We start from the raw sequence: 57,671 nt of genomic DNA on the forward strand, positions 1-57,671 counted from the left end.
CCTCGCTTTATTACTTATCGCCTTTACTAATTATATATCCATAATGAAAAAATAACCTTTTGGTTTAATTCCTTCTAACCCTTCATATATATACTTATAATATTTAATAAATTTTCTTTTGTTCCTTAAATGAAAGATTATAATTATATAGTTCTATATTAAATGTATTTTTTGGGAGGTTATTATGAAAAAAAAAGTATGTATCGTGACTAGTACCCGTGCCGATTATAGTTTACTTAAGCCATTAATAAGTAAATTTGATATAGCTTTAGACTTTGATTTAAATCTAGTTGTTACTGGAATGCATTTATCTTATGAATTTGGAGCAACCTATAATATTATTGAATCTGATGGCTTTAAAATAGATAAAAAAATAGAAATTCTATTAAGTTCTGATACTAAAGTTGGAATATCAAAATCAATGGGATTAGCTATTATTAGTTTTTCAGAATATTTTAATGAAACATGTCCTGATATTTTAATAGTTTTAGGTGATAGATTTGAAATTTTTGCTATAGTATCCGCAGCTAATATTGCTAATATTCCGGTTGCACATTTACATGGTGGTGAAACAACTGAAGGTGCTTATGATGAAGCATTTAGACATTGTATAACTAAAATGAGTTATCTTCATTTTACCTCTACTAAAGAGTATTCAAAAAGAGTTATTCAATTAGGAGAAAATCCTATAAGAGTATTTAATGTAGGTTCTATTGGTGTTGAAAACATTAAAACTTTACCTTTATTAAGCTTACAAGAATTAGAAAGTTGTATAGATTTTAAATTGGATTTACCTTATGGACTTATAACATATCATCCTGTAACACTTGAAAAATCAAGTCCTAAAAAGCAAGTATATGAACTACTAGATGCTTTAGCTAACTTCTCTAATATGAAATTTTTAATTACTAAAGGAAATTGTGATACAAATGGTAGAGAAATAAACAATATCCTTGAAAAGTATTCTAAAATAAACAATGAAAATTTTAAGTTCTTTACTTCATTAGGTGAAATACCTTATTTAAGTTCTATGAAATACTCTAGCCTTGTAATAGGTAATTCATCTAGTGGAATTCTTGAAGCTCCTTCTTTTAAAATACCAACTGTTAATATAGGCGATAGGCAAAAAGGACGTATTCAGGCAGAATCTATAATAAATTCTGAACCTAATTCTAGTAGTATAACTTTAGCAATAAAAAAATCATTATCACCTGAATTTAAAAATACTTTACAATCTATTGTTAACCCCTACGGTGGTGAAGATACTTGTAATAAAATAATTAATATAATTACTAAGTTCTTAAATTCAACTATTGATTTAAAAAAGACATTTTATAATATTAATTTCTAAAAACACACTATTAGGTTTAAGTGATTATATTGACATTAAATACTTTTCTTGATAAAATAACTCTTATTGTTAGTTAGTATAAGTTAACCCAAAGTTTATTTATACTAAACTTTCTTTTTAAAAAGCAATTATTTTATAGGAGGTTACATGGGAAACTCATTTTTATTAATAAAATACTTATCTATTGGTTAGAATTAAAAATTTAATTTACGGAGGACTATATTATGAAAATTGAACAATTAGGTAGACATATTTTAGTTGAGTATTACAACTGTGACAAGGATATGCTAAAAGATCATGCAATTATTGAGGAACATATGAAGCAAGCCGCTATTAAAGCAAATGCAACAATAGTTACAAGTTGCTTCCATAAATTTAATCCATGGGGAGTAAGTGGTGCTGTAATAATCCAAGAATCTCATCTTACTATCCACACTTGGCCTGAATATGGATATGCCTCAGTTGATTTATTCACTTGTGGAGACACTGTTAACCCATGGGTTGGCTTTAAATATCTTGAAGATGCTTTAAAATCTGAAAGAAGCGAATCCACAGAAATTGCTAGAGGATTAGTTGATAAAATTAAAAACTTTGGTCATGGTGCTTATGATAATATGGATATAAAATTTAAGATGGAGGAATAGATAATATGGCTAATATGGAATTATGGTACACTGAAAACCAAACTGATAACGTAAATTTTTCAATGAAGGTTAAAGAACACCTTTACTCTGCTCAAAGTGATTTTCAAAAAATAGATATTTTAAACACTTATGAATTTGGTAGAGTTCTTGTTATTGATAATTGGACAATGGTAACCGAGAAGGATGAATTTATTTATCATGAAATGATAACTCATGTAGCAATGTCTACAAATCCTGATATAAAAAATATTCTTGTAATAGGTGCTGGAGATGGTGGTACTGTAAGAGAATTAACTAGATACAATACTATAACTAACATAGATATGGTTGAAATAGATGAATTAGTTGTTAGAGCTTCACAGGAATTTTTACCATTTACAGCTAATAAACTAGAAGATCCTCGTGTTAATTTATATTTTGAGGATGGAATTAAGTTTATTTCTGGCAAAGAAAATTTATACGACTTAATTATTGTAGATTCAACTGATCCAATAGGTCCTGGAGAAGGTTTATTTACAAAAGAATTTTACACTGATTGTTTTAATGCCTTAACTGATAAAGGTATACTTATAAATCAATGTGAGAGTCCTTACTATCCAAATAATGCAACAGAAATGAGAAGATCATTTTCTAAATTAGAGGAACTATTTGATGTATGTGAGGCTTACCAATACCATATGCCAACTTATCCATCTGGTCATTGGATGTTCTGTTTTGCATCAAAAAATCTTCATCCACTAAAAGACTTTGATGCCACTAGATGGAATGCTTTAAATTTAACTACTAAATATTATAATACAGATTTACATATAGGTTGTTTTTCATTACCTACTTATGTAAAACAACTACTTAGAGATTAAAACAAATATATATACCTATATTTGCACCAGGGAATAATCACATATCCCGGTGCTTTTTTTATTAATTACCCTGAAGTTAGGTAATCCCTCTAAAACTGATTTAGGTTATTACCAATAAATATATCTTTAATTTGTAATTGAATTCCAATTGACTTATTTAATAACATAAAGTAAACTATTTTTACAAAAAGAATATTGAAGACAGTTCGTAACCATCCTGTCTATAAACAAAACTAGGGCACAACTACGGATTTTAAGTAGTTTTTTTCTTCTAGGGCTGTTTAAGCCCTTTTTTATTTGCAAAAAAACACTTTATTACTATATAGTTTCTGCCCTTCATAAATGTATGGAGGCTTAATAATGAAAAAAATAGGATTAACAACCACAGTCCCAGTAGAGGTTCTTATTGCAGCTGGATATGAACCAGTAGATCTAAATAATGTTTTTATAACCTCTTCAGATTATTCAAAATATATAGATATAGCTGAAAGAGATGGTTTCCCTAAGAGCCTATGTGCTTGGATAAAAGGCATCTACGGAGCATGTTTAGAAAATAATATTAAAGAAATAGTTGGAGTTATTGAGGGCGACTGTTCTAATACAAAAGCTCTTATTGAAGTTCTTAATTTAAAAGGAATTACTGTTTATCCATTTTCATTTCCACAAAGTCATAAAAAGGAAGACGTAGAAGTTGAAATAAGAAAATTTATGGATATATTCAGTGTTAGCCTAGAGAATGTTGAAGTTGTTAGAAAAAGACTAAATGACATTAGAAAACTAGCTAAAGAACTTGATGAGCTTACATATGTATATAACAAGGCTACTGGCTTTGAAAATCATCTATTTCAGGTAAGCTTAAGTGACTTTAATTGCGACATAAATTCTTTTGAAGCTAGCCTAAAACTAGCTATTGAGACAATTAAAAAAAGAGAACCCCTAAATAAAAAGCTAAGATTAGGCTATATAGGTGTTCCTCCTATGACTTCTGATATATACGAATTTGTTGAAAACCTAAATTCTCATTTTGTATATAATGAGGTCCAAAGAGAATTTGCTTTTCCAAGAGCAGATAAAGCTTTAGATATATTTGAGCAGTATTATGATTACACTTATCCTTATAATACTGAATTTAGAATTAAAGAATTGAAAAAGCAAATTAAAGACAGGAAATTAGATGGTATAATTCACTATACTCAAGCTTTTTGCTACAGAGCAATTGAAGATATAGTATTAAAGCAGTCGTTAGATATTCCAATATTAAATATTGAAGGCGATAAACTAAATACATTAGATGCACGAACTAAACTTAGATTAGAAGCTTTTCTTGATATGCTATTAGATTTAAAGGAGAGTCAAAAATGCGAGTATTAGGTATAGACCTTGGAAGCCGAGAAGTTAAAATTGTTTTAATGGAAGATAATAATATAATACAAAAGGAAAAAATAAGTACCATGAGTTTTTACAGAGATTACTGTAGCTTTGATGGTAAAATAATAGTAGATTTAGAAAAGCTTAATATAGGTCAAATTGATAAAGCAATATCTACAGGTTATGGAAAAAACAATACTGATTTAAAGCTTTTCAAACCTATAAATGAGCTAAAAGCCCATGTTTATGGAGCTATTTATCAAACTTCATTAAAAGATTTTATACTTTTAGATGTAGGTGGCCAAGATGTTAAGGTTATTAAAGTGGAAAAAGGACTTACTACTGATTTAGAGCTTAATGAAAAATGTGCTGCCTCTTGTGGAAGATATTTAGAAAATATGGCAAATGTGCTTGAAATATCTCTTGATGATATGAGTAAGTACTCTGAAAATCCTGTAACACTAAATTCAACTTGTGCAGTATTTTCTGAATCAGAATTAATTGGAAAAATAGCTGAGGGTGCTAGTATAGAAAGTCTTTGTGCTGGTGTTAACTACTCTCTTTATAGAAGGCTACACCCTCTTTTAAATAAATTTAAAGGCAAAAAATTAATTATAACTGGTGGTGTTGCTAATAATTCTGCAATAAAAAAATATCTTAAAAATGATTATGAAGAACTAGTATCAGTTGAAGAGCCTCAGTTTAATGGAGCAATCGGTTGTTGCTATTATGGCTTCAACTCTTCTTCACCTACTAACAATATAAGCCACTTTCAAAAAAATGATAGCTCAATTTGCTAGTCTATTTCTTTGTGGCTCTTACTATTTTAAACTAAATTTGGAGGAATAATAATGTATATTTTAAAAGCAGAACATAGCTTTGATAGCGCACATTTCCTGTCTAACTATGAAGGTAAATGTGGAAATATTCATGGGCACAGATGGAAGGTTGAAATTGAAGTACAATCAGAAACCTTAGTAAAAGGTGGACAACTTGATGGTATGGTAATAGACTTTGGAGATTTGAAAAAAGATGTTAAGTCTATGGCCGATTATTATGATCATGCATTAATTATAGAAAAAGACACTATGAGAGAAGAAACTTTAAGTTGTATAACTAAAGATGGTTTTAAAACAATAAAAGTTAATTTTAGGCCTACAGCTGAAAATTTTGCAGCATTTTTCTTTAACACAATGAAAGATAAAGGCTATAACATAAAAAGAGCTACAGTTTATGAAACCCCTACTAATAGCGCTGTATATGAAGAAAGTGAGGCTAATTAAAATGAATTTTAAGGTAGTTGAAAAATTTGTTAGTATTAATGGAGAAGGTCGCCTTTGTGGGCAATTAGCCATATTTATAAGATTTGCAGGTTGTAATTTAAACTGTAGCTATTGCGACACCACTTGGGCAAACGAAAAAAATGTTTCTTATGATTTAATGTCCTCTATGGATATATATGAATATATAAAATCCACAAAGGTTAAGAATATAACCTTAACTGGTGGAGAGCCTCTTCTTCAAAATGGAATACTAGAGTTATTAGAGGTTTTATCTAAAGATACTGAACTTAGTGTTGAAATAGAAACTAATGGAAGTGTACTTATAAATAAGTTCTGCAATATAAAAAATCCCCCAAGCTTTACTATGGATTATAAGCTTCCTTCAAGTAATATGGAGGATAAAATGGACCTAGCTAACTTTGAGTATTTAACTAAAAATGATACGGTTAAATTTGTATGTGGTAGCTTAGACGATTTAAGTAAATCCAAATATATAATAGATAAATATAACCTAATAGATAAAGCTAGCGTATATATTAGCCCTGTATTTGGTAAAATTAATATAAGTGATATGGTAGACTTTATGAAAGATAACAATATGAATAACGTAAATTTACAAATACAAATTCATAAAATCATATGGGATAAAAACAAGAGAGGTGTATAACAAATGGCAATTGATACAAAAGCAATAGAAGAACATATAAGAGGTATTTTAATAGCCTTAGGTGATAATCCAGATAGAGAAGGTCTTCAGGATACTCCTAAGCGTGTAGCTAAAATGTATGAGGACGTATTTAAGGGTATGAACTATTCTAATGATGAAATTGTAACTATGTTTAATACAACTTTTGAAGATGATTTATCTGTAAAAGGCAATCCTAATGATATAGTTTTTATGAAGGATATAGAAATCTTTAGCCACTGCGAACATCATCTAGCACTTATGTATAATATGAAGGTTTCAGTAGCCTATATCCCTAATGGAAAAGTTATTGGTCTTAGTAAAATAGCTAGAATAGCTGATATGGTAGGTAGAAAACTACAACTTCAAGAAAGAATAGGAACTGACATAGCATACATTATGCAAAAAGTAACTTGTTCAGAAGATGTAGCTGTTATTATAGAAGGCGAACATGGTTGCATGAGTACTAGAGGAATACAAAAGCCAGGTACTAAAACAGTATCAACAACTTTAAGAGGAAGATTTAATACTGATCAAATTTTGAATAATAACTTAATGATGCTTTATAGAAAATAATTTAAAATTATAATAAGGATGGTATAGATTATGAATAAAGAAAAAGCAGTAGTAGTATTTAGTGGTGGTCAAGACAGCACAACCTGTTTATTTTGGGCAAAAGAGAGGTTTAAAGAAGTTATCGCAGTGTCCTTTGATTATAATCAAAAACATAAGCTAGAATTAGAGTGTGCAAAAGCCATATGTAAAAAACATAATGTCGAGCATCATATTTTAGATTTAGCTTTATTAAATCAGCTAGCACCTAATTCATTAACTAGACAAGATATAGAGGTTGATAAGGATGCTCCTAAAGAAGGAACACCAAATTCATTTGTAGATGGAAGAAACCTCTTGTTTTTAACCTTTGTTGCAATATTTGCAAAGCAAAGAGAAATAAATACTATAATAACAGGTGTTTCTCAAAGTGATTTTAGTGGATATCCAGACTGTAGAGACGTATTCATAAAATCATTAAATGTTACATTAACCTTAGCTATGGGTTATGAGTTTGATATTCTTACTCCATTAATGTGGATCAACAAAGCAGAAACTTGGAAAATGGCAAATGATTTAGGAGTGCTTGATATTGTTAAAAAAGAAACTTTGACTTGTTACAACGGAATAATAAGTAACGGTTGTGGTGAATGCCCCGCTTGCCAATTAAGAAAAAATGGATATCTAGAATTTAAAAAAGAATATTTAAAGTAAATATTTCCCAGTAAATAATAATCAAATGCATATTATAGATATTTGATTTAAGCCCAAATAGTGTTGATTTATACTTAAAACTGGTTCTTCGTCAAATTTGTTGGTTTTAGTATAATTGTTTATAATCCTATAGTTGAATTAAACTTACTATAAGAAGAAATAAATCATACAGCTGAAACAATAGATATTACTGTTAAGTCTAAAGAGAAGGGAGCTTTCTGCTCCAAATGTGGGGCATACTCTAATAATACTCATAGTAAATATATAAGAAAGGTTTTAGATATGCCTATAATTAATAAAAAGACAATTCTTTTTATCATTTCAAGGAGATTCTATTGTAAAAATCTTGAATGTGTACAAGTGGCATTCTCAGAACAATTTCATGATATTGCAGGAAAATATAATAGAAAAACTGGTAGACTAACAAATTACTTAGTTAAATTTGTACTATCTCAAAGTGCTAATAGTTTAACTAGTTTATTTAAGGAGCTAATACCTATAAGCAGTAGCACTTTTCTTAGAATAGCTCATAATCATGAAATTGAACCTAATTATACTTCTACTACAATTGGATTAGATGATTTTTCATTTAAAAGAGGTATTACTTTCGGAACTCTAGTTTGTGATTTAGCCACTAATAAACCAATTGATTTAATTGAAATTAGGGAGCTTGATCCTGTATCTAATCCTCTTAAGAATTATACTAATGCAAGTTTAGTAAGTCGGGACAGATCCACTACATATGCTAGTGCTATTAATAATTCATTACCAGATGCTATACATGTAGCTGATAGCTTTCATATAATTCATAATTTGATGGAGGCATCTTCTGATTTCTTAAAAACATACATAGGTAAAGGTGTTAAATTTGATATAGTTAATACAAATAAAATTCAATTTAATGATGAGATAGTTGTATCAAACAGTAAATTAAATAAAGCACATATTATAGATAAAGTTAAGGAACTTCATAAGAATGAAATGGCTATAAGACAAATTTGTAGAGAAGTTGATCTCTCAAGGAATACTGTCAGAAAATATATTAACTTAGATGACCTTGAAGATACATACTCTATAGCACATGTAAAGAAATATATTTATATCATAATGAGATAATTAATCTTTTAAAACTTGGTAAAACTTGGTAAAACTTACTCCCAAATAGCCACTGAATTTAAAGAAAAGGGTTTATCTTATTCATATTCATCAATTGCTAAGTATTGTAATTACATAAAGAAAAATAATGACGGAGAAATAAAGGATATAAAAGCTAAAAGGTTAATTTCAAGATATACGTTCTTAAAATACTTTTGGGATTCTAAGAAAATTACTACTTTAAAGGAAAAAGAGTTACTAGATGAATCATTAGTAAAATATCCTCATTTAAATGAAATAAAAGTAACTATTTCAGGATTTAGGGAAATATTTAAAAATAGGAGCGTAATTTTACTTAATGAATGGTTAGATTATTATGAAAATTCTAGTATTAAGCAGATTAAAAGCTTTGTAAATGGAGTAAGAAAAGATTATCAAAGTGTTAACAATTGTGTGATTTATAGCTATAATAATGGTGTTCTTGAAGGCAACGTAAATAGATTAAAAATGATTAAAAGAACAATGTATGGACGAGCTAGTTTTCATCTTTTAAGGCAAAAAGTATTATTTAATATTAATTAAGTAATGAACTTAATTGTATATAATTCAACAAATTTGACGAAGAACCAGTTTTAATTATAAATCAACATCAATATTAATGCAACAGTAAAAGTAATCAGGTTGATTTTTAGAAATCAATCTGATATATCCCCTTACTTTGATGATTTGATTTCTTTAATTTTTATTACTATTCATTAGACAAGTCAATTTTATTTTCTAAAGTTTATTCTTACTCTCAATTATTAAATTAGCTTGCATCTTTTTTAGAAATAATATGTTTTATTAAAATTCCAAATATAATTGCCACAAATATATTGGCTAATATAATTATATATGGATATAATATTGGACTACCGAAAATATTAAAGCTCTTATAAACTTTAAACACATCATAAGTTCCTATAAGTTTTATTATTGATAAATCTACAAATGAATTTACTACATTATTTTTATATAGACCTAATATCATTAATATAAATGGTAAAATATAAATACAAAATGATGTAAAAAAAGTTGCAAGAGAAGACTTATATAAAGATGATATAAAAGTTACCATAAAACTTAGTGTTATAGCTCCAATCACCTGAAAAAGCATGTTTATTCCAAGATACTGAATCATTGTTAACATATAGGGTGAATACATAAAATCAATTTGATTTCTTATTGAGGTATTCCACCCTATAGTAGTTGTCGGTATCATTATTGCTATAAATTGTATGAAATTATAAAATATAATTGTAGAAATAGAAAATATTATAGTCGCAATTAATTTAGCTTTCACTATTTTAAATCTACCATATTTACTACTAAAAATTAAACTATCCATTCCTGATGAATACTCATTTGAAAAAATAGAAGAGGTTAAAAGTAAAATTATGATACCTATAAATAGATTTGATGTTTTTGACGTTTGACTAAAAAAATCATTCCAGCCTTTTGCAAAGTAAAACTTTGGTTCAGGTACTGAAGTTATCATTTTATAATTCTTATAGATATTTTTATACTCATATGTCTCTTCCTTACCTTTACTTTCAGAACTTTCGAATTTTGACTTTAAATTTGAAAGAGAATCCGCATTAAATTTAATATTTTCTTTATAAATATTAATGTTATTTACTGAATTATAATAATCAAAATAAAATTGTTCCTCTTTATTTTCTATTTGAAACTGGGCTCTATTTTTTATCAATGATAGTTTATCTGGATTTTTCAAGAAATATTCCCCATCAATTTCACCTTCATATTTTTTTTCTAATTGATATAACTCATCAATAGATGTAACACCTTTAATATAGCTTAATTCAGTAAAGCAGTTGCTCAATGCTGGTATAATTGCAATCACAATTATTATACATAATGCAGTTCTATTTAAAAATAATTTTTTAATCTCATATTTTAATATTCCCATAGTTACTCACTTCCTCAAATAATCAAATTTATTATTCGTATATTTAAAATTTAGATATATTTATTCTTTATAATTAAAATAATATAAATAAACTTCTTCAAAATTAGCATTTACTAGCTCACACCCATCAAAAGGTATACTGTCACTAATTATTCTTAACTCAATATAGTTTTCTTTTTGAGTCATATTAGATACTACATACTTTGCCTCTAGTTCTTTTATCTCTTCTGCTTTGACTCTAGTAATCCATACCTTATTTTTTATACTTTCAACTAAATTTTCCACTGTTTCATTTTCTACTAACTCACCATTCTTTAGTATTATTACTTTATTTGCAATAAACTCTATATCTGATACAATATGTGTTGATAATAATACTATCCTCTCTCTGGAAATATTGGATATCATATTTCTAAAATGTATCCTTTCTTTTGGATCCAATCCAACAGTTGGTTCATCTAAAATCAATATTTTAGGATCATTAATCAATGATTGAGCTATTCCTAATCTTCTCTTCATACCTCCTGAGAATTTTCCACACTTTGTTTTTGCATCCTCCTTTAAATTTGTTATTTCTAACAAATTATATACCATTTCTTTTGCTACTTTTCCATCTATTCCTTTTAGTGCTGCCATATACATTAAAAAATCATAAGCATTAAAGTCCTTATAAATTCCCAACTCCTGAGGAAGATAACCTATTAACGCCCTATAGCCATCACCTAAAGAATTTTTATCTACCCCATCTATAAGTATTTTTCCTGAGTTTGCTTTTAATATATCTACTATAATCTTCATAAGAGTAGTCTTACCTGCACCATTTGCTCCAAGCAATCCATAGACTCCATTGGTTAGCTCCAAAGAAAAATCTTTAAGTACGACTTTATCCCCATATTTTTTGCAAATATTCATTATATTTAATACCAATTACTACTCCTCCTCGTATGATTCAGTTATAACCATTTGACTGAAAACTAAATCTATCCACAACATTAAGACTCTCATCATTATTATATTAACTTTCTGCCTAATCAATTTATTGATTATACTCATATCATGTAATTTAAAATTTCTAAAAATTAACCTAATAAAATTAAACATTTTGTATATTATATTTCTTAATAAAAATTGATTATTAAGAATATTTTTATTAATAATCAATACTTCTACTAATACTCCTATTCATAAGAAAAATTAAAAATCATAAAAGATATACTTGTATGTTGGAAAAATAGAAAACTACCCAACAATAAACTTTATTATAAATTTTTTTATTGCTATAGTGTATTACACATTAATTTATATAGTTGAAGTAGTTGCTATTATAGTCGTTACTTTAACTGGTTTATTGTTTTTAATCACTATTAAAATGAAATTTATAAATATATTTCAAAAGTAAAGTAGGAATTTATTGCTAGAAATATAGACTATCATCTATTATAAAATTAGTGAAAACCTCTATTATTCATTAATAATAGCACCATCTTTTAAATATATAATAGTATCCGCCTCATCAAAAATATTTTTATTATGTGAAATCATAACTACCGTATTTCTTTTTGAAAGACATTTAATTATTGACATTAACTTTCTACTAGACTCAAAATCTAATCCTTTATTTATCTCATCAAATAAAAAAATAGGTGTCTTTCTTAAAAGTCCTCTTACTATAGCTAGTTTTTGTTTTTGTCCACCAGATAATATTTTCCCATTATTATCAATAATTGTATCGTATTTATTAGGAAGACTCTCTATATAATTATGAATATTCACCTCTTTACAAGCAATAATTATCTCCTCATTGCTTATATCATCTATTCCTAATTTTAAGTTATCCTTTATTGACTTATTAAATAAAAATGTACTTTGCTGTATATACGTGATATTCTTCCTAAAGTCTTTTAAATTAAATTCCTTTATATCTTTTTCTCCTATAAAAATAGATCCTGAATAATTACAATAAAATCTAGTTAACAGATTTAGTATTGTAGTTTTTCCAGCACCATTTTCACCGATAAGTGCAGTTAGTTTATTATTTTCTATTTCAATATTCAAACAATTTATTGCTAGTTTATTCATATTATTATACTTGAAGTTTACATCCTCAAATCTAATTGCTCCTCTAATGTCGTTATTATCCGCTTGTAGTTTTAATTCCTCTATCTCATACTCTATAATCTCACTTACTCTGTCATCTGATATTTCTAGCAACTGTATATCTATAGGTATATTCCACATTGTCTTTATTGAGGATAAAAAATAAGCTATGTAGCTATTAAAAGCTACGAACTCTCCTAATGTTAAGTTCCCGTTAATTATTAACCACCCAGAATATACTACTAAAATTAAATTTATTGAGAATGAAGAAATTGAACTTACCGAATTTGATATAGTTGTAAATATAGTTTGTTTTAATGATAAGTTTTTCATCATATCTATGTTTTTATTAAAATCGATACTAACTTCATTTTCAATAACTAAACTTTTCACTTCTCTATATCCATATATTATTTCTTGTATATATGCTCTATTTTTATCTTTTATTGTCATCGTTAATCTTTGAATTTTCTTTAGTTTTTTGCTCAGAATAATTGTAGAAATAAAATTAAAAGGAACCAATATCAATGCTATAATTGATAACTTAATCGATATTATAAATATTAAAATAATTGATATTGCTAATTTTATTATTTCTATTATATAATCGGATAGTTTAGTTATATAAAAAGATGATATTATATTTGTATCTTCCTCTAACCTATTTATTATTTCTGGTCCCTTTAATTTATCTAAAACTTCTATTTTAGAATTAACTATTTTATCAAACAGATATTTTTCTAATTCTGTTTGAATATTAATTTGCAAATAAGAACTTATATATGTTTCTATAACACTAAAAGTCATAGTTATTATAAAAAATAATATTACTATAAAAATATATTGTTTCATATTTAAAAAAGATTTTTCTCCGATAGCATCTATTATCTTCCCCAAATATAAAGGAGTCATAAATTGTGTTACTGATGCTAATATTGTAGATATTATTAATATAGTAAATAAAATTTTATATTTACTAAAAAACATATAATATTTTTTAATTATGTTAATTGTAGTATTCATATTTCCACCTTACACATCTATATATTTTATCACTGTCACTTTTTATAATCATTCTATAATGAAAAATTTTAAAATATATTCTATTTTTATATAACTTAAATTTAGCCATATTGTTTATATATTTGAATAGTACTAAAATACAAGTGTTGTCTCATATTATTTGCTAGTACTTTAATAAATAAAACAAAAAAATAAATAATTGAACATATTAATTATATTTTTTAAATTTACCATACAATTATTATATAGATCCACTCTATTATATAATTGTATAGTAAATTAATTTAACATGTGTTTCTTTTATTGTTATACATTCAAAGCAAATAATAAATTATCAAAGTTCATATATTTTTTCATACTAATTTGGACTATCATAAATTTTCAAAGTCTAAATTATATTATAAGTAATCTTAAACTTCACTATGCCCACCAGTTGCTCCAAAGCATGAATTTCCACATCCACTACATTTTCCAACACAACCAACACAACTAGTACAATTTAAAACACAGTCTGTACAAATGAATGCACATCCATTACACCAAGATAGTGCAGATGCAACAGATTCTTGTCCAATTTTTGAATTTAATTTCATTTACTACTCCCCCTCTAATTAAAATATTATCGCATGCTTCCATAACATGCATCAGTACAATTCCCTGAACAACTAAATACGCAATCCGTACAGATAAACATGCATCCATTGCAAAAACTCATAGCTACTATATTATTAGATTCTTGAGACATTTTTGAATTTAATTTCATTATTCCCACCTCCTTTCTTAGTCTTTATTTTTTACAATAATTAAAAAATTTAATATTTAATCACCTATGCAACACCCCGGTATTTTATCAATCATATAAATTGATTCATCACGACAAGATACAGTATATGTGAAGCCTTCAACTTCTTTTAATTCATATCTCGAAAAAATTTCACCCCACCAGGTTCTCATCTTTAAATTAATTTCTGAATAATCATTGTTAATTCTATCTATATTTGATATTTTAAAGGCACTATATTCATCATTCGCATTTAGTGTTTCCATTAAACTATTTAAAGAATTACTTTTCTCAATTATCAATTCTATTTCCTTACTTTCACTTTTGGTTATATTTGCTACATTGTTTTTCATAACTAAATTCCTCCATATTTTTATTAACACATATTGTATGGTGAAAAAGTATCACTTTTAATTTTCTCAATAATATCATCATACTCTATTTCTTTTAACCTTTTAAATTGTGCTATTTCTATTTTATTATCTTCAATTTCTTTTATAAACTTATAGCTTGTACTATATTCGATTGAACTAACTTTGCATTGAATCGAACTTGGAACAGAATATTCTCTGGTTCTTTTTTTATTATCGTAAACACATCTATTGCAACTATATATTTCACATTGACTACAAAATTTAGAACTAGAAATTTTAAATAAATTTTGGTTTTTAATACTTATTTCTTCACCAATAGAACAAATATAATTTTCAGGATCATTATAATAAAATGCAGGACATATATATATTTTTCCATTAGGAGCTAAAGCATAATTATTAACTCCAAAGTTACAGTTTTCCATTTCATCAATTAATAATATATCTGTAATTTTGTTAACTTCTTTCATTACACCATTTTTGTAGTATTTCAACATCTCTTCTGATATATTTTTAAGTTTTTCTTTATATAAACTAAAATTAAAATCTTTACTATTTATTTTTATATTAATGTTTATTCTTTGAAATTTTTCTAATAATTTTATTACGGTACTATCTAAATCCTTAATTTCATTTTCATGTATATTTACTATACATATACTTTTATCTGACTTTAAATGTATATTTTGAGCACTATAAACAGGATAACTTGTAGTTTCACCAAATTCAAAGTCTCTCTCAACAGGATAAATATCAATTTTATCTTTGTACTTAGTTACTTTATTATAATCAATTATACTTTTACTATTAGAATGTAATAATACAGGCCTGTAGAAATTTTTTGCAGCAAAATCTAGCCCTCTATTTAAAACATCATGATTCATAAAATTTTCATTGTCATTATTCGAATAGTTACAATGCTCTACTGAATCATCTGAAAGTATGAAATATAAATGATTATTTTTGGATACCCACTGCCTTTCTTTACCTGTTTTTTCTTTTAACTTTTCCCAATAATAATTAACGGCTCTAACTCTAGCCTTATGCATTTTACATATATAAGTGCTCCTTTGAAACAATGTATCAGAATCCGAATTGTCATAATTATTACCCTGACACCATCCACAGCCGGCTGCTACTTCACAATTTAAACACTCATCTGTACTTTGAACCACTGCATCTAATCCATAAAATGTTCTAACTTTATCTAAATCTATTCCATCATATATACTGCCAATACTAAATTCTTTCTTTCTACTTAAAGAATAATCCATAAATCTAATGCACGGATATAACATCCCCCTATAATCTATAGCTAACATTTTTCCTGTTCCACAATGATTTCTACACTTATCTTTTTTAGATTGTGGATACCCTATATGTTCTTCAAACAATGTACAACTATATTTGTTCCAAAGCTCATTATCCAAAACGTAATCTGCCAATTTCATAAGTTGTTGTTCAAATAGAACATCATCCCCAGCCTCCCAAACATCTTCATATACTACATTTGCTGGCACGTTAGTTAATCCTAGATTCCATAAATGAATTATACTTTCTGCAACATATATTAAATCATCATGTCCTATTGTAACTTTTGTTATTGGGCTGCCGAACTGTTCTTTCCATTTATTTACATTATCTATTATATCATCATACGATCCTTTTCCATCAGGATATACCCTTTGCAAATCATGTTTCTCTTTAGTTCCATCTATTGTAATTCCCATAGAAATATTTGATTTATTTTTTTTTATTAAATTCTGAACTTTTTCTGTATCATAAAGTATCCCATTCGTGCATATGTTAAACCTATAGCAATTACCCCACTTATGGTTTCTCCTATATGTCTCAACCTTTATATAATCACAAATCTGATCTATTAAATCTATTTCTAACAAAGGTTCTCCTCCAATAAAATTCCATACTACAGCCTCTGAATTAAAAACCTCCCCGCTATCTAACAAATAATCAACTGCTTTCTTTGCTGTTTCAATAGTCATTACTTTTTCAGAAGCTTTGCCAGATATATAGCAATATTTACATCTTAAATTGCAATCTTCTGTTACTACAAATGTTATATCATGAGCTTCACCATTTTTCCATGTTGGTATATTTCCACACCCAAACTTTATATTATTATTTATTTCTTCCAATTGTATTCCTCCTACACTTTCTATTTTATTCTTATTTATCCAACATATATAACTATATATTATTTTTACATAATTATCAATCATTTTACATTTTTATATATATTTTTTAATTAAAACAAAAAGTTACATTATCTAATAATTTGTGACTTTTCAGCTATATTATTTAAATTTATATTTGATATAATTTTAGGTGCAGGAAATAGGGATAGCACATTCAGTGATATCCCTATTTATATCTTAGTTACACTAAGGTCGGATCTATTGGATTCAAGGTGAATATAGACTTTATGCAGTTTAAAGGATTTAAATTATTTTTCCGAACCGTGGATACATATCCACGAATTCTAGTTAATGCATTAGCACCTTCTAAACTTCTAAAAGTTCAAGATATCTTGTGTTTAACCTTAGTCATTCTCAGATCTCGTTCTGCTAGATTATTATCAAATGGTATATCAAAATCATACATAAAAGCAATTATCTGATTCATATAAACACTTAATCTATTTAATAAATTAAGGCTAGTACTTTTCTTAACTTTCTTTTTAGAATAAGCCTTACTATTAATAATATAGTCTCCTTTGCTGACTTACGGACAGTTAAATTACATTTCTTAAAATAATTTTATTATATTCACTTAATTACATTATTATGGATTTTTAAATAACAACCTAGTTGATTTTAATTGAATTAATTCATAAATATGGTAAGGAGTATTTTGAAGATACTACTACCGATATGTCAATGTAAATAAATTACTCTAAGACTCATACAATATAAATGAAAATTTTAGAAGATATTTCTTTCGACATGAATAATAAGATAATTTAAACCATTTAAGACCTGCTCTAAACAAGCTATAAATTCTAACAATATTTCCTTTAAGCTTCTTAGTTACTCCTAATTGTTTATTTTTCTTATCTTTAGAACAAGATGCTCCAAGTGTAATAATAAAACAATAAGCTATTGAAACACATAGATAAAGCATTTTTATATATTGAATATCCATACTCCAAGTATGCTCTATATTAAACCCACCACCCTTAAAATCTTTAAACATTTCTTCTATATCAAATCTCTTTTTATATTCTCTTATAGCAAATTTTCCACTAAGGTTGTTAGCTATAAACCAAGTATCATCAGCATCTTCATCCTTGCACACAGCCATATTACATACATACTTTTGGGCTGTTAATTCTATATTTGAAAAGTGTTTAACTTTTCTTTTTAAGGTGAGTATATCTTGTAATTTATTTATTTTAGGCTTGCCCGATATTGTTATACCTAAATCTTTAGTACATCTCATACAATATTCCCAATTAAGATCTTCATCTATAAATCTAAATAAATCCATACTTTTAAAGCCTCTATCTGCAAGTAATGTGACCTCGCATCCGTATGGAGTTATAATTTCATGTAGAAATTTAATCCCTTGTTTTACATGATTAAAATCTTTGTTTCCATCTTCTTTATATAGAAAAACTTTATACCAAAGTGGTATAGATCTTCTTCCTATTTTTAATGAAAATTGAAGTATTTTGCAATTCTCATAAAGAATGTTTGGGGAAATATTTTTCATTAAAGAATGGCATACCATCTCATGACACTTTTTAACGTGTCATCGGGATGATAGATTCAAAAGCTATTCAACAATTACAAGTAGAATGGAATGAATATTTAACTACAAAAGAAGGTGAAGGAATAAAGAAAATATTGAAGATTGACGGTAAGACAATAAGAGGTAGTAGAACTAAGGATAAGAACCCGTTACACGTAGTGGCAGCCTGGTGTGATGAAAATGGATTTTGTTTAGGCCAAACGGTAGTTAAAGAAAAACAAAATGAAATAGTAGCCATTCCAGAGATTATAGATAGATTAAATATAAAGGGTATGGTTGTTACTATAGATGTAATGGGGAATCAAATTGATATTGGGGAAAAAATTATCTCTAAGAAGGCCGACTATGTTTTGGCTGTAAAAGGTAATCAAGGTAATTTGCATAAAGATTTAATAGACTATTTCAACGAAGAAAGTTTCCGAAAGGACATTAAGAATAATAGTAATTATAAAAAACTACTAAAAAGAGCCACGGGCAAATGTAAACTAGGGAATATTATCAAACTGAAGATATATCATAGTTAGCAAAGAAATTAGGTATTATATAAGTAGTTTAAGTCCTGATATAGAGCTGTTTTCTAGGTCTATAAGACAGCATTGGAAAGTTGAATTAATGCACTGGCATTTAGATGTTACATTTAGAGAAGATTCTAATAAAACTATTGAAGAAACTGCAAATAAAAACATGAATATTATTCGTAAATGGGCATTAGGGATACTAAAACTTTTAGATACTGGGAAAAAATGAGTATGAAATTGAAGCGATTTACAATATTTACAAATCCGATTAAACATATAAGTAAAATTATGAAAATGTAGTGATGTTATAATTTTACTTATGTAGTTAAAAGTTTTCATGCGTTTGTCCTGCAAATCTATCACCTATAGTTGTGTGATCGAAAATTATATAAATACGATTTGAGTTTTACTGTTGCAGAAAGGTAGAATTTTTATAGTATGATATTTAAAACTCCAACAAATGGAATTATAATTGAGTGGAGTTTTATTATTTAGGTTATAAATTACTAATAGGAATATTATGTATACCCACTATTGTAATGATTATTCACCGTAACAAAACATTCCTTAAAGCATATTTTTCTAATATATTAACACTTAATTTTCGGAATATATTAAAAAATGCTTAGGTTACTTTTAAATTTATATTTTATTAGAAGTAATAAAATATAAACAATGAGGGCAGAATATATTTATATTGATATTGCGTTAAGGAACCTTCCGACCCATTTTTTAATGGTCAGATGTTGTTCTATCCACTTAAATAATAATTCAATATCCCAGCGCTTTTTATAGAGAGAGATTATATCTTCAGCTGGCATATTAAATATGTTGGTGACTAATCGAAATTCTTCATCAGAGTCCTTCGTAAAATATAAAATATCTCTATATTTATGTCTAGTTTTATTTTTACTGTAATCTGATCCCATTGTAATGATATAATCATACATATCTTCTATCTCAGTAGAAGTTGCTAAATATTCTTCCGTAACAGCATTGCTTTGCTGACGAGTTATAAATTTTTGTTTCTTATCCGTCATTTCATCATACCAAGAATACTTAAAGTATCCCTTATCAAAAATATATATATTTTCTTCTGAATCTACATACCCATCAATACAGGTGCGTTATCCTATCTTAGCAGGAGCTATATTAATTTTACTAGGCAATTTAGTTCCATAGGAAAAAGGTGTACTAATCCTAATAGCAGATTTCTTATCTTGAAAATAAAGTTCCGGTGCTAATCCTTTACCTATATTAACCACTGATGAGTCTATTATTTTAATATCCTTAAACTCCTTTATATTAACCGAAGACTTTAGCTCTCTCTCAGCTTTCTGAAGTAAATCTTCAAAGATATTCTTAAATAAATCACATGACTTACTTTTGTTTAGTCTAGATAGTTATGAATAAGTTGGCATATTAAAATCCTTATTTACATTAGATGATTTTCTATATTTTTCATCAATATCTCTTAGCCCATCACAACCTGAGATTTGTAAAAATAACATTGTCATAATGTGATCCCGACCTGTATAATTCTTTAAGTATTTATACTGATTATTCGCCTTTCTTAAATTTCTACCAATATTACCATCAATAAGTTTAATTAATTTTCTGAAGGTACTTCTGTTTGCAAATTTATCCATAATAAAAACAACCTCCAATCTTATAATTGGAGGTTGTACTTTAATATTGATTTTTATACATGAAAATTTATTGATTAATGCAACAGTAAAACCTTTTAAGGTCTATTTTCATTCTTTATTTCTTCTAGAGTGCCAATCTGTGCAAGTAATTATTTGTAAAGGATTTATTTAATGATTTTTTTAGATATATTCCACTACTTAAAAAAATTTCATCTAAAGCTTTTAATGTAATAATTATATTATTTACATTACAATTTTCACCCATATGTCCTATTCTAAATATTTTATTTTCTAAGAAATCAAATCCTCCACCTATTAATATATTATATTCATTGTTTAAAGCTTTGAATATTTCATTAAAAGAAATACCCTCTGGCACCACTACTGATGTTACTGTGTTAGAATAAAAACTTTTAGGATATAATTCTAAACCAGCTTCTTTTATTGTATATCTTAAGGATGTAGCTATGTCTGCATGAATCTTTAAAAATTCTTTATTATTCAATACTCTATCAATTGCTACATCTAATGCATACAAATCACTAATTGGTTGAGTGTATGGAAACCATTTTTTCTCGTACCAATCCTTCCATATAGTTAAATTATTATAAAATCCTGGTATATTACTTTTTCTATTATACATTTTTTCCTTTGCTCTATTACTTAATGAAAGAAATGTTAACCCTGGGGGCGCTGAAATACATTTTTGAGATGCACCTATAGCAACATCTATTCCCCATTCATCAACATAAAGTTCTTCACCACCAATACTAGAAACAGAATCTACTATTGAAATTATTCCATATTCATTTAAAAGTGACACAACTTCTTTTACTGGATTAGTTATACCAGAAGGTGTTTCACAATGTACTACTGTAGCAACCTTAAAATCATGATTTTCCTTAAGATATTCTTTTAAAACTTCAATATTTATTCCTTCTCTTCTATCAGATGAGCAATAATTAACCTTCCCACCAAAAAGTTTTACAAAATCTCCAAACCCATAACCATAAATACCATTTTCAATACATAAAACCTTATCTGAAGGTTCAACTAATGACGCTATAGCTGCTTCAAGTCCTAATATTCCTTCTCCTGATAATATTATTATCTCATTATCTGTTTTTAATAATTCGCCTATCTTGCTACATAAATATTTATAAAATTCAAAGAAATCAATATCTAAATCAGGATTTGTTATTTGCTTCCTTAAGGCCTCTCTTACATCTTCGTGTATATAAGTAGGCCCTGGTGTCATTAATATTTTTGCCATAATTCCTCCTATTTAATTGATATTCTTTTATCTTCAAGATATATATTAACATTTGCCTTTTTTAAGGCTGCTTTTAATGTTACTGAAAAAGGTATTCCTATAACAGTCCCTACAACACTTTGCATAAAATTTCCCCAAACTGATTGTAATGGAGTTATAAAATTATGATATAGTATAACTTCTGATATATAATATCCAACAATCATAACTAATGTGGCTACAGTTATTCCAACTAGAATACTTACTATATTATAAACTTTCTTTTTTTGAAATTTTTCTGCTGCAGCTCCTATTATATAACCCATTGCCAACCTAATAACTAAAGTAAACGGGGCCCATATAGCATAAGGACTTGTTAAATCAAAAAGTGCCATACCAACTCCTCCTGATATTGCCCCTGCCTTTTTACCAAAAACAATTGCTATGGTAAAAAACATAACATTTCCTAAATGAAATAATCCTCCTGGAGTTGGTCCAGGTATATTTATAAATCTTGTTGCTACATAAACTAATGCTATAAATAGACTGTTTAGCACTAAATTTTTAATATTATTACTATTCATTATACATCCCTCAATTCATTTATAATTTCTTATAACTGCACTTACTATTAATATAATAATATAGTATATTGAGGATTTTTCAAGTGTATCGATACAATTCTAATAACACTTCGGTTCTTCTACTTTTCTACCCGAAACATATCTTTCTTTAATATTTCTATCATCTCCAGTATAGATGAACTTCTGCAATCTTTCCTCTATTGATAAAGTTTTAAATATTGATAAATTGCTATCATCAATAACTAAAGCATCAAACTCATATCCTTCTTCAAAACTTCCTACTTTTCCAAAGAATTCTCCCCCGCCTTTTGTTGCAAGATAAAATAGCTCTACAGTACTAAGTGACTTGTCTACTTTATTGCTCTCAATCCATTTTATATTTGATGCTTGTGCCGCATTAACCATTACATTGGTAATTGATAAGCTATGACCTGCTGATACATCAGTTGCTAACCCAACAGGCACTCCTCTTTTGATTAATCTTCTTATAGGAGCTATACCACTTGATAAATTGCTATTAGAATTTGGGCTATGAGCAACAAAAACCTTTTTTCTTGCCATTAGTTCTATTTCATCCTCATCTACTAAAACACAGTGAGCCATTACCGTTGGCATATCTCCAAATAATCCAGCTGAGTCATATATATTTGCATAATTACCAAATTCAGGATGCAACTCTTTAACAAAACTAATTTCACTATAATTTTCGCATAGATGAGATTGTACAGGAATATTATATTCCTTAGCTAATTCTCCAAGATTTTTTAAAAGATCAAAGCTACAAGTTGGAACGAATCTTGGTGTAATTATTGGTTTAACAAGTGGGTACTTATTACAGTATTCTTCTAATAAATATTTTGTATCCTTAATAGAATCCTCTAATGTCTCTGTTAGAAATTCTGGTGAGTTCCTATTCATATTTACCTTTCCTACATATGCACCTAACCCTGCATCTGCAAATAAATCCATTAATAATGCTGTAGACTCCTTATGAATAGTAGCAAATACAACAGATCTTGTAGTCCCAAACTTCCATAATTCCCTTATAAAAGCAGAATATACCCTTTTAGCATAACTAATATCTGAGAATTTAGCTTCCTCTGGGAATGTGTAGGTTTCAAGCCAAGGCATTAATTCCTTATCAAGTCCTAAACCCATATTTGCAAATTGTGGTGCATGTGTGTGTAAATCTGAAAAACCTGGTATAATAAGTGAGTTACCATAATCTATTACATCTATCTTATTAAATTCTTCAGGAAGAGATTCATAAACTCCTCTTACTAATCTATCCTCTACAACAATGTATCCGTTTACAAATATATTGAATTTATCTAAAGTCTTAGTAAAAATAATATTTCCTTTAACTGCATATATCATTTCAATAAATACCTCCTTAAATAATAATTTAATAATATATAGAATGGGTATATTTATATTTTAAGTTATTTATACATACATATACATCAGCAATCATTTAATTATACAAATACCGGTAAATTTTTGCAATAGATATTTATTTTTAATTTAATATATGCTCTAATAAATATTTTTCAAAATAAAATTAAGTTCAAACTCCGTGGTGCTAGCAACCCCTTCTTTAGCAATAAAAAGAGGTTTGCTAATTGATGGATGCTAATTATACTCTAATCTTTTACTATTACAGCATAACCCACAACTGCATTTAACATCACCAAACATTAGAGAATAGCTCGATTTAAGCTCTACATTAACCTTCACTACTTTTTTTGCAAAATCAGAACTATCCTTTGGTACATTGTCTAAATCATCAGCTTTTGCCTGAGTATCTATTAATGCTCCCGTTGGAACAAATTTATTTGCTTTTATCCTTACTCCATCACTTACAGTAGCGTTTGAAGCTATATAACATCCATCCTCTACTATAGAATTAAAAACTAAAGAATTAAATCCAACAAAAACATTATTCCCCACAATACAAGGTCCATGAATTAAAGCACCATGAGCAATGGAAGTGTTGTCACCAACATAAATGGAATATTTTTTTTTATTTACAACAAATTGATTATTCTTTAGCCCATGAAATATTACTCCATCTTGAATATTAGAGTTTGACCCAATATAAAATGGTGTTCCCTCATCTGCTCTAATAGTTACATTACAAGCTATAAAGACATGTTTATTTATAGTAACATCTCCTATAATAGTAGAAAATGGTCCTATAAATACAGAAGATTCAATACTTGGATATTTGCTAGAAGCATTAAAAGATGTATATGGATTTTTACCTACAAAATATGAATATAAGTTTACTGGATATTTAGTATCATTATTTATTTTTTTAATTTCTACAATACTTTGATCAAAATTCTTATTAGCTTTTAGTTCTATACATTTGTTTTCATTCCACATAATTTACCCTCCAATAGTAGTTTTTATAAAATTATTACTACTATACTATTACCTTCCCTTAAAATTTGTGCTTATAATAGCTTCATCTATACTATCCAACTTCATTTCATTTAAACATAAAAATAAATCCACTAGAATTTTTTCTAGTGGATTCATTTAATCTTTATTATTTAATTTCCAAATTTAATTCCCTTACTATAATTTTTGCTGCTTCCTGTGCTACTTCACCAGTAAAATAAATACATTGTTCCATATGTTCCTCAGAACCAAGTGTCATACCTTTTGTTAAAACCCTACAGCATAAAAACTTATGTCTCTCTTTAAAAATATCATGCAATTCTTTAGATAACTCCATAGCCTTATTAACTTTTGTATCTTTTGGTTCATTTCTACCAAAGAATAATCCTATTGCCATGACACCACCTACAACTGCACCGCATGTACAACCAGAGCCACCTATGCCTATTGGGAAACCTGAAGCCATTGCAATAATATCATCAGATATAGATAGACCAAATTCATCTTTGATTGTCTTTACTATAGCTTCAGAACAAAAAAAATCTCCATTCCGATAGTAATTTTCTGCAGTAGTTTTAATCTTATTTAAGTCAATAATTTTATTCAATATAATCGCCCCTAAAACATTATTTTTCTTTTGGAATTTATACCTTCTTATTTACCACAACATTTTTTATATTTCTTACCACTTCCACAGCTGCATGAATCATTTCTACCTATTTCAACTGAATTTTTCATTATAAAGTCATTAAGTCCCTTTTTTAGTTCACTTGCTATTAAATTGTTTAAAGAAGCTTCTTCTGCTTTTTCTAATTCTGCTTTTTCTTCTCTTTCTTCTTCTCCTTTAAAACATTCCCAATTAACTATTTCATCAAAAATATTGTCTATATATCTAGGATTATCTCTTTGTATTATTTCAAAGGCATTCTTTACTGCATACTTAATTTCTTTAGACACATTATCACTTTGTATAATTTCAATTAATCTAGTATCGTCTCCATTATAAACAGAAGCAATAATCTTGCCCCCATGTTCTTTAATACCATCATCATATAAAGCCATTGCTTCATTATCTGGTAATTCTAATATATCTAAATATATGTCATAAAATTTCTTTTCTTTAAATTGAGCTAGTAAATATGTTGCATATATGTGACCAAAGTATGACATATCCTCTAGTGCTACTTTATAATCCTTTTTAAAGTCTTCCATATAATCTATTAAGAAAATTCTTGTTTCATCTTCTCTTCTTATTAACTCTTCTAATTCTTCTTTGGGTAATCTACCCTCATTATGCTTAATACCATTAAATATTTCTTCTATAGTTTTGTTCATAAGATCTCCTAACTGTTGCTTTTTTTGCAACTCCTAATAATTATGTATCTATTTTTTCAAATAACCCCAAATTAAAGGATTATAGTACAGTCACTATTAAATAAGTTTATTATCATTATACTTTGAAAAACCTTCTCTGTCTTCACTTTTTTGACATATCTACTTGATATTTTTTCACAAGCCTTAATAGTTCTCAAATAAATAGCATTTATCACATAGCAAAAAAACTAGAAGTTTATTACTTCTAGTTCCCTTAAGTTTCATTTTAAACTACAATACTACAACTGTAGTTTCTTTACATAATTAATACTTTACTTCAATAATAATTATTTCAATTAAAACTAATTCTTCTACCTTCTGTAAAAGATGTAATTTGAGATACTTTAATAGTTTCTCCTGGTTGTGGTGCATGTATATAACATCCCCCGCCAACATATATTCCTACATGATCAACCCCATACATAAATACTAAATCACCTAATTGCAATTCACTTAATGATATAGATTTCCCTTGTTTAATTTGTGTATATGTTGTTCTTGTAATATCTATACCAACAGTATTGTTGTACACATATCTTGTAAAACCTGAACAATCAAACTCATCAGGGCCATTACCGGCAACTACATATGGTTTTCCTAAAAATTGATATGCATAGCTAACTATTAAACTTCCTGATAACACTCCAGAATTTAAATTTGTTCCTTTATCTTTTAAATATTGTTCTAACCCACTAACTCTTTTTGTAACTTCAATAATACTTTTATTAATTTGCTCTATTGAATTTAAACTTTTTAATTGTTTGTCTCTAATATTTATTAGTTGTACTATGGCACCATTTAATTCTTCTAATGAATTAGACTCTTTTAGAATTTTTAATTGTGGTTCTATTATTTTCATTTCACTTACGGCTAAATATTCAGTATCAAATTTACTTTTCTCTAATAATATTTGAGATATTAATAATACCTGTTCCTTCTTTTTATTTTCTAATTCTTCTAGTGCTTTTTTATTATTTTCCGTTACAATAGCACTATCGCTAATTTTTTTTTCTGATTCCTTTACACTTTTTTCTAATTTTTCTTGATTATCCTTAAGCTCACTTACTATTTTTTTATCTAAATCAACTACTTTACCAACAGTATAAACTTTAGAAATTAAATCTGTAATTCCTTCTGAATTTAATAAAACCAATATTAAATTATTTTGACCTCCCGATTTATAAAGTTCTCTTATCCTTTTAGCTAACATATCCTCTTGCTTTTTTATTTCATCTTCTCTATATGTCATTTCTTTTTTAGAAACTTCCACTTCATTAGAAATTACTTTTAACTCTTCCACGTTCTTTTTTATAACTTCAGTAAGTTTTTCTATTTCTGTATTAAGCCTATATACTTCTCCTTGTGTTTTATCAATGTTTTCAGTTAACACATTGTATTTCTTTTGATTTTCAATTACTTCCTCATTAGGTGTTGCAAGTACAGACATACTTGTATTTAATATTATAACTACTATAATTGCTGTTGATATAAAAGCTTTTCCTATACTCCTTGTCCCCATAGCTATACCTCTCTACTATTTCCTATTTTTATTTAATTAATATAATTACTTCGGTCCACTATACGTTTACACCTTATTATAGCTTTAATGTATATTTTTGTAAATATATTTTCAATAAAAATCAATCTCTAGATTAAAAGAGTTATCATGTTGACAAATAAGCATTAATAATCTAATTTAATTTTTCAATTGCCTTTGATATTTTTTGTATACAAAATTCTATATCTGATTTATTTGAAGCTCCTGATCCTACCTCTAACATAATGGCTTTTGATGATAAATCTTGATTGAAATCATTTAGAAGTGTCACATCCTCATATAAAACTATTGTTCCTACTAACCCTTGTACTTTAAATTTATTTATTAACGTATCTGCAAAAATTTTGTTTTCTTCATATTTAGGGCTTGTTTTACTTAATATAATCTTAGTTACTCTTCTGTTTTCCTCATCTTTAATACCTTTTGCAGGTCTATGAATGTCAATTAGCATTTTATCTTCATAATTTTCTACGCCTTCAATTACCAAATTTCTAGATTCATTATAACTTTCAACATAAGCTACTGTTTTAGTATTTTTTAATAATTTTGCTTCCAATCCATTTTCTTTCAATTTACTAACCAGCATTTCACCTGCATCAATTACAGTTAACCCCGACATATAATCTTCATCATAATGCGAATTATAAACTACAATACCAGAATTCACCTTTCCCAAAGTTAACTCATTACTATTTTCTTTTATACTTTCTACATTCAAAATATCATCAGTTTTCGCTGAACTCTTAGTTGTTAACCCCACACTACATACTATCCCTATTAGAAGCGACCCTATAATTAAAGCTTTAAAACCATATTTTTTATTTATACTAATCATACTTATTCTCTCCTTGATATCATTTTTATTTCTAATCATTGTTGTTGTCCCTACAAATGTTTTTTTACTATTGATAGAGCTAAGAACTTTCAAAATAGCCATACCATAATCTATATTTTCTCTTTCCGATACTTTATTAAGAACATTTGCATCACACGCGAGCTCACAATCTTGTTGCATTAACTTAATTGCTATAGTTATTATTGGGTTAAACCAGTATATTATTTTAATTATTAGTAAAACCCATATAATAATATTATCACGTCTTTTCAAGTGTATTAATTCATGTAATAAAATGTACTTAAGCTCTTTACTTGTACTATTTTCTATAATAGTTTTAGGAATTATTATCCTAGGTTCCATTATTCCAAATAATGTAGGACTTTGAAATTCATCGCACATTATTATTTTCACTTTCCTTTTTATACATAATATATTTAAAGTTTCTAATAATATTGATTCCACTGGATAATTATTGTATTCTTTCCCTTGAATATACTTTTGAAGTATATTATATGAATATATTGATCTTATTGAAAGAAAACCTATCCCCATAACCCATATGCAACATAACATTGCCTTTAACTTTATGTAATCTATTTTATTATTAGTATCTGTTTTATAAATTTTACTTTCATCTTTCAATGTTGATTTTACATTTATTTCATTAATTATATTCGTGGATTCAATTTCATTAACCCTTTCAACTACACCCACTTCACTTTTTGAAAATACATTGTATATACTGATATTACTTTCAGGCCCATTTGGTATAAGCAATTTAATAATTACTACAAACCACATATAATATAAGATATTAGGATTTACCCTTTTCTTAATTAATCCTCTAATACATATTACAATCAAAACAATAATACTTGCTGCAAAAGATGTTTCAATAATCCAATCGAATATCATCATGTTACATTTCACCCCTATTTTTAGAAGTGTTTAGTATTTGTCTTAGTTCTTCAATATCTTCCTCTGATAAACTTTCTGATTTAACAAAGTTAACAAACATAGAATTAAATGATCCATTAAACACTCTATTTACAAATGATTCACTTTCTTCTTTAATGCATTCTTTCTCTGATACTAATGAGTAATAAAAATATTCTTTTGATTTTTTCTCAAATGAAATTGCTTTTTTATTTAAAAGTCTATTTATTAAACTTTTAATAGTTGATGACGTCCACTTACTCTTATCATTAAGTTCATTAATTATTTCACTAGATGTTATCTTTGAACTACTCCAAATTATTTTCATAACTTCCCACTCAGCATCTGATATTTTAGGTAACATTTCATTGCCTCCTTTTTAATTACAAACGTAATCTATTATATATTTACGTTTGTAATCAATAAATTATGACAGTTTTACAAAAAAAATAAGAGAACCAAATTTATAGTTCTCATAATGAACGTTGTAATTTTTTTTAAGTCTTTTAGTTTATTTAAAATAAAATATTATATTTTGGAATACTGAAATATCTTGATTTATATTTTTATATGAATGTGGCTTATTAGCCATAAATCTAATAGAATTACCTTTTTGTAGTATAAACTTTTTATCATTTATAGTTATCTCAATTTGACCTTCAGTAACTATAATATACTCTTCAACTCCATCATTATGGGGAGTAGATATATGGTTACAACCTGGTCCTAACTCTATAGTAAATATTTCAAAACCTTTGTTTGAATCAAATGGAAATATTGGATATAACTTCATTCTATTATTTTCTTCTATTATTGGACTAATATCATTCTGATATATTACTTTCAAATCATCTTGATTTTCATCAACAAAAAATGAAAAGGATACTTTTAATCCCGTTGAAATTTTCCATAGTGTAGACACTGTTGGATTTGATTGTGCTCTTTCTATTTGACCTAACATTGCCTTGCTAACACCAGTCAACTTAGCCACTTCATCTAAACTTAAATTTCTTTCATTACGTATACTTTTTAATTTATTACCTATAATTAAATTTAAATTTTTCATTATTTAACTCCTTATATAATTATATTCCTAATCTTATTTTAATTTTATATTCACATACTACTAATAATCTTTTATAGATTTTGCATTCTATATCATATAATTATTTTATACTAATTTATTATTTCTGTAAATTACATATTGTGCTACATAACATACACATGTATAATATAACATACAGAATTTGTTTTCTTTATAAAAATAATTTTAAATACAAGGAGTTTTATAATGACAAAAGCATTTATACTAGGAATAATAGCCTCATTCTTTTTTTCATTTACTTTTATACTTAATCAGCAAATGAATGTTTCTGGTGGTAGTTGGCTTTGGAGTTCATCACTAAGATATATTTTTATGTTACCTATTCTATTTATTATCATGATTATAAAAAATGAATTATTAGATGTATTGAATGATATAGTAAAAAGACCTATTCAATGGATTACTTGGAGTACAATAGGCTTTGGCTTATTTTATGCTCCTTTAAGTTTTGCTTCAGTATATAGTTCCTCATGGTTAGTTGCTGGGACTTGGCAAATAACTATAGTTGCAGGTGCACTTATGTCTCCATTATTTTCAAAAAATATTGAGACTAAAAGTGGATTATGTAAAACAAGAAATAAAATCCCTAAGAAATCTCTACTAATGTCTTCAATAATTTTATTAGGTATATTTTCAATGCAGTTTGAAGAAGCAACAAATATATCTTTTTTAGAAACACTTTTAGGTATTGTACCTGTTGTTTTAGCTTCATTTGCTTATCCACTTGGCAATCGAAAAATGATGGAAATTTGTGATAATAGATTTAATACATTTCAAAGAGTATTTGGTATGACACTATGTAGTATGCCTTTTTGGATAATTATATCTATCTCTGGAGTATTAACTGTTGGTTTACCAAGTAAAGGCCAAATAATTCAGTCTTTAATAGTTGCAGTTTTCTCAGGAATTATTGCTACAATACTATTTTTTAAAGCAACTGATATAGTAAGGAATGATATAAATAAGTTAGCGGTAATAGAATCAACACAAGCCGGTGAGGTAATATTTACACTTTTAGGAGGCGTATTTATATTTAATGATAAAATCCCAACAACTATTGGACTAATAGGATTAATGCTCGTGGTTATTGGAATGATTTTAAATAGCATTACACCCTTATACAAGTAATTAAAAATAACTTTCACAAAATAAAAGAGATTTGGTCTATTATCAATACCAAATCTCCTTTCTACATTTCTTAAATTTATCATTATTTTAAATTGTATAACTTAGTTACAATATATTATCCCAATCCGATTTTCCTCTTTTAATAAATTTACCTCGTCCCTTTTTCCCTACAAATTTATTATCCCTAACTATTATTTCACCACGTGAAATAGTTAATATAGGATAACCCTTCACCTTTATTCCTTCATATGCAGAATAATCTACATTAGAATGTAATTTAGAGTTCGTTATAGTAACTTCTTTATCTGGATCAATTATAACTATATCTGCATCTGATCCAACTTGTATAGTTCCCTTCTTTGGATATAATCCGAATATTTTAGCTGGCTTTGTGCAACATACATCTACAAATTTATTTATACTTATTCTATTTTTCATAACCCCTTCTGAAAAAATAAGAGGAATCCTCTCTTCTATTCCTGGTGCTCCATTTGGGCACTTAGTAAAATCATCTTTCCCCATTTGTTTCTCTTTATTAAAAGCAAATGGACAATGATCTGTTGCTATTGTTTGTATATACCCTTCATTAATTCCCATCCACAATGCTTCTCCATTTTTCTTTTCTCTTAATGGAGGACTTATTATATATTTCAATCCCTCATTATTTGGTAAACTATATTTACTTTCATCTAATATTAGATATTGTGGACAAGTTTCTGAATATACTTTTTGCCCTCTTTCTCTTGCCATCTTTATATAGTCTAATCCTAAAGCTGATGATAAATGAACTATATAAAGAGGTGCCTCTTTAGCTATTGCTGCAAGATTTATCATTCTATTTACAGCTTCTCCTTCACTTTCAACTGGTCTACTTAAAGGATGATAAATAGGGCTTTTAAATCCACTTTTAACATACTCTTCCCTTAATCTTTTTATACTTCCATGGTTTTCACAATGAACAGTTGTAATTCCTTTTAAGTCTTTTAGTTTATTTAATACTCTCAATACGTTTTCATCATCAATCATATAATCATATGTTAAATAAAGCTTGAAGCTAGATATTCCTTCATCTTCAACTATCTCCTCCATCTCATCTAGGATATCATCGTTTACATGTTGAATAACCCCATGAAAGCTATAGTCAATTACAGCTCTGCCATCTGCATGTCCATGATAAACCTCAACTTGATGTTTCAAGTTACAGCCTTTAGGTCCAAAACCCATATGATCTATTATAGTCGTAGTTCCCCCACAAGCTGCTGCCACTGTACCCGTATAGAAATCATCATTTGCAACAGCAATTCCTACATCTAAATCTAAATGAGTATGAACATCTACTCCCCCAGGAATTATATATTTATTTTTTGCATCTATTATTTCATCTGCATCTTTTATAATATTTATACCAATTTCTTTTATAACACCATCTTCAATGTAAATATCTCCTTTATAAATATCACTAGCTGTTACTACAGTTCCATTTTTTATTAATAAAGACATTCTTATCCCTCCGTCTTATTATCATTTCTATATTATTTACTTTTCTTTACTACTTATATATTATTTACTTTTCTTTACTACTTATATATTATCATACTTATTAGCAAATCTAAAACATATGAATTATCATGTTTGAATCAAGTAAACTATATACTCTTCTAGATTCTTTTTAAAATTATGTTATTATATAAGTATACAAATAATTTACTACTAGGAGGATACTATGAGAGTTGGAATAATAGGAATAGGTAACATTTGTAAAAAAGCATATCTGCCAATTATAACTGCTATGGAAGATTTAGAACTGGTTTTATGTACTCGTAATGAGAATACTAGGAAAGAAATTAGTAAGAAATATAGAATTAAAGAAGCTGTATCTACAGTAGATGAGCTAATCAAAAGAAACGTTGATTGTGCCTTTGTTCATAGTTCAACAAAAACACACTTCTCCCTTTGCAAAACCCTTTTAGAAAACGGAATTCACGTCTATGTAGACAAACCCCTAAGCTATAATTTAGATGAGAGCCTTGAATTGCTTTCCATTGCAAAGAAAAACAATAGAATTTTAAAAGTTGGTTTCAATAGACGAAATGCACCAATGATTCATGACCTAAAGAATATGGGTCATGCAGATATTATCATTATGCAAAAAAATAGAGTCTCAGCTTCACTAAATCCAAGGGTATTTCTATATGATGATTTTATTCATGTTTTGGATACTGTAAGATTTTTAATGGGTAATGATTATAAAAATATAAGAGTAGATGCACTAAAGGATGACAAAAAGCTAAAGAATATTGTGGTTACACTTTCTAATTCTACTACCACTGCTATTGCCATTATGAATAGAGATAATGGAACTAATGAAGAAAATATAGAAATAATGGTTTCTGGTAAAAAGGCTGTAGTTAGAAGCCTTACTCAAACTACCTTTTATGAAAACAATCTTACTACAATTAAAGATTTTGGTGATTGGGAAAATACTCTTTATAAGAGAGGATTCACTTCTATAATTGAAAGCTTTATAGAGGAAGTAGCTTCTGGCACTATTTCATATGAATCATTAGAAGATGCTATTAAGAGTCATAAATTATGTGAGGAAATATTAGAGTTGTTATAGTAATCCCCTTTCACTGAGGTGCTTACGGTTCCCACCAGTTTTCAAGGAGACAATAGAATTTATAAATTTTATCTCAGATACTAAAATATCAGAAAAAATTACAATAAAAACAATAACTTCGAGTAAGTTACTGTTTTTACTGTAACTGCTAGATAAATAATAGCTTAAAGATCTTCTGAAAATCATTGAATGTAATATTTTTCTATACAAAAACTGTTTGTTATTTATCATTATGCCCCAATTAATTCTCTTACAAAATCTGTTTTAGGATTTTCCATTATTTCAGTTGGAGCCCCAACTTGTATTATCTGTCCCTTATCCATTACAAGCACTCTAGTTCCAAGCTTTAATGCTTCTTTAATATCATGAGTAATAAATACAATTGTAACATTAAGTTCCTTATAAATACGTAGTATTTCTTCTTGTAATAGCTTTCTTGTTATTTCATCAACTGCCCCAAAAGGTTCATCCATAAGCAATATATCTGGCGAAGAAGCTAAAGCTCTTGCAAGCCCAACTCTTTGACGCTGGCCACCCGATAGTTCACTTGGATAACGATCTAGCATATCTTCACTTAAACCAACAACTTTTATTAACTTTAAAGCCTTAGCTGCTATTTTACTTTTATCATCCTTCTTTGTTAAATTAGGTACATACGATATATTTTTCCTTATATTCATATGTGGAAATAATCCAACTCCTTGAATAACATACCCAATTTTTCTCCTTAATTGAATTTGATTCACCACTGATATATCTTCTCCATTTACATGAACTTTGCCACTATCTGGTGTAAGTAATCCATTAATAAGTTTTAGTACAGTTGTCTTACCACAACCTGAACTACCTATTATAGTTAAAAACTCACCTTTATTTATATTTAAATTAAATTCATTTAATATTAGATTATTACCATATCCCTTAGAAACACCTTCTAGTTTTATAACCCCTTGCTTTTCCATCTATATTTCTCCCTCTGATATTATTATTTTAATAATCCCTTACTTACTAGAAATTCTTTTGCAACTACTTTTTCATCAATACCATCAGTTTCTACTTTATTATTTAACTTTGCCATTTCTTTGTCAGTTAAAATATTTTCCATTTTCATTAAAATTGATTCTAGTTCTGGGTATTTTTTAAGAACATCTTCACTGACAACTGTTCCACAATAATATGTTTGGTAGAAATTTTTATCATCTTTAAGAACTACAATATCAGAAGTTGCAAGTTGTCCATCCGTTGTGAATGTATTCATTACATCTATTTCCTTAGAATTTATGGCTTTATACTTAAGTCCAATATCCATATCAGATGATTTTTTAAACTTTAATCCATATTTAGCACATAATGCATTAAATCCATCTTCCCTTTCATAAAAATCATATTCAGCTCCAAATGTAAGCTCAGATGAATATGCTGCAAGATCAGAATAAGTCTTTATATTGTACTTTTCTGCAAGATCCTTTCTTATTACTAATCCATAAGTATTATTAAATCCATATAATCCAACCCACTTTAAATTGTACTCACTTTCATATTTTTCTGTAAGACCTTTATATAATGTTTCATCATCCGGAATTCCCTCTTCTTTTAGCACAAAACTCCAACCAGTGCCTGTATATTCTGGGTAAAGGTCAAAATCACCTTTTAGAATAGCTGGATGAATATTACTTGTTCCACCCCCTACTCCCTTAGTTATTTCAACATTTAGGTTAGTATTTTCCTCAATAAGTAATGATAACATTTCTCCTAAAATAAATTGTTCAGTCATTGGCTTAGTGGCTATTTTAATAGTTTCTTTTTTCTTTGAACATCCTACAAAAGAAATTATCAAAGTAAATAATATAAGTATTGAAATTTTTTTATAATGTTTCTTGAAATTTTTCATTGTATTAACCTCCATTTCCTTTTAATTATTTTTTCTACACTTCCAATAATAAAATCAGCTACTAATGCCAGTAATGCTATTAATAAACTTCCTGCAATTGTCATAATTGAATTATTAGTAGTTATTCCTCTATAAATAGCGACCCCAAGCCCACCTGCTCCAATAAAAGAAGCAATGCCTGCAAGTGCGATTGTCATAACTACCATATTTCTAAGTCCTGACAAAATCACTGTAGTAGCTAGCGGAAGTTTAATTTTATATAATATTTCAAAAGATGTACTTCCCATTCCTTTAGCCGCTTCAATTATTGAAGAATCAATATTTTCTATCCCTGTATATGTATTTCTAACCATTGGTAAAAGTGCATAAATTGTAAGTGTTATTATTGCTGTTGTATTTCCAATTCCTGAAAAAGGAATTAAAAATCCAAGAAGTGATATTGATGGAATTGTATAAATAAAATTTGTTATACTAAGAATAAAGGTAGATGTCTTTTTAAACTCACTAATTAAAACTCCCAAAACTAACCCAATTATTGCTGCTATTAATATAGAAAATCCTGCAATTTTCAAATGTTCAATTATTAGTTTTAAGAAAAAATCCCACCTATCAATATACAACTGAAATACTTCTTTAATCATTTAAACCTCCAATTTTCTTGATTATATATTACCTTTTTCATTAATTATCACTACGATTAATCTTAATAAATCCTTCCTTACTATATTATTCTTTAAAAAGGAAAAAATTCCCTAAAATTACTTTTAGAGAATCCATATCATATTCTTCTATAATATTAATCAACACTTAGGAAGCTTCAAAAAATAACTAGTAATATTCTTTCCACTACCTTATTCTATATAAGATTTTTTACATAACAACAAATAAATAATTGAAACTAAAATTGAAACTATTAATAATCCAATAAATAGCCATTCCTTATTTAAATGGTATATATATGCTGAAACTATAGGCCCAAGTGCATATCCCGACGCTTCAGCAGCTCCTACAAATCCAAATACAATTCCTTTTATATTATCATTTTCCCCAAACTCCAAAAGCAAACTTTGAAGTGATGCATTTAAGAAAGTAGCTCCTAAGAAATATACTACAATAATTATTGTAAATATTATTATTCCTCTTACAAAGGATAATCCCAGTAATGCTAAATTCATAACAATAAATGAAATAAATAATTGCTTTTTATTTCCTATCTTATCACTTACCCATCCACCTAAAGGGGCAAAAATACCAAATACAAATAAATATATAGCTATTATTGCAGAAGTATACCAAGCTGTTCCTCCTAATACCTCTTGTCCGTAAAATGGAAAAATTGATACTATGCAACCATATATAAAGTCTCCAAGTAATGCAATAGCTCCTAACATAATAATTTTACATCCAAGTTTATATTTTTTTATATCTGCAATTATTACTTTCATTTTACTTTTATCTTTATTCTTAAGCTTTATATTTTTATTTTTTTTAGTCTTAACATCAACTTTCTTTATCTTTAAGGTTACAAATATTAAAGTTAACAAAATTCCAACTGATGATATGTAAAATACCATATTATAATTATTAAATTTTGCTACAATAAAGCCACCTATAGCTGCCCCTATTCCACCACCAAGTGTAAAAACTGCTGAGGCAAACCCTGTACATTCTCCTCTTTTTTTCTCATCTAATGATCTTGATAAAATTGAAAATGTAGCAGGTGCTGCCATTCCAAGTATGGCTCCTTGCATAATATATATACCACTTGCCAATATTTTACCACTTGCAAAAGTATATGCAAAAGGTACAAAAACCATTAAAGCTAAAGCTATTATTAACATTAACTTATCGCCTATTGCATCAGATACCAAACCAAAAGGCATTTGACACAAGGCTTTACTTACTCCATATAAAGACATTACTATACCTATATTCATAGTGCTAAGTCCTATAGAATTAAAGAACAGAGGAATTATAGGTATAATAAAACTATAACTAATACCAAAAGAAAAACGTGAAATACAAAAATTCAACAGTTCTTTTTTCTTAAATAAAATACTATTTTTAATATTCATAGTTAACTCCTATAATATTGAATTCTTAATTCATTTTAGTATTTTACTATTCTTAGTTTTTTTATACTAATAATTTATTATATACGAGCTTTTTTATGAAGAAACAAATAAATAACTGAAACTAAAATTGAAACTACTAATAAACCTAGAAATAACCATGATTTATTTATCCTGTATATATACGCTGAAATCATTGGCCCAAGTGCATATCCCAAGGATTCAGATGCACCAACAAACCCAAATACAATACCTTTAATTTTATGGTTATCACCAAATTCTGAAAGTGAACTTTGTAGTGATGCATTTAGGAAAGTAGCTCCTAAAAAATATATAATTATTATAATTGTAAAATAAGCTACATTTCTTGTAAAAGCTAATCCTAGTAATGTAATATTCATAACAGCAAAAGAAATAAATAATTGTTTTTTATTTCCTATTTTATCACTTACAAAGCCAGCAACAGGTGCTCCTAATCCAAAAATCATCAAATAAATTGATATCATTGCAGATGTATATACTGTAGATGTACCTAAAACATCTTTTCCATAAAAATGAAAAAGTGCTACAACACATCCATATATAAAATCACCCAAAAATGCAATAGTACCTAATACTATAATCTTATATTTAAGGTTATATTTTTTTATTTCCTCAAATATTTCTTTCCGTCTACTTTTATTTCTGTGCCTATTAAATTTTTCTTTAACATAAATTAAGTTTGATTTTCTTATTTGTAAAGTAACATATATTAATGTAATAAATATTCCAATTGAAGATATGTAAAATACCATATTATAGTTTCCTAGTTTTGCTACAATTAATCCACTAATAGCCGCGCCAATGCCACCACCAATTGTAAAAACTGCTGATGCTAGCCCTGTACTTTGTCCTCTCTTTTTTCCATCTAAGGATCTTGATAAAATTGAAAAAGTTGCCGGAGCCGCCATCCCAAGAATGGCCCCTTGTAATATGCATATACTACTAATTAATAAACTATTACTTGCTAAAGTGTAGGCAAAAGGAATAAAACTCATTAATAATAATGCTATCATTATAGTTAATTTATCTCCTATAGTATCCGATACAATACCAAAAGGTATTTGAATTAAAGTTTTACTTACCCCATATAAAGACATTATTGTTCCAATCATTACAGTAGTAATTCCCATAGAATCAAAAAAAAGCGGTATTATAGGAATCATAAGACTATAACTTATTCCAAAAATAAATCTATAAATACAAAATTGGCGTAACTCTCCCTTTCCAAATAATACATTATCTTTAACAATCATCTTTATCTCCTATAATATTAATAGAATAACTTTTCATAAAACCATTATTCATTTTAGTATATTCTAAGAAATTTCATATTATTTATTTTATATTTCTACTTATCCTAAAGCTCTTTCAAATACTAATTTTATTATCTAAAATGAACCCAACTACTAAATTTAATTGAGCTACATAATCACCCTCTTCAATTTTTATGTCAATGACATCATAAAAAAGGATATCTATTTTAATGATATTATCATCATTAATAGATATCCTAATTCTTTATAATAAATATCTCTAAGTAATAAAGATATTTTTTTATAATTTACACTCTCTAAACTATAAATAATAATTGCACCTGGAAATCATCTCCTCATCCCAGGTGTCGCCAAAGTAAGTGATAGTCCCTAAACTAAGTTTTCTATCTGTTACTTTCAACTACTTCCTTATATGCATTTGTGTCTGTGTACATTTCATCTTTTAATACATTGAATTTATTTTTACGTATTTTACTAAATTGGTAAACTACTAATGCAATGTTAGCTATTAAAGATATTAAACTCGCACTAAAGAAAGCTACTTTGTTGTGAGTAGTAGCTACTGGAGCTATCTTATCTGCAAATTGTGGTATAGTCATTACAAACATAATCCATAATGCTAGTGTTTGTGCACGATGTTGTAACCATGCTCCTCTTTTTATAAAGAAAGCAGGGATTGTACATGATAGTAATAATACTAGTCCACAATAGAATGAATGGTCTGCTATACAATTATATGTATATGCAAAATTCCATAAATCATAAGCTATAATCCAAGGCCAAATCATATCAGGCCAAATCATATCTTTTGTTTCATTTTTAGAAATAAATATGCCTGCCCAACCACAAATTGCTATAATATTAAGCAATCCTGCTATACCATTCATAATATTCCAAGGTCCTGACATTACCCAAAGGTTGTCTACACTTGCGCCATTCCATGCCCCATATGAAAAACATTGAAAATCACGAATAGCTGCTTCTAAAATATTAACCGCTAATATAATTGCTGGTACGCATATTGCCCATCTCTTTTTAACAAGTTTTGGAAGGTAACGAAGCCCCATAAACCAAATACACCCTGCTAATGCTGAATAAGTTTTTACCCAGTTAAACCAAGTGCCTGTACCATATTCATTTCCAGGCGCTGCAGTTGTTGGCCAAACAAATATAGTTAGTAGTATAGGTAACACTATAAATAGTACTATACCTCCCCACTTTGTTGAACGACCAAATTCATTGAAAGCCATTAAAGAAAATAAAACAAATAAACAAATGGCCCAACCATTAAATCCAATTGACTCATAGAAAATACCCATAATATATAATTCCTCCTTATAAATAAATTTTGTTATAATTCCATAAACATAACTCATTATTATTATTATTCTTATTTTTTTGAATTAATGTTTTATTTTATAATTATAGTCCCTTTATTTTTTTTATGTCAAACCTCTATATAACCGACTAGTCAGTATAATGTTCGTCCTTTTGTTAACTTACTTTGTTTTTCTCCACCTTCCTCCCATTATTGTAAATACCGACTTCATAAAACATAAAATGACATTATACTTTTATATATCACACCTATTTATTTATAATAAAAGACTGCAATAAAGTTTTTAGCTTTATCACAGTCTATAATTACTCAAAGGTTTTTTCAACATTCCTTGCACATAAAAATCATCTCATCCTCTAAATCTTTAATCTTTAATCTTTAATCTTTAATCTTTAATCTTTAATCTTTAATCTTTAACTTTTTTTCATTTTAGTATTTCAGCTATCTGCTCATCAGTTAAATCAATATGATAAAATTTACTACAAAAATCTTTTACTTCTTTATTAATATCAATTTTATACTTATCTGGATATAGTAAATTACCAAGCCACTGAACACCAATAATACGGTTAATAGATGGAGGGCTACCCATAAAGCTATAAGGTTTATTTGGAATTTTATACACCTGCTTATTTTTAACAGCCTCTAAATCTTGCCACACGGGTTCTGAAATAATTTTATTATAAAGATCATCAGTATCTACAATAATTACATCCGGTTGCCATAATGAAAGTTGCTCAAATGATATTTGTGTTCCCCCTCCTGATGAAGCAACTTCAACTTGTGCTACGTTTTTCCCACCGGCTACTTCAATTGCTTGAGCCTGAAATGATCCTGATGCATTAGTATTAAGGCCTTCTTTACCTAATGCAAAATAAACAGATTTTTTTTCGTTATCCTTTAAATTTTTACTAATATCATTAGCCTTATCAATTACACTTTTGCAATATTTAGCATATTCTTCTCCTTGTTTTTCTTCTCCTACTAATTTACCCAGCATATTATAAGTTTTATCCATATTAGCTAAATTAGCCTCTACGAATATAACTGGAATTCCTAATTGTTCCTGTAATTTATCCATATCTTCAGCTACGTTTTTTTTAGCTTCTCCAATGTCTACAATAATATCTGGTGCTGCTTTTAGTAGTGCTTCCATATTTAAATTTGCATTTTTTCCATAGAACTGTCCAAATTTGGGTAAATTCCAATACTTCTCATCAAAATATTTCTTCGAATCTTCTGAGAAATCAGTAGCAAGACCTCCTAATTTATCTGGACAAGCAGTGTATAGTACAATTTGAGCTAGAGGCCCAGATGGTGCTATAGCTTTTATATCCGTTGGAATAGTTACTTCTCTCCCAGATGAATCAGTAAATATTCTTGTTTCTTTTACTACGGCCGTCGTTTCTGTAGATTTTGCTTTATTATCACAGCCAAAAAAGCTTGTGGTAATTATGATTGCAAGAAAAGCCAGAGTTATTTTTGATTTTTTCATAGTTGCCCTCCTAATATTTTTTCTATCCTAATTTCCTTTCCACATTCTACTAGTGGTGAATACTTACACTCCTTAATAATCTCACTACACTTTAAAGTATCTGTAATCACTGCTCCGCTTAATTCAGTTACTCCATATTTAAATAAAATTGGTGTCATAGGTGTAGTTGGTCCAACTAAAATAACTTTTGCATTACTAGATAGTTCTAATAATCTTGGTAATGTTTTATTTATAATAGTTGAACCTGTTATAAATACATAATCCATAAAGGGCAGAATATATTCGCAAGCACTTTCTGGATAATCCCCCTCTTTTGGATTTTTTTCTATAATGTAAAGGTCTTTAACCTTATCAGTAAAATTACTAATATTTCTAAAGTGTCCTATAATAGCTACTTTTTTATCTTTCACTTTATTTTCATAGGCTACAAATGTATCTTTGTTATCTAAGAATCTAAGTTCCCTATTTTTATTAATTAGATTTTCAATTTTTTTATTATCATTATAATAAAGATTTAATGCTGCAGCTCCCATACTTGCTTCAGATAAATTCCATGATTTTATCGCTGCTGCAACTTCCTTTAGTGATTTGCCTATAGGACTCTCTTTAATAATAGGTGGAATACTAGTGCCCGAGGTATTCATAGCAACTCCAATTCTATCTCCAGACCTTACCATTACAAAGCGTGGACCATAAATCACCTCATCTACAGTTATATTTATTGGGACCTCTTTAATTAGTTCATTATATAATTGCCACATATTCAATCCCTTCTTTTGGAATACAGATTTTATATTTACTATTTTCTACATTTAATAAAGATATAGATATTCCATATATTTTTTCTAATAATTTCTCTGTTATAGTCTCTTCTGTCTTTCCATAAGCTACTATTGCACCATCAACTATAGCTAATACTTTATCCGCAAAAAGCAATGCATGATCTGGATTATGAGTTGATTGGATAATTAGATACCCTTTACCGGAAAACTCCTTTACTTTTTTCATTACTTGTATTTGATTTCCATAATCTAAATTAGCGCAAGGCTCATCCATAATTAAAATCTTAGCCTGTTGTGAAATCGCTCTGGCAATTAATACAAGTTGCTGCTCTCCACCACTTAACTTAGAATAATTTCTATTAATAAGATGTTCTATATTTAATGATTTCAGCGCTTCTAACACAATTTTTTTCTCCTTATGGCCTGGACACCCAAACCTCCCCAACCTAGATGTTGTACCCATTAACACCATATCCATTACCGAGAAATTAAAAGTAGAATTATGACTTTGTGGAATATATGCAACCTTTGAAGCAAGTTCCTGCTCACACATGGTTTTGATATCCTTTCCATCTACTTCAATGCTCCCCTTATATCCAGATAAAAGACCTAATACACATTTAAACAAAGTACTTTTACCAACACCATTTTTACCTAATATACAAACAAGATTTCCCTCTGATGCCTTAAAATTAATATTTTTCAATACTTGAGAATAATGATACCCAAAGGATAAATTCTTTATTATTAATTCCATTCTATTATCACTCCCCCAATTTTTTTATAATTTATTACCATCTTTTAAAATTAAAAACATAAAAAATGGTGCTCCTACAAAAGCTGTTAAAATCCCAATTGGAATTTCACTAGTAGTGATTAGCCTTGCAAAATTGTCAACAATTAGCATATAGCTTCCTCCAAGAAATAAAGAAGCTGGTACAAGTTTTCGATAATCACTTCCTACTATCATTCGAGCTAAATGAGGAATTACGAGGCCTACCCATCCAATCATGCCACTTACAGAGACAGCTGCTGAAGTAATTAATGTAGCACTAACCATAATAATTAACCTTACTCTTTTAGTGTTAACCCCCATAGAACGTGCTTCTTCATCTCCTAGTGTCAATAAGTTTATTTTCCACCTTAGCAAAAAGATAGGTATAATTCCAACTACTATTAATGGACCTGCAAAAGCTACATCATTCATTCGTATAGATGCTAGGCTTCCCATTAGCCAATAAGTAATAGCTGGGAGAATATTAGTTGGATCTGCTACAATCTTTAAAAAAGATATACCTGCAGTAAATAGTGAACTAACCATCATTCCAGTTAATACTAATCCCAAAGTAGGATTATTTTTTATCTTTTTACTTACTAAATAAACTAATAATACAGCAATGATACCAAATAAAAATGCACTTACAGATACTCCTTTATATCCTAAAGCAAGAAACAAACCTAATGCCGCTCCAAAACCTGCTCCCGATGATGCTCCAAGAACATCTGGTGATACCATTGGGTTTTTAAATATACCTTGATAAGCTGCCCCTGCACATGATAATCCTGCCCCTATTAAAGCTCCCATTATTACTCTTGGGAGACGTATCCCAAATATAAGATTCTCTATTTGTGTAGGCCAGTCCACTGTAATAGGTAGAATCTTTGAAATTAATACTTTAATCAAAAGCCCAGGCTTAATAAAAAATCTTCCTAAGAGCACCGATACAAATAAAGATAATAAAAATAAAATAAATAATGTAACCAACCTTATTTCCACTTTTTTATTAGTAATCATATTAACACCTCTTTTTTCTTTGAAAAGAAGCTTTTATAAATTCCTGCATTTTTTCTATTCCTTCACTTTTTCTCTCTATAGAATAGTCGAATATTTCTACATTAAATTTATTTACCATATCCAAAGCCAATTGATCTCTTAAATTATCAATATCGCTATTTGAGCCTATCTCTTTTCCCATTGCCTTATAATTTCTTTGAGATTTTAGAATTCCAATACATGATTTATTACTATCTAGCAACTCATATACTGCAGCCTTAAATTCTGGTACATATATTTCCATTCCGCCAATTTCATCCATAACAATTAATGTTTTATCCTTAGACTTTTTTAGAAGTTCTACTCCATATGTTCGGAAAACGTCTTCATTTTTAATCCAGCCATTAGCAGTTTTTTCTAAAAAAATATTAGGCAATGTAGGGTTACATCTATATGATGTACTACTTGACTCTTCAATTGATATTAGCCTAAACCCCATAGTTACTCCTTCTTTATCCAATAACCTTTGACTTAAAAATCCCCCACAATCTTTCTTATAGTCCCTAATACAGTCTAACAATAATGTTGATTTACCAATTTGCGAATATCCTTTAATAAATAAATGTCTACTCATATTCATCCTCTTTTAGCTTTTCTTATAGCTCTTGTTTCTATTAATTCTCCTGCAATACTAATAGCAATCTCTCCTGGAGTTTCTGCCCTAATATCAGTTCCTATAGGAGTTCTAAATCTTTTAATATCTTCATCACAAAATCCATTTTCTAATATTTTTTTAGAAAGTGCTTTTATCTTTGTCTTGCTTCCCATAACTCCAATGTAACAAGCCTCTGTTCTTAATGCTTCCATTTGAATTACTAAATCATGTTGATGACCGCGAGTCATAATTGCAATATAATCACTTTGTTTTATCTTTGTATTTATAAAGAAATCTTTATAATCACAAGCAATGGTGTCATAAGCCTTTGGAAAAAGTTTAGAATTTGCAAACTCTTCTCTATCATCAATAACAACACAACGAAACCCAATATGGCTAATAACTGGCACTAACTCCTGGGCTACATGTCCACCTCCGAAAATATATACAATACCCGAATTTACAATTTGCTCACTATAATAACGTTTACTACTAACATTAACTTGAACTGACTTTGACCCTAATAAATCCGACATATCTTCTATTTCAATACCTTTTAAACCAGTATTTTCACTATAAATACCCATTCCCCAAGCAGTTTCATCAGTAATATCTGTAATTAGCCAAGTATCTTTACCTTCATTAAATTGTTTTTCAACTATCTCACATAAATTTATCATATCTTTATTTTTTCCTTTTATGTATTGGAAATACACTACTACATTTCCACCACAAATCATACCCAAATCAGCTACCTGGTTTGGTACTAAATTAAAACCTTTTATAAAAGATTCTTTTTCATTTAAAACCTCAGCAGCTAATTGTTGTGCCTTATATTCTACTGCTCCACCGCCTATTGTTCCATAAGTATATCCATTTTTCTTTACAATCATTCTAGCACCAGCACCTCTTGGAGTAGACCCTGAACCTGCTATAACTGTAACCAATGCTACATCCTCATCTTTAATTAAGGACTCAGCCATAATTTCAAATAACTTTTTCATTATAATTCCTCCAGACCATCAAAATATTCTGTAAATAACTCCTCTGCTTTCTCTTTTAATTTTGATTCCATTTCAAAATAGCGCCTTAAAATATCCTCTCCCATATCTGATAAACATGATGACCCTCCATTAGCACCTCCACTTTGCCTTACTAAAAGCGATACTCCGAGCTCTTTCTCTGCTACACTTAACATTTTCAAACCCTTACTATATGACATATTCATCTGCTTACATGATGTTTGCATAGAACCATTATTCTTAACTAATGATAAAAATTGAGCAATTCCTGGTCCAAAAAAAATTTCATCTTTTGCAATTCTAAGCTGAAGTAAATATCTAAGTGAACTCTTCTCATTAAAAGCCTTTTCCTTAATTTTCTCATAATTTTCTTTGGAATCAGCAGCCATTATCACACTCTCATCCTCTACGTTAACTAGCTCTACATTTTCTATTAAAGTACTAATTGCTCCACTTAATCCATGTTCACCTTTATATTTAAGAATTTCATTAATAAACCTAGTCTCAAATATAACTGGATGTCCTTTTTTACCTTCATAAACAGGATATGCAGCTGAAGCTTTACTTTGTAGTAGCTTCGAAATTGTATTTGTAGAAAAAAGAGGGATCTTCCCTGGCATAACTAGTATTTTATCACAAAGATTTTTCATATAATTAATGCCCAGACTTACAGCCTCAAACATTTCCATATCCTCATAATTATCTATTCTAAGAAATATTACCCCTCTTTTGGCTATATGTTTTTCAAGTTCATCTGCCCTCTTACCAGTAACAACTACTATTGGTTCTACCTTTGCCCTTTGCAAGGTTATAATTGTACTCTTTATAATAGATGTGTTCCCAATTGTAAGTAATGGTCCTAACTCTTCCATATCCTTTGAACTTTTCCATGCAATAATAAGAGCTCCTATTTTCACTAGACCACCTCCATTCGTTATGTTTTTCAAAATATAACGGTTTATACGATTATAACATTAATAGCTTTTATTGTAAATATATTGATTAAATAGTTTTATAAACCATTTTGTATAATAGCTTTTCTGATAGATACTGGAATCATTTAGTATGTCTATGCAAATAAAGGACATATTTGTATCTTTAGTGTAATACTTGTAATATTTTATAATGTTATACTATAAATACAATTTACTTTACACAAAAGATGTATTTTATATAAAAAGGAAGGTATATTATGAAAACAAAAGGAATAATTTTAACAATGCTATCCTCAATTACCTTTGGATTTGCATTTGCTCTTGCCCCTATGACCTATGGTGTTGAAGGAAGTAATCCTGTAACATTAACTTTTCTGAGAAACTTTTTAAGTCTACCATTTTTATTAATTATCTTATTATCTTTGAAAATTAATTTAAAAGTAACAAAAAAACAATTTGTAAATTTAATAATACTTGCTTTGATTGGAAACTCAACAACAACTCTAATGCTAAATATGGCTTTTGCCTATATAGATGTTGGTATAGTAATGCCTCTACATTTTACTTATCCTATTTTTGTAACATTAGGATGTATATTTTTTTTCAATGAGAAGTTAAATAAACGGAAGGTTTTAGCACTAATTGTGGCTATGTCTGGTATAGGATGTTTCTTTATATCAGCTATAACTTCTGCTTCTCTTAGTTCTAGCACCGCATTTGGATTATTATTAGCAATAGGTTCTGGAGTATTTTATTCATTTTATATTATTTTTATGGACAAAAGTGGATTAAAAGGCGAATCACCATTTAAAATAACATTTTATATAGCTATTACTTCAAGTATATCTATGCTTTTATATGGACTAGCTACAAATCAACTTGTATTCTCCTCATTAACACCTAAAGCATGGGGTATATCAACAATATTCGCATTTTTATGTACAATTGTTGCTTTATCTTTATTACAAGTTGGAATAAATCATATTGGTGCAAGTGAAGCTTCTGTTATAAGTACATTTGAGCCTATAACAAGTGTACTTTTTGGGGCATTATTATTAGGTGAAAAAATTACACTAATAAAAATAATTGCATGTATATTAATCTTTGCAGGTGTTTTAATACTTTCTACTTCTAAGAAAAAACAACCTGCTTAATAACATTAAAAATAGGAGTCTGTGACACTTTAATGTCACAGACTCCTATTTTTCTTTTTATAAATTTAAAAATTTAAAATATAACTTCTAAGTCCCTTAAATTCCACTTAATACTAAAGCACTACATCGGTTTATTATTTAATCTTATGCTATGGTTGCAAATGTAAAAAACCATAGGTCATAACTCCTATGCTTACCATAATACCAATATTACCAATTAATACTATTAAAGAAGTTTGAGAAACACATGCTAGAAAAGAGCTTACCCCCATCAAAACTATACCTAATATAGCACTAATCTTATATTTTCTCATAATTAACTCCCCCTTGTTTTTTTGATTTTTTTAATATTATAGTTAATATTGGGAAAATTATAATTGAAGAAATAAGACTAGTTAAAGCTGGTAATCCAAATGGTATAGCGAAAGATAAGCCAAGAGATATTAACCATGTTGCAAACGCTAATATATTCCATTTTTGAAATTTAGCATTATTAAGAGAATCATACTTTCCTTTATTAATTATAAAGTAATCTGCTATTATTATTCCAGCAAGTGGAGGAATAACATTTCCTAATAGCTCTAAGAATGTAAAAAACGCTCCTATTTCATAAGGTCTAGTTAGTGTACCTAAAGCGGCAATAACTAATAATATAATTATCATTTTTTTACGATCCATATTAAATGAGTTAGAAAGATTCAGTGAATTGGAGTAAAGATTGGCAGCATTAGTTGTAAAAATATTTGTTGTCATAAGTATAATTGAAGGAATTAACAATCCCATAGATAATAACACTGCAGGTAAATCACTGTTATTTACAGCAATTGCAGCTAAGGCTCCACATATAATCATTAATGAATTACCAAGTAATAACCCAGTAAGTGAACTTAAAACAGCCTCTTTAGTACTTTTAGCATAACGCATTATATCCGCTATACATGTAGCAGAAGATAAAATCCAAGTACCTATAATTGCAGTAACACCTGTACTAATTGCCATAGGCGCAGACGGAGTATAATCGAATATGTTTTGAATACCACCATACATACCTATAGCTCTAACAGATGTAGCAATAGATAAGAAAACTATAGCCGGAATAGATACATATCCCAAAACTGTAATTGCCTTTATGCCTGAAAATGCAAATACACCCATTAGTACTGCACTTGAAACCATACAGATTCCTTCACCTATAGACCCTAAATTAAATATTAAAGCAATAAAATGCCCATAGGTAGCTGCTTGAATAATATACCATCCAAGATTAACAACTGGTACAAAGAATGAAGCAATTTTAGATCCATTTGTACCAAAACTATATTTAGTAAGAAGGGCAAAGCTAAGACCATTTTTACTTGATATAATACTTATAAGCGTTGCTATAACACCTAAGAATACGTTTCCAAGAATGCAAACAAGTAAAATATCTTTAAATGTAAGCCCTAGTGCTAATCCTCCACCTGCCATCATACTAGTAATAACAAATACATAACCTGTCCAAACAATTGTAAGACTTGTATAACTTTTTCTTTTATCCTCAGGTACTGCAGTAAATTCATAGTCATTAGTTCTTGATTTGCTTTTTTCTTTAAAACTCACTTAAATCTCCTCCTAAATATTAATATTTCTATAATTATTTATTCCAAAATTCTTTGTGCACTTCAGCTACAGCATCTACAATTTCAGGAAATGGTCCTAACACTTTAATATCTTTTTGACCACGTGCAAGTACTTCTCTACAAGGTAAATCAAAAGTAGGATTTTTAGGATCACTTCCTGTTACAGCTAATAAATCTTTTTCACTCATACCATAAACTATTCTCCCAAGATTAGCCCAATACATTGCACCTGTACACATAGCGCATGGTTCTGCTGTAGAATATAAAGTGCAATCCCACAAGAAACTTTTCGTATATTTCATTGAAGCGCTCTCAATCAATTGTGTTTCTGCATGTCCTGTACATTTATAATCTGTACCTTCTACATTCATTTGTTCCATTAAAATTTCACCATTTTTGTTAACTAAAATACAACCAAATGGCATATTACCAGAATCTCGTGAATATTTTGATACTTCCACGCATTTGTCTAAATAATAAAGGTGATCTTTGTAACTCATCTCATACCCCCCCTATAATTATAATAAATTTCAATATATAATTACTTATATGTTAAATTAAAATTAGTTATGTCGGTATTATTCACTTAATAAATTTCAAGAATATTTATATGTAATACTTAAAATTTATTACTCTCTTTATCAATACCAACTTTGTATTTAATAATAAAAATAGGACATATATTAATGGTTTTATTACCATCAATATATATCCTTAATCCTTATATTACTCTCTAAAGCTTTAATACTCTCGTTTTTTATTTCATTTACATAATCCTTTAATATAATTTATTAATTCCTTTGTAATATCATTCTTTTGCTGAATATAGTGTATAATACTATATTCACAAGATTTCAAGTCTCCCCTTAGTTCATTACTTCTTTTTTCATCTTTTTCATTATTAGATTTTCTAAATTATCGAATAAAATTCGTAAATACTTTATTTTCTCTTTCTGGTTCTTTAACAGTTTGTTTTCCATTTTCAACCAACTTCATAAGCCATGCCATATTTTGTCCAAGAACTCTCATTATTTGTCTTCCTTCTTCATCTTCTGTAGCTTCGCCTGGTGCAGTTCCATGTATTACATTCCAGTAATTTGAACTTGGCATAAGCATTTCAGCATAATTAATGTAATTATTCAATTGATTAAAAGTAGTAACCCCCCCTGAACGTCTAACCGCTGCTACTGTAGCTCCTACCTTATGCCTTAACATTCCACCGTTGGCAACATAAAATGCTCTATCTAAAAATGATTTCATAGTTCCACCTATAGCTGAATAATGAACTGGAGAACCTAGTATTATACCATCTGACTCTTTCATTTTCTGTATCCATTCATTTACTTCATCATTATCAATTATACATTTGCCATTTTGATTTCTTGCACAAGCATTACATGCAAGACAGCCTCTTATAATCTTGTTCCCTACATGTATAATTTCAACTTCTATGCCTTCCTTTTCTAATTCCTTTGCTACCATACTTATAGCGTGATATGTGTTACCTTCCTTTTTAGGACTTCCATTAAATGCAACAACCTTCATATATTAAATCTCCTCTATATATAGTTTATATTTAAGTTTACTTTTTCAAAATGTTTATATAAGACTTTTAACAGCCTTTTCTGCCCACCTAGAGTCTTTTTTAATATTGCATTCATTTACACTATCCTCCTAATTGTATTTTTTTATGATTTATGCTATCATTATAAAAAATAAGTTTAAATATAGCAAGTACGCACTATTTTGTATTATAGTACCCAAAAGGATACTATTGAAAGGATGAGAACTATGAGCTCCAGTTGCAATACTTTAGAATTTAAAAATAAAATTTATACATGTACCTTTGAAATTACAATGGATTTAATCGGAGGAAAATGGAAGCCAATTATTATTTGGCATCTAGGCACCAAAGGAACGCAGCGATTTACTGAATTAAAAAAACTGATTCCTCAAATAACTCAAAAAATGCTAACTCAACAGTTAAGAGAGCTAGAAATGGATAATTTAGTTAATAGAAAAGTTTATGCTCAAGTTCCTCCAAAGGTTGAATATTCATTGACCGATTTAGGAGAGACTTTAATGCCTATTCTTAGTATGATGTGCCATTGGGGAGATGATTATTATAAACTAATTACTTAGGCCCCTTCTTTTAATTGATTCTTCATAATCAAAGATAAATACACCTTTGAATCTATACATTCTATATCATTATTTTCATCTCCTCTTCAGTATATTGTATAGATCTTTTTCTTCTTAATATAAAATTAAATCGTCTTCACCTTCAATTAAATGAACTTCCTGATCCTTACTCTCTATAGTATTATCATTATTATTAAATACATCTACATCATATAAATTATCCTCAAACTTTAAATTGGTTAAGCGACTAATTTCTTTTAAGCTTACTTCATAAGGCTTTAAAAATTTCAAGCCTTCATTTTTTCCTCTTTTTAAATATTCCTCTTGGCTCATAATAAATGATATGCATTTCAAATTATTACTTTTGTTAATATAGAATATTACCTTCCAAAAAGCAGTTGGTATAAAAATTCCACAGCCTAATACCTTCTTAACTCCGCAATACTCCATACTGCCACCACCATTAATAGGTCCTGTAAAAATTGATATTTTTTTACTTAGTATATCTGGATTTTCAATAATCCAACCTTCTAATTTGCTCCAAATCCCTGTATTAAATTCATGGTGCTGTAATGAAATATTAGCCCAGCAGCAAGAATCATATTGTGCATTTTCAACATCATCCTCACTTCCCCACATTAAATCAGCTCTTCTAGCTAAGTGCCCTCTATCCCAATTATTCTTCTCATAAAAATCATTCCCCAGTTGATTTTCTTCACCTATTATACTATCAAAATGCCAATGTCTATGCTCATGTATTTTCTTAAACTTAGATTTATCCACATTACTAGCAACGTATATTGCAGATTTTAAGATCTTATTCATAGCTAAAGAAAAATGTGTAAAATCAAATATTTCTCCATTATTTAATGAAACCTTCAATAATTCTTCATCTAAAGTAGGAACCTTAACTTTTAAATTTCCCCCTAAAAAATCTACATTAAAACCTTTCATTTTTTTATTTCCCTCCTTATTAATAATCTAAATTTATTTTCTGGATATACGTTATACTATACTTTTGACTTCCCTATTGTACTTAACCATCTATTTTGTTTAACAAGTCCTACTACTTTTATTTGCTTGTCTAGCTTTAGCCACCGCTCTATCTAAAACCTTTTTATCTAAATGAAATAATACTGTCCATAATCTATTTTTGTTAAACAAAAAACTGTAATAAAGTTTTATCTCTATTACAGTTCAATCTTTGATCTATACACTATATTTGTAAAATGGTGTTACAGTCTAGTCATCTGACTTAAGCTTAGTAAGAAGTCTTAATATTTCAATATATAGCCAAACCAATGTAACCATTAATCCATATGCAGAGTACCATTCCATATATTTTGGTGCTCCCTGGGATACATTTTTCAAAATAAAATCATAGTCTACTATTAAATTTAATGTAGCAATGACAATCACGGCAACACTAAATAATATTCCTATAGGACCTGAGCCAAATATAGGTAAGCTTATTCCAAAAAATCCAAGAACGAATGTAACTAAATATGTTAAGAATACACCAAAGGTAGCTATCATTACTCCCCTTGTTATCTTGCCAGCAACTGCTGGATTTCTTCTATATATTAACAATGTAGCTAAAGTTAAAGCTAAAGTTAATAATATAGCTGAGACTACTATTCCAGGAAATTTTAAGTCAGCTAATTTTGATATATAACCTAAAAGTATCCCTTCTGATACAGCATATATAGGCGCTGTAATTGGAGATATTTTAGGTATAAAAGCCGTTACAAGCGAACTTATAAATGCAATAACTACAGCTATTCCTAGTATTGTTGTAAATTTACCTATACCAGACCCCATTTCCAACCAACTATATATGAATGAGAACCCAACTAAAGCTAATAACACCATTGTTTTTAATACAGTTCCACCTACTGTCATTGAATTATCCTGGTATGTTACATTTTTGAACCCCTTCTCTAAAAAAGGATTTCCATTTTTAATCAATACAATCAACTCCTCTTTATATCTAGTAGTTTATATAAGGCTAATTGACACCTTATTCTTTTACTTTTGTTTCTTACATGAACATTATATCATTAATAATAAATAATGTTATTTTTTTAGGATGTTTTAGCTTTTTAAATTTTAAAAATACATATACCTATTTCTAAGTGTTTCGGTGGTTGCATTATGCCAAATGTGAAGACTATATTAAATGATATTGAAAAGTTACCTTTACATCAGGAAGAACAAATGCTATCAACTTTAGAAGAAATTCTTGTCTTAGGTTCGCAAGTAGAACAAGAAGTTAAATAACTTAGATTTTCTAAGGAGAAAGTATTCCCTCTTTGTAGATTTGAAACTATATCAAGTTATTTAAATGGCTTCAATTGTTCGATACAGATAAGGAAATCATAAATGTTAAAAATTTTATGGTTCAAAGTAATGTAGAATATTAATATACAAAAGTAATTCTTTTTAAAAACAGAGAACCAATATATGTATAACTTGCCATATGTTTTTAAATTATGTTATGATAAATGCAATATAAAACTATAATACAATTAACAATTGTAGCAAAAACTAACTAAGTGTATTTATATTTTGTGAGTAAGGAGGGAGTGCAATGGAGACATTATTTTGGAATATAGCAGGAGAATATAATAAGGATACATGGATATTTCAGATTGCTATTTTTTTAATAGAACTATTTATTATATTTTTGATATATAATAAACCATCAAAAATTATAATTTTATGCGAAAAAATCTTTTTGGCTATATGTTTTACATGGATTGCAGTAGTTTATTTTATTTTGCATGGTTCATCTGAATTTAATAATGTATTAAACGCAATTCCTTTTGGAATTGTAGCATTATTATGGATTGTTGATATATTTGTAAATAAAGTTAAGTTTACAAGAAACAAGAGGTATGACAAAATAGTCAGTATACTTTATGTTATATGGTTCACTTTTCCTATTTTTAGTTTTCTGATAGGAAGAGAATGGCCAAAAATGTTTGGTATAATTTTTCCTTGTAATTTAATTACTTTTACATTAATTCTTTTGATTTCTTATTCAAAAAATGTAAATTACATTTTACTTATAATATTGATAGCATTAGCAGTTCCTGGTGGATTTATTAATGTATTTGAATTTGGAGTATGGGAAGATATTATTATGATTTTTGTTGGTATTGTTGCAACTGTAATTTTCAGTAAAATTATATTTGAAAAACATCAATGTAAAAGAAATTAAAATTTGATTTTAAAAATATAAATATTTTTACTGTAAAATAAAAAGAGGATATCTATTTCAATGGTTTTAGTATCATTAATAGATATCCTCACTCTTTATAATATTTAGATTCTATTACGCCTTAATATAACTATTTAATTATATAGAGGAAATGATTACGTTAGGTACTTCTAAAATTTCGCTTAATGAAAATTTTAAGGAGTCCATATTTAGTAAGGGTGAACACTATTCGCATTGTCAATCCCTCGCTATTATTAAGAACGGAAAGTTAAATGAGCGTTGAAGATATGTATGTAAAGAGTGTAATAAATCATTCAATGATTTAACTAAATCTTCTTTACCTTACACCAAATTACCTTTAGCAAAATGGTTTAAATAGTATATAATTAATATATATGCTATTTAATAATTGTATTATATTATATAATACCTTTATTATTGATAAGGAGGAAAAGATTAAATGAAAAACAAAAATGTATTTATGATGAGCTTAATTATAATGATAATTACGATAATATGTATGGGGATTAACTGGTTTATATCACCATTCTCTGATGTTGCAATAAGAGTTATAGGTGGCATAATGCTTATTGATTTATTTTTTTTAAGTTATAGCACTGTAAAATTAAAAAGCAACAGTTAGTAATGTGGATTTTATAAATTATGTGAGAATAGTCATAATGGTTTTAGTCCCACTATACCTATCCTCAATCTTTATAATAATGTTTTTGCTCTCCTATATTAATAACTATTAATATATTGTTACTTTTTCTACTTCCCTTAGCCCTGCTGTTTTGTGATACTTCATATTATAATTGAAATTTCCAAGTGCATCTGAAGGATCAATTAATTCAAAGATTAATTGATCTAAAGTTTTTCTATCCAATACAACCGATAAAATAATAATATCATTATTAAAACCTGTTGATGTATTAAGCATATTATCAACATCATAAACTACAACTTTATCAACTGGTAAGAGAGCCATAATATCTCACGAAATTCTTATAGCACAGCTACATACATAATCCTGAACAAGTTCATAATATCTAGTTTTAGTCATAGCTTTCTTTGATAATTTTCCTGTCTTTGTCAATGATAAAATATCTTTAGGAACAACACTATCAGATTTAACTCTAAACTCCACTTCTATAGAACTGATGTCATTAGCACCAAATTCAAGTAAACCATCTAATGGATTCATTTCTTTAATAACATTAGGCCATGTTAAAAAATAGTGTTAATAATTTTACAATTTTTAAGAAATCTAGAAGCACCTTCCTTTAGTTTTAATTTCAATAAAATTTATATCTGTTTGTTTTTATTTTTAAACTTACCTTATCTGTTATTGTATATTCTTTATCAACTTTATAATAAACTGCCATACTTAATAACATTGGTACTACTATAAACAATGACTTAATTAATAAATCTAACATACCCTTCCCCCTTAAAACACAATTATTTAGACGCATAAATCTTAACATAGTGTGCCTATTAACTTATCCAACATAGTAATGTAATTATTTAAACCAGTACATGTAGTTAGCAATATATTTTGCTACTACACTGTGAAAACTATATGTCTGTTCATATTATACAATATTTATTTTATTTTGTATAAATACCTATGTTTTGTTTGTATTTCCTTATTTTCATATTAACATCTACTATAAATTATATTTAAAACTAAAAATTATATACAAATATAGTTTTA

64 protein-coding genes and 2 pseudogenes are annotated in these 57,671 nt (G+C 28.0%); 21 read left to right on the forward strand and 45 right to left on the reverse strand.

All coding sequences use genetic code 11. The features are described 5' to 3' along the window. Positions 1-184: 184 nt before the first annotated feature. The 11 genes from neuC (at position 185) to BLS77_RS04710 (ending at position 9,134) form a co-directional block, all read left to right on the forward strand. On the forward strand, positions 185-1,351 hold the full coding sequence (neuC, locus tag BLS77_RS04660) for a UDP-N-acetylglucosamine 2-epimerase (RefSeq protein ID WP_089966334.1): 1,167 nt from the start codon (positions 185-187) through the stop codon (positions 1,349-1,351). A 230-nt stretch (positions 1,352-1,581) separates the two neighbouring features. Beyond that, positions 1,582-1,995, forward strand: coding sequence for an adenosylmethionine decarboxylase (gene speD / locus BLS77_RS04665; RefSeq protein WP_341423414.1), 414 nt, complete (start codon positions 1,582-1,584; stop codon positions 1,993-1,995). Positions 1,996-2,009: 14 nt separating this feature from the next. Continuing rightward, complete coding sequence (gene speE, locus BLS77_RS04670) at positions 2,010-2,855, forward strand: polyamine aminopropyltransferase (protein ID WP_089966548.1); 846 nt, start codon at positions 2,010-2,012, stop codon at positions 2,853-2,855. Between the two features lie 360 nt (positions 2,856-3,215). Then, entirely contained in the window at positions 3,216-4,226 is a 1,011-nt protein-coding gene (locus tag BLS77_RS04675) for a 2-hydroxyacyl-CoA dehydratase family protein (protein WP_089966337.1), read from the forward strand. Beyond that, complete coding sequence (locus BLS77_RS04680; protein ID WP_089966338.1) at positions 4,214-5,023, forward strand: acyl-CoA dehydratase activase; 810 nt, start codon at positions 4,214-4,216, stop codon at positions 5,021-5,023. Before BLS77_RS04675 ends, BLS77_RS04680 begins: the two co-directional genes overlap by 13 nt. 51 nt (positions 5,024-5,074) lie before the next feature. Next, complete coding sequence (gene queD, locus BLS77_RS04685) at positions 5,075-5,506, forward strand: 6-carboxytetrahydropterin synthase QueD (RefSeq protein WP_089966339.1); 432 nt, start codon at positions 5,075-5,077, stop codon at positions 5,504-5,506. 1 nt (position 5,507) lies between these two features. Then, positions 5,508-6,173 (forward strand): putative 7-carboxy-7-deazaguanine synthase QueE, encoded by a 666-nt coding sequence (gene queE / locus BLS77_RS04690; RefSeq protein WP_089966341.1) that lies wholly within the window; start codon positions 5,508-5,510, stop codon positions 6,171-6,173. A 3-nt stretch (positions 6,174-6,176) separates the two neighbouring features. Then, positions 6,177-6,767, forward strand: a complete 591-nt coding sequence (folE, locus tag BLS77_RS04695; protein ID WP_089966343.1) for a GTP cyclohydrolase I FolE — start codon at positions 6,177-6,179, stop codon at positions 6,765-6,767. Between the two features lie 30 nt (positions 6,768-6,797). Further along, on the forward strand, positions 6,798-7,457 hold the full coding sequence (gene queC, locus BLS77_RS04700; protein WP_089966345.1) for a 7-cyano-7-deazaguanine synthase QueC: 660 nt from the start codon (positions 6,798-6,800) through the stop codon (positions 7,455-7,457). Between the two features lie 186 nt (positions 7,458-7,643). Continuing rightward, positions 7,644-8,573: a transposase gene (locus BLS77_RS20120; protein WP_278336640.1), complete on the forward strand. Its 930-nt coding sequence runs from the start codon at positions 7,644-7,646 to the stop codon at positions 8,571-8,573. A gap of 15 nt (positions 8,574-8,588) precedes the next feature. Next, a complete protein-coding gene (locus tag BLS77_RS04710) occupies positions 8,589-9,134 on the forward strand; it encodes a transposase (protein WP_089966349.1) in 546 nt (181 codons plus the stop codon). 226 nt (positions 9,135-9,360) lie between these two features. Here the strand turns inward: BLS77_RS04710 and BLS77_RS04715 are convergent, their stop codons facing one another. The 9 genes from BLS77_RS04715 to BLS77_RS20210 all read right to left on the reverse strand — a co-directional run bounded on the left by BLS77_RS04715 (position 9,361) and on the right by BLS77_RS20210 (position 18,528). After that, positions 9,361-10,521, reverse strand: a complete 1,161-nt coding sequence (locus BLS77_RS04715) for an ABC transporter permease subunit (protein ID WP_089966351.1) — start codon at positions 10,519-10,521, stop codon at positions 9,361-9,363. A 60-nt stretch (positions 10,522-10,581) separates the two neighbouring features. Then, entirely contained in the window at positions 10,582-11,448 is an 867-nt protein-coding gene (locus BLS77_RS04720; protein WP_089966353.1) for an ABC transporter ATP-binding protein, read from the reverse strand. A 534-nt stretch (positions 11,449-11,982) separates the two neighbouring features. Continuing rightward, positions 11,983-13,641 carry an ABC transporter ATP-binding protein gene (locus BLS77_RS04730; protein ID WP_089966357.1) on the reverse strand — a complete coding sequence of 553 codons (1,659 nt, stop codon included), beginning with the start codon at positions 13,639-13,641 and terminating at the stop codon, positions 11,983-11,985. 410 nt (positions 13,642-14,051) lie between these two features. Continuing rightward, on the reverse strand, positions 14,052-14,234 hold the full coding sequence (locus BLS77_RS04735) for a hypothetical protein (protein ID WP_089966359.1): 183 nt from the start codon (positions 14,232-14,234) through the stop codon (positions 14,052-14,054). 26 nt (positions 14,235-14,260) lie between these two features. Then, complete coding sequence (locus BLS77_RS19745; RefSeq protein ID WP_175490765.1) at positions 14,261-14,404, reverse strand: hypothetical protein; 144 nt, start codon at positions 14,402-14,404, stop codon at positions 14,261-14,263. Positions 14,405-14,460: 56 nt separating this feature from the next. Further along, on the reverse strand, positions 14,461-14,775 hold the full coding sequence (locus BLS77_RS04740) for a CXXX repeat peptide modification system protein (RefSeq protein WP_089966361.1): 315 nt from the start codon (positions 14,773-14,775) through the stop codon (positions 14,461-14,463). A gap of 23 nt (positions 14,776-14,798) precedes the next feature. Continuing rightward, complete coding sequence (locus BLS77_RS04745) at positions 14,799-16,952, reverse strand: radical SAM peptide maturase, CXXX-repeat target family (protein WP_175490766.1); 2,154 nt, start codon at positions 16,950-16,952, stop codon at positions 14,799-14,801. A 382-nt stretch (positions 16,953-17,334) separates the two neighbouring features. Beyond that, complete coding sequence (locus tag BLS77_RS20205; protein WP_341423415.1) at positions 17,335-17,520, reverse strand: IS66 family transposase; 186 nt, start codon at positions 17,518-17,520, stop codon at positions 17,335-17,337. A gap of 189 nt (positions 17,521-17,709) precedes the next feature. Continuing rightward, complete coding sequence (locus BLS77_RS20210) at positions 17,710-18,528, reverse strand: transposase (protein ID WP_175490767.1); 819 nt, start codon at positions 18,526-18,528, stop codon at positions 17,710-17,712. Between the two features lie 47 nt (positions 18,529-18,575). Here BLS77_RS20210 and BLS77_RS04760 point away from each other — a divergent pair, with 47 nt between their 5' ends. Together BLS77_RS04760 and BLS77_RS20500 are read left to right on the forward strand one after the other, a co-directional pair. Beyond that, entirely contained in the window at positions 18,576-19,091 is a 516-nt protein-coding gene (locus BLS77_RS04760; RefSeq protein ID WP_089966365.1) for an ISAs1 family transposase, read from the forward strand. Positions 19,092-19,098: 7 nt separating this feature from the next. Next, a complete protein-coding gene (locus BLS77_RS20500) occupies positions 19,099-19,314 on the forward strand; it encodes an ISAs1 family transposase (protein WP_278336641.1) in 216 nt (71 codons plus the stop codon). 463 nt (positions 19,315-19,777) lie between these two features. Here BLS77_RS20500 and BLS77_RS04765 read toward each other — a convergent pair whose 3' ends face one another. The 13 genes from BLS77_RS04765 to BLS77_RS04820 all read right to left on the reverse strand — a co-directional run bounded on the left by BLS77_RS04765 (position 19,778) and on the right by BLS77_RS04820 (position 30,748). Next, positions 19,778-20,203, reverse strand: coding sequence for a transposase (locus BLS77_RS04765; protein ID WP_089966367.1), 426 nt, complete (start codon positions 20,201-20,203; stop codon positions 19,778-19,780). 9 nt (positions 20,204-20,212) lie between these two features. Continuing rightward, positions 20,213-20,350, reverse strand: a complete 138-nt coding sequence (locus tag BLS77_RS19750; RefSeq protein ID WP_175490768.1) for a hypothetical protein — start codon at positions 20,348-20,350, stop codon at positions 20,213-20,215. Between the two features lie 138 nt (positions 20,351-20,488). Beyond that, positions 20,489-20,734 carry a DUF4372 domain-containing protein gene (locus tag BLS77_RS04770; protein ID WP_089966369.1) on the reverse strand — a complete coding sequence of 82 codons (246 nt, stop codon included), beginning with the start codon at positions 20,732-20,734 and terminating at the stop codon, positions 20,489-20,491. Positions 20,735-20,858: 124 nt separating this feature from the next. After that, the gene (locus BLS77_RS04775) at positions 20,859-22,007 is read right to left on the reverse strand and encodes a pyridoxal-phosphate-dependent aminotransferase family protein (protein WP_242873929.1); all 1,149 of its coding nucleotides are present in this window, start codon (positions 22,005-22,007) and stop codon (positions 20,859-20,861) included. A gap of 8 nt (positions 22,008-22,015) precedes the next feature. Then, on the reverse strand, positions 22,016-22,570 hold the full coding sequence (locus BLS77_RS04780; protein WP_089966374.1) for an ECF transporter S component: 555 nt from the start codon (positions 22,568-22,570) through the stop codon (positions 22,016-22,018). 99 nt (positions 22,571-22,669) lie between these two features. After that, on the reverse strand, positions 22,670-23,947 hold the full coding sequence (gene guaD, locus BLS77_RS04785; RefSeq protein ID WP_423231020.1) for a guanine deaminase: 1,278 nt from the start codon (positions 23,945-23,947) through the stop codon (positions 22,670-22,672). 255 nt (positions 23,948-24,202) lie between these two features. Continuing rightward, complete coding sequence (locus tag BLS77_RS04790) at positions 24,203-24,958, reverse strand: LbetaH domain-containing protein (protein WP_089966378.1); 756 nt, start codon at positions 24,956-24,958, stop codon at positions 24,203-24,205. A 166-nt stretch (positions 24,959-25,124) separates the two neighbouring features. Beyond that, positions 25,125-25,583, reverse strand: coding sequence for a C-GCAxxG-C-C family protein (locus BLS77_RS04795; RefSeq protein ID WP_089966380.1), 459 nt, complete (start codon positions 25,581-25,583; stop codon positions 25,125-25,127). A gap of 47 nt (positions 25,584-25,630) precedes the next feature. Continuing rightward, positions 25,631-26,311 carry a DUF1186 domain-containing protein gene (locus BLS77_RS04800; RefSeq protein ID WP_089966550.1) on the reverse strand — a complete coding sequence of 227 codons (681 nt, stop codon included), beginning with the start codon at positions 26,309-26,311 and terminating at the stop codon, positions 25,631-25,633. A 331-nt stretch (positions 26,312-26,642) separates the two neighbouring features. Next, the gene (locus BLS77_RS04805) at positions 26,643-27,869 is read right to left on the reverse strand and encodes a C40 family peptidase (protein ID WP_089966381.1); all 1,227 of its coding nucleotides are present in this window, start codon (positions 27,867-27,869) and stop codon (positions 26,643-26,645) included. A gap of 172 nt (positions 27,870-28,041) precedes the next feature. Further along, positions 28,042-29,664: a M56 family metallopeptidase gene (locus tag BLS77_RS04810; RefSeq protein ID WP_089966383.1), complete on the reverse strand. Its 1,623-nt coding sequence runs from the start codon at positions 29,662-29,664 to the stop codon at positions 28,042-28,044. Position 29,665: 1 nt separating this feature from the next. Next, the gene (locus BLS77_RS04815) at positions 29,666-30,046 is read right to left on the reverse strand and encodes a BlaI/MecI/CopY family transcriptional regulator (protein ID WP_089966385.1); all 381 of its coding nucleotides are present in this window, start codon (positions 30,044-30,046) and stop codon (positions 29,666-29,668) included. Between the two features lie 147 nt (positions 30,047-30,193). Continuing rightward, entirely contained in the window at positions 30,194-30,748 is a 555-nt protein-coding gene (locus BLS77_RS04820) for a helix-turn-helix domain-containing protein (RefSeq protein WP_089966387.1), read from the reverse strand. 225 nt (positions 30,749-30,973) lie between these two features. Here BLS77_RS04820 and BLS77_RS04825 point away from each other — a divergent pair, with 225 nt between their 5' ends. Beyond that, entirely contained in the window at positions 30,974-31,915 is a 942-nt protein-coding gene (locus BLS77_RS04825) for a DMT family transporter (RefSeq protein WP_089966389.1), read from the forward strand. 105 nt (positions 31,916-32,020) lie between these two features. Here the strand turns inward: BLS77_RS04825 and hydA are convergent, their stop codons facing one another. Then, positions 32,021-33,415, reverse strand: coding sequence for a dihydropyrimidinase (gene hydA / locus BLS77_RS04830; RefSeq protein ID WP_089966391.1), 1,395 nt, complete (start codon positions 33,413-33,415; stop codon positions 32,021-32,023). 223 nt (positions 33,416-33,638) lie between these two features. Here hydA and BLS77_RS04835 point away from each other — a divergent pair, with 223 nt between their 5' ends. After that, complete coding sequence (locus BLS77_RS04835) at positions 33,639-34,535, forward strand: Gfo/Idh/MocA family protein (RefSeq protein ID WP_089966393.1); 897 nt, start codon at positions 33,639-33,641, stop codon at positions 34,533-34,535. Positions 34,536-34,765: 230 nt separating this feature from the next. Here the strand turns inward: BLS77_RS04835 and BLS77_RS04840 are convergent, their stop codons facing one another. The 13 genes from BLS77_RS04840 to BLS77_RS04900 form a co-directional block, all read right to left on the reverse strand. Beyond that, positions 34,766-35,497, reverse strand: coding sequence for an ATP-binding cassette domain-containing protein (locus BLS77_RS04840; protein WP_089966395.1), 732 nt, complete (start codon positions 35,495-35,497; stop codon positions 34,766-34,768). A 23-nt stretch (positions 35,498-35,520) separates the two neighbouring features. Continuing rightward, complete coding sequence (locus tag BLS77_RS20215; RefSeq protein WP_216109564.1) at positions 35,521-36,426, reverse strand: glycine betaine ABC transporter substrate-binding protein; 906 nt, start codon at positions 36,424-36,426, stop codon at positions 35,521-35,523. Next, positions 36,423-37,067, reverse strand: a complete 645-nt coding sequence (locus tag BLS77_RS20220) for an ABC transporter permease (RefSeq protein ID WP_089966399.1) — start codon at positions 37,065-37,067, stop codon at positions 36,423-36,425. The genes BLS77_RS20215 and BLS77_RS20220 overlap by 4 nt, the downstream gene beginning before the upstream one ends. A 210-nt stretch (positions 37,068-37,277) precedes the next feature. Next, on the reverse strand, positions 37,278-38,501 hold the full coding sequence (locus BLS77_RS04855) for an MFS transporter (protein WP_089966400.1): 1,224 nt from the start codon (positions 38,499-38,501) through the stop codon (positions 37,278-37,280). A 77-nt stretch (positions 38,502-38,578) separates the two neighbouring features. After that, positions 38,579-39,793 carry an MFS transporter gene (locus tag BLS77_RS04860; RefSeq protein WP_089966402.1) on the reverse strand — a complete coding sequence of 405 codons (1,215 nt, stop codon included), beginning with the start codon at positions 39,791-39,793 and terminating at the stop codon, positions 38,579-38,581. A gap of 404 nt (positions 39,794-40,197) precedes the next feature. Further along, positions 40,198-41,133, reverse strand: a complete 936-nt coding sequence (locus BLS77_RS04865) for a DUF5692 family protein (RefSeq protein WP_089966404.1) — start codon at positions 41,131-41,133, stop codon at positions 40,198-40,200. Between the two features lie 444 nt (positions 41,134-41,577). Continuing rightward, on the reverse strand, positions 41,578-42,648 hold the full coding sequence (locus BLS77_RS04870) for an ABC transporter substrate-binding protein (RefSeq protein WP_089966406.1): 1,071 nt from the start codon (positions 42,646-42,648) through the stop codon (positions 41,578-41,580). Continuing rightward, positions 42,645-43,409: a Rossmann-like domain-containing protein gene (locus tag BLS77_RS04875; protein ID WP_089966408.1), complete on the reverse strand. Its 765-nt coding sequence runs from the start codon at positions 43,407-43,409 to the stop codon at positions 42,645-42,647. Before BLS77_RS04875 ends, BLS77_RS04870 begins: the two co-directional genes overlap by 4 nt. Then, positions 43,393-44,187 (reverse strand): ABC transporter ATP-binding protein, encoded by a 795-nt coding sequence (locus BLS77_RS04880; protein ID WP_089966410.1) that lies wholly within the window; start codon positions 44,185-44,187, stop codon positions 43,393-43,395. Before BLS77_RS04880 ends, BLS77_RS04875 begins: the two co-directional genes overlap by 17 nt. A 24-nt stretch (positions 44,188-44,211) precedes the next feature. Beyond that, a complete protein-coding gene (locus tag BLS77_RS04885; protein ID WP_089966413.1) occupies positions 44,212-45,225 on the reverse strand; it encodes a FecCD family ABC transporter permease in 1,014 nt (337 codons plus the stop codon). A 1-nt stretch (position 45,226) separates the two neighbouring features. Then, positions 45,227-45,838 carry a nucleoside-triphosphatase gene (locus tag BLS77_RS04890; protein ID WP_175490769.1) on the reverse strand — a complete coding sequence of 204 codons (612 nt, stop codon included), beginning with the start codon at positions 45,836-45,838 and terminating at the stop codon, positions 45,227-45,229. A 2-nt stretch (positions 45,839-45,840) separates the two neighbouring features. Next, the gene (locus tag BLS77_RS04895; RefSeq protein WP_175490770.1) at positions 45,841-46,863 is read right to left on the reverse strand and encodes an XdhC family protein; all 1,023 of its coding nucleotides are present in this window, start codon (positions 46,861-46,863) and stop codon (positions 45,841-45,843) included. Beyond that, positions 46,863-47,798 carry an NTP transferase domain-containing protein gene (locus BLS77_RS04900; protein ID WP_089966419.1) on the reverse strand — a complete coding sequence of 312 codons (936 nt, stop codon included), beginning with the start codon at positions 47,796-47,798 and terminating at the stop codon, positions 46,863-46,865. Before BLS77_RS04900 ends, BLS77_RS04895 begins: the two co-directional genes overlap by 1 nt. Positions 47,799-48,073: 275 nt before the next feature. Here BLS77_RS04900 and BLS77_RS04905 point away from each other — a divergent pair, with 275 nt between their 5' ends. Beyond that, positions 48,074-48,970, forward strand: coding sequence for a DMT family transporter (locus BLS77_RS04905; protein ID WP_089966421.1), 897 nt, complete (start codon positions 48,074-48,076; stop codon positions 48,968-48,970). A 149-nt stretch (positions 48,971-49,119) separates the two neighbouring features. On the opposite strand, the gene BLS77_RS19760 is transcribed toward BLS77_RS04905, so the two are convergent. The 4 genes from BLS77_RS19760 to BLS77_RS04920 form a co-directional block, all read right to left on the reverse strand. Beyond that, the gene (locus BLS77_RS19760; protein ID WP_175490771.1) at positions 49,120-49,284 is read right to left on the reverse strand and encodes a hypothetical protein; all 165 of its coding nucleotides are present in this window, start codon (positions 49,282-49,284) and stop codon (positions 49,120-49,122) included. Next, the gene (locus tag BLS77_RS04910; RefSeq protein WP_089966423.1) at positions 49,271-50,569 is read right to left on the reverse strand and encodes a cytosine permease; all 1,299 of its coding nucleotides are present in this window, start codon (positions 50,567-50,569) and stop codon (positions 49,271-49,273) included. Before BLS77_RS04910 ends, BLS77_RS19760 begins: the two co-directional genes overlap by 14 nt. 34 nt (positions 50,570-50,603) lie before the next feature. Then, positions 50,604-51,089 carry a nucleoside deaminase gene (locus tag BLS77_RS04915; protein ID WP_089966425.1) on the reverse strand — a complete coding sequence of 162 codons (486 nt, stop codon included), beginning with the start codon at positions 51,087-51,089 and terminating at the stop codon, positions 50,604-50,606. 415 nt (positions 51,090-51,504) lie between these two features. Beyond that, positions 51,505-52,134, reverse strand: coding sequence for a flavodoxin family protein (locus BLS77_RS04920; RefSeq protein WP_089966427.1), 630 nt, complete (start codon positions 52,132-52,134; stop codon positions 51,505-51,507). Positions 52,135-52,380: 246 nt separating this feature from the next. Here BLS77_RS04920 and BLS77_RS04930 point away from each other — a divergent pair, with 246 nt between their 5' ends. Beyond that, on the forward strand, positions 52,381-52,731 hold the full coding sequence (locus BLS77_RS04930; RefSeq protein ID WP_089966429.1) for a winged helix-turn-helix transcriptional regulator: 351 nt from the start codon (positions 52,381-52,383) through the stop codon (positions 52,729-52,731). A 114-nt stretch (positions 52,732-52,845) separates the two neighbouring features. Here BLS77_RS04930 and BLS77_RS04935 read toward each other — a convergent pair whose 3' ends face one another. After that, positions 52,846-53,685 (reverse strand): DNA/RNA non-specific endonuclease, encoded by an 840-nt coding sequence (locus BLS77_RS04935; RefSeq protein WP_089966432.1) that lies wholly within the window; start codon positions 53,683-53,685, stop codon positions 52,846-52,848. 288 nt (positions 53,686-53,973) lie between these two features. Continuing rightward, entirely contained in the window at positions 53,974-54,699 is a 726-nt protein-coding gene (locus BLS77_RS04940) for a Bax inhibitor-1/YccA family protein (RefSeq protein WP_089966434.1), read from the reverse strand. A gap of 186 nt (positions 54,700-54,885) precedes the next feature. Between BLS77_RS04940 and BLS77_RS19450 the strand changes: the two are divergent. From BLS77_RS19450 to BLS77_RS04950, 4 genes and pseudogenes are all read left to right on the forward strand, one after another. After that, a pseudogene (locus tag BLS77_RS19450) lies at positions 54,886-55,008 on the forward strand (IS1595 family transposase); the annotation flags it as partial. Between the two features lie 313 nt (positions 55,009-55,321). Further along, positions 55,322-55,954, forward strand: coding sequence for a DUF6064 family protein (locus BLS77_RS04945; RefSeq protein WP_089966436.1), 633 nt, complete (start codon positions 55,322-55,324; stop codon positions 55,952-55,954). Positions 55,955-56,084: 130 nt separating this feature from the next. Continuing rightward, positions 56,085-56,330, forward strand: a pseudogene (locus tag BLS77_RS20225) (transposase); the annotation flags it as partial. Positions 56,331-56,414: 84 nt separating this feature from the next. Continuing rightward, on the forward strand, positions 56,415-56,597 hold the full coding sequence (locus BLS77_RS04950; RefSeq protein ID WP_089966438.1) for a hypothetical protein: 183 nt from the start codon (positions 56,415-56,417) through the stop codon (positions 56,595-56,597). Positions 56,598-56,705: 108 nt separating this feature from the next. Here BLS77_RS04950 and BLS77_RS04955 read toward each other — a convergent pair whose 3' ends face one another. From BLS77_RS04955 to BLS77_RS19765, 3 genes are all read right to left on the reverse strand, one after another. Continuing rightward, positions 56,706-56,942 (reverse strand): hypothetical protein, encoded by a 237-nt coding sequence (locus BLS77_RS04955; RefSeq protein WP_089966440.1) that lies wholly within the window; start codon positions 56,940-56,942, stop codon positions 56,706-56,708. 6 nt (positions 56,943-56,948) lie between these two features. Further along, positions 56,949-57,158 carry a hypothetical protein gene (locus BLS77_RS04960; RefSeq protein WP_089966442.1) on the reverse strand — a complete coding sequence of 70 codons (210 nt, stop codon included), beginning with the start codon at positions 57,156-57,158 and terminating at the stop codon, positions 56,949-56,951. A 91-nt stretch (positions 57,159-57,249) separates the two neighbouring features. Further along, entirely contained in the window at positions 57,250-57,393 is a 144-nt protein-coding gene (locus BLS77_RS19765; protein ID WP_175490772.1) for a hypothetical protein, read from the reverse strand. Between the last annotated feature and the right edge of the window lie 278 nt (positions 57,394-57,671).

Origin of the sequence: Clostridium gasigenes, from assembly GCF_900104115.1 — a bacterium.
In the GTDB taxonomy this organism is placed as follows: domain Bacteria; phylum Bacillota; class Clostridia; order Clostridiales; family Clostridiaceae; genus Clostridium; species Clostridium gasigenes.

Bases quoted from the DNA above. Each gene is read 5' to 3' on its own strand.
- neuC (WP_089966334.1), top strand. From the start codon at position 185: ATGAAAAAAAAAGTATGTATCGTGACTAGTACCCGTGCCGATTATAGT.
- speE (WP_089966548.1), top strand. From the start codon at position 2,010: ATGGAATTATGGTACACTGAAAACCAAACTGATAACGTAAATTTTTCA.
- BLS77_RS04675 (WP_089966337.1), top strand. From the start codon at position 3,216: ATGAAAAAAATAGGATTAACAACCACAGTCCCAGTAGAGGTTCTTATT.
- BLS77_RS04680 (WP_089966338.1), top strand. From the start codon at position 4,214: ATGCGAGTATTAGGTATAGACCTTGGAAGCCGAGAAGTTAAAATTGTT.
- queD (WP_089966339.1), top strand. From the start codon at position 5,075: ATGTATATTTTAAAAGCAGAACATAGCTTTGATAGCGCACATTTCCTG.
- queE (WP_089966341.1), top strand. From the start codon at position 5,508: ATGAATTTTAAGGTAGTTGAAAAATTTGTTAGTATTAATGGAGAAGGT.
- folE (WP_089966343.1), top strand. From the start codon at position 6,177: ATGGCAATTGATACAAAAGCAATAGAAGAACATATAAGAGGTATTTTA.
- queC (WP_089966345.1), top strand. From the start codon at position 6,798: ATGAATAAAGAAAAAGCAGTAGTAGTATTTAGTGGTGGTCAAGACAGC.
- BLS77_RS04715 (WP_089966351.1), bottom strand. From the start codon at position 10,521: ATGGGAATATTAAAATATGAGATTAAAAAATTATTTTTAAATAGAACT.
- BLS77_RS04730 (WP_089966357.1), bottom strand. From the start codon at position 13,641: ATGAATACTACAATTAACATAATTAAAAAATATTATATGTTTTTTAGT.
- BLS77_RS04735 (WP_089966359.1), bottom strand. From the start codon at position 14,234: ATGAAATTAAATTCAAAAATTGGACAAGAATCTGTTGCATCTGCACTA.
- BLS77_RS19745 (WP_175490765.1), bottom strand. From the start codon at position 14,404: ATGAAATTAAATTCAAAAATGTCTCAAGAATCTAATAATATAGTAGCT.
- BLS77_RS04740 (WP_089966361.1), bottom strand. From the start codon at position 14,775: ATGAAAAACAATGTAGCAAATATAACCAAAAGTGAAAGTAAGGAAATA.
- BLS77_RS20210 (WP_175490767.1), bottom strand. From the start codon at position 18,528: ATGAAAAATATTTCCCCAAACATTCTTTATGAGAATTGCAAAATACTT.
- BLS77_RS04760 (WP_089966365.1), top strand. From the start codon at position 18,576: ATGATAGATTCAAAAGCTATTCAACAATTACAAGTAGAATGGAATGAA.
- BLS77_RS04770 (WP_089966369.1), bottom strand. From the start codon at position 20,734: ATGGATAAATTTGCAAACAGAAGTACCTTCAGAAAATTAATTAAACTT.
- BLS77_RS04775 (WP_242873929.1), bottom strand. From the start codon at position 22,007: ATGGCAAAAATATTAATGACACCAGGGCCTACTTATATACACGAAGAT.
- BLS77_RS04780 (WP_089966374.1), bottom strand. From the start codon at position 22,570: ATGAATAGTAATAATATTAAAAATTTAGTGCTAAACAGTCTATTTATA.
- guaD (WP_423231020.1), bottom strand. From the start codon at position 23,947: ATGATATATGCAGTTAAAGGAAATATTATTTTTACTAAGACTTTAGAT.
- BLS77_RS04790 (WP_089966378.1), bottom strand. From the start codon at position 24,958: ATGTGGAATGAAAACAAATGTATAGAACTAAAAGCTAATAAGAATTTT.
- BLS77_RS04800 (WP_089966550.1), bottom strand. From the start codon at position 26,311: ATGAACAAAACTATAGAAGAAATATTTAATGGTATTAAGCATAATGAG.
- BLS77_RS04805 (WP_089966381.1), bottom strand. From the start codon at position 27,869: ATGGGGACAAGGAGTATAGGAAAAGCTTTTATATCAACAGCAATTATA.
- BLS77_RS04810 (WP_089966383.1), bottom strand. From the start codon at position 29,664: ATGATGATATTCGATTGGATTATTGAAACATCTTTTGCAGCAAGTATT.
- BLS77_RS04815 (WP_089966385.1), bottom strand. From the start codon at position 30,046: ATGTTACCTAAAATATCAGATGCTGAGTGGGAAGTTATGAAAATAATT.
- BLS77_RS04820 (WP_089966387.1), bottom strand. From the start codon at position 30,748: ATGAAAAATTTAAATTTAATTATAGGTAATAAATTAAAAAGTATACGT.
- BLS77_RS04825 (WP_089966389.1), top strand. From the start codon at position 30,974: ATGACAAAAGCATTTATACTAGGAATAATAGCCTCATTCTTTTTTTCA.
- hydA (WP_089966391.1), bottom strand. From the start codon at position 33,415: ATGTCTTTATTAATAAAAAATGGAACTGTAGTAACAGCTAGTGATATT.
- BLS77_RS04835 (WP_089966393.1), top strand. From the start codon at position 33,639: ATGAGAGTTGGAATAATAGGAATAGGTAACATTTGTAAAAAAGCATAT.
- BLS77_RS04840 (WP_089966395.1), bottom strand. From the start codon at position 35,497: ATGGAAAAGCAAGGGGTTATAAAACTAGAAGGTGTTTCTAAGGGATAT.
- BLS77_RS20215 (WP_216109564.1), bottom strand. From the start codon at position 36,426: ATGAAAAATTTCAAGAAACATTATAAAAAAATTTCAATACTTATATTA.
- BLS77_RS20220 (WP_089966399.1), bottom strand. From the start codon at position 37,067: ATGATTAAAGAAGTATTTCAGTTGTATATTGATAGGTGGGATTTTTTC.
- BLS77_RS04855 (WP_089966400.1), bottom strand. From the start codon at position 38,501: ATGAATATTAAAAATAGTATTTTATTTAAGAAAAAAGAACTGTTGAAT.
- BLS77_RS04860 (WP_089966402.1), bottom strand. From the start codon at position 39,793: ATGATTGTTAAAGATAATGTATTATTTGGAAAGGGAGAGTTACGCCAA.
- BLS77_RS04865 (WP_089966404.1), bottom strand. From the start codon at position 41,133: ATGGGTATTTTCTATGAGTCAATTGGATTTAATGGTTGGGCCATTTGT.
- BLS77_RS04870 (WP_089966406.1), bottom strand. From the start codon at position 42,648: ATGAAAAAATCAAAAATAACTCTGGCTTTTCTTGCAATCATAATTACC.
- BLS77_RS04875 (WP_089966408.1), bottom strand. From the start codon at position 43,409: ATGTGGCAATTATATAATGAACTAATTAAAGAGGTCCCAATAAATATA.
- BLS77_RS04880 (WP_089966410.1), bottom strand. From the start codon at position 44,187: ATGGAATTAATAATAAAGAATTTATCCTTTGGGTATCATTATTCTCAA.
- BLS77_RS04885 (WP_089966413.1), bottom strand. From the start codon at position 45,225: ATGATTACTAATAAAAAAGTGGAAATAAGGTTGGTTACATTATTTATT.
- BLS77_RS04890 (WP_175490769.1), bottom strand. From the start codon at position 45,838: ATGAGTAGACATTTATTTATTAAAGGATATTCGCAAATTGGTAAATCA.
- BLS77_RS04895 (WP_175490770.1), bottom strand. From the start codon at position 46,863: ATGAAAAAGTTATTTGAAATTATGGCTGAGTCCTTAATTAAAGATGAG.
- BLS77_RS04905 (WP_089966421.1), top strand. From the start codon at position 48,074: ATGAAAACAAAAGGAATAATTTTAACAATGCTATCCTCAATTACCTTT.
- BLS77_RS19760 (WP_175490771.1), bottom strand. From the start codon at position 49,284: ATGAGAAAATATAAGATTAGTGCTATATTAGGTATAGTTTTGATGGGG.
- BLS77_RS04915 (WP_089966425.1), bottom strand. From the start codon at position 51,089: ATGAGTTACAAAGATCACCTTTATTATTTAGACAAATGCGTGGAAGTA.
- BLS77_RS04920 (WP_089966427.1), bottom strand. From the start codon at position 52,134: ATGAAGGTTGTTGCATTTAATGGAAGTCCTAAAAAGGAAGGTAACACA.
- BLS77_RS04930 (WP_089966429.1), top strand. From the start codon at position 52,381: ATGAGCTCCAGTTGCAATACTTTAGAATTTAAAAATAAAATTTATACA.
- BLS77_RS04935 (WP_089966432.1), bottom strand. From the start codon at position 53,685: ATGAAAGGTTTTAATGTAGATTTTTTAGGGGGAAATTTAAAAGTTAAG.
- BLS77_RS04945 (WP_089966436.1), top strand. From the start codon at position 55,322: ATGGAGACATTATTTTGGAATATAGCAGGAGAATATAATAAGGATACA.
- BLS77_RS04950 (WP_089966438.1), top strand. From the start codon at position 56,415: ATGAAAAACAAAAATGTATTTATGATGAGCTTAATTATAATGATAATT.
- BLS77_RS04955 (WP_089966440.1), bottom strand. From the start codon at position 56,942: ATGGCTCTCTTACCAGTTGATAAAGTTGTAGTTTATGATGTTGATAAT.
- BLS77_RS04960 (WP_089966442.1), bottom strand. From the start codon at position 57,158: ATGAATCCATTAGATGGTTTACTTGAATTTGGTGCTAATGACATCAGT.
- BLS77_RS19765 (WP_175490772.1), bottom strand. From the start codon at position 57,393: ATGTTAGATTTATTAATTAAGTCATTGTTTATAGTAGTACCAATGTTA.